The organism is Gammaproteobacteria bacterium, from assembly GCA_032250735.1.
Classification (GTDB): Bacteria; Pseudomonadota; Gammaproteobacteria; order SZUA-152; family SZUA-152; genus SZUA-152.
This window is the reverse complement of sequence record JAVVEP010000008.1, coordinates 1-57,671: the sequence shown is the minus strand read 5'-3', so window position 1 is coordinate 57,671 and position 57,671 is coordinate 1. Positions and strand designations below refer to the sequence as shown.

At 59.0% G+C, this 57,671-nt stretch carries 47 protein-coding genes and 1 pseudogene (1 of these 48 running past the window's edge); 24 read left to right on the top strand and 24 right to left on the bottom strand.

Annotated elements, in window-relative coordinates; all coding sequences use genetic code 11:
- Positions 1–2,973: the 5' portion of an adenylate/guanylate cyclase domain-containing protein gene (locus RRB22_06720; protein MDT8384091.1), read on the bottom strand. The gene continues 492 nt to the left of window position 1, outside the view; 2,973 of the gene's 3,465 nt are visible here — the first part of the coding sequence; it begins with the start codon at positions 2,971–2,973; the stop codon falls past the left edge of the window.
- Between the two features lie 134 nt (positions 2,974–3,107).
- Here RRB22_06720 and RRB22_06715 point away from each other — a divergent pair, with 134 nt between their 5' ends.
- From RRB22_06715 to RRB22_06705, 3 genes are all read left to right on the top strand, one after another.
- On the top strand, positions 3,108–4,373 hold the full coding sequence (locus RRB22_06715) for a DUF4147 domain-containing protein (GenBank protein ID MDT8384090.1): 1,266 nt from the start codon (positions 3,108–3,110) through the stop codon (positions 4,371–4,373).
- Between the two features lie 97 nt (positions 4,374–4,470).
- A complete protein-coding gene (locus RRB22_06710) occupies positions 4,471–5,484 on the top strand; it encodes a DUF1853 family protein (protein ID MDT8384089.1) in 1,014 nt (337 codons plus the stop codon).
- Between the two features lie 341 nt (positions 5,485–5,825).
- Positions 5,826–6,074 carry a hypothetical protein gene (locus tag RRB22_06705; GenBank protein MDT8384088.1) on the top strand — a complete coding sequence of 83 codons (249 nt, stop codon included), beginning with the start codon at positions 5,826–5,828 and terminating at the stop codon, positions 6,072–6,074.
- A 103-nt stretch (positions 6,075–6,177) separates the two neighbouring features.
- On the opposite strand, the gene RRB22_06700 is transcribed toward RRB22_06705, so the two are convergent.
- Positions 6,178–6,897, bottom strand: a complete 720-nt coding sequence (locus tag RRB22_06700; protein ID MDT8384087.1) for a type 1 glutamine amidotransferase — start codon at positions 6,895–6,897, stop codon at positions 6,178–6,180.
- Between the two features lie 76 nt (positions 6,898–6,973).
- On the opposite strand from RRB22_06700, the gene RRB22_06695 reads away from it, so the two are divergent.
- From RRB22_06695 to RRB22_06685, 3 genes are all read left to right on the top strand, one after another.
- Positions 6,974–7,663 carry a TIGR02281 family clan AA aspartic protease gene (locus RRB22_06695; GenBank protein MDT8384086.1) on the top strand — a complete coding sequence of 230 codons (690 nt, stop codon included), beginning with the start codon at positions 6,974–6,976 and terminating at the stop codon, positions 7,661–7,663.
- Positions 7,664–7,901: 238 nt separating this feature from the next.
- On the top strand, positions 7,902–9,128 hold the full coding sequence (locus RRB22_06690) for a methyl-accepting chemotaxis protein (GenBank protein ID MDT8384085.1): 1,227 nt from the start codon (positions 7,902–7,904) through the stop codon (positions 9,126–9,128).
- 14 nt (positions 9,129–9,142) lie between these two features.
- On the top strand, positions 9,143–9,520 hold the full coding sequence (locus tag RRB22_06685; protein ID MDT8384084.1) for a response regulator: 378 nt from the start codon (positions 9,143–9,145) through the stop codon (positions 9,518–9,520).
- A gap of 80 nt (positions 9,521–9,600) precedes the next feature.
- Here RRB22_06685 and folE2 read toward each other — a convergent pair whose 3' ends face one another.
- From folE2 to RRB22_06650, 7 genes are all read right to left on the bottom strand, one after another.
- The gene (gene folE2, locus RRB22_06680; protein ID MDT8384083.1) at positions 9,601–10,404 is read right to left on the bottom strand and encodes a GTP cyclohydrolase FolE2; all 804 of its coding nucleotides are present in this window, start codon (positions 10,402–10,404) and stop codon (positions 9,601–9,603) included.
- A 45-nt stretch (positions 10,405–10,449) separates the two neighbouring features.
- A complete protein-coding gene (queD, locus tag RRB22_06675; protein ID MDT8384082.1) occupies positions 10,450–10,833 on the bottom strand; it encodes a 6-carboxytetrahydropterin synthase QueD in 384 nt (127 codons plus the stop codon).
- Positions 10,834–10,891: 58 nt separating this feature from the next.
- Complete coding sequence (gene dxs / locus RRB22_06670) at positions 10,892–12,790, bottom strand: 1-deoxy-D-xylulose-5-phosphate synthase (protein ID MDT8384081.1); 1,899 nt, start codon at positions 12,788–12,790, stop codon at positions 10,892–10,894.
- 131 nt (positions 12,791–12,921) lie between these two features.
- Positions 12,922–13,806: a (2E,6E)-farnesyl diphosphate synthase gene (gene ispA / locus RRB22_06665; GenBank protein ID MDT8384080.1), complete on the bottom strand. Its 885-nt coding sequence runs from the start codon at positions 13,804–13,806 to the stop codon at positions 12,922–12,924.
- Positions 13,807–13,907: 101 nt separating this feature from the next.
- Positions 13,908–14,144, bottom strand: coding sequence for an exodeoxyribonuclease VII small subunit (locus RRB22_06660; protein MDT8384079.1), 237 nt, complete (start codon positions 14,142–14,144; stop codon positions 13,908–13,910).
- Positions 14,145–14,340: 196 nt separating this feature from the next.
- Positions 14,341–15,495, bottom strand: a complete 1,155-nt coding sequence (locus RRB22_06655) for a diguanylate cyclase (GenBank protein ID MDT8384078.1) — start codon at positions 15,493–15,495, stop codon at positions 14,341–14,343.
- A 51-nt stretch (positions 15,496–15,546) separates the two neighbouring features.
- Entirely contained in the window at positions 15,547–18,171 is a 2,625-nt protein-coding gene (locus tag RRB22_06650) for an ATP-binding protein (protein MDT8384077.1), read from the bottom strand.
- Positions 18,172–18,429: 258 nt separating this feature from the next.
- Between RRB22_06650 and parE the strand changes: the two genes are divergently transcribed.
- The 9 genes from parE (at position 18,430) to htpX (ending at position 32,084) form a co-directional block, all read left to right on the top strand.
- Entirely contained in the window at positions 18,430–20,316 is a 1,887-nt protein-coding gene (gene parE, locus RRB22_06645) for a DNA topoisomerase IV subunit B (GenBank protein ID MDT8384076.1), read from the top strand.
- Positions 20,317–20,983: 667 nt separating this feature from the next.
- The gene (locus RRB22_06640; protein MDT8384075.1) at positions 20,984–22,096 is read left to right on the top strand and encodes an efflux RND transporter periplasmic adaptor subunit; all 1,113 of its coding nucleotides are present in this window, start codon (positions 20,984–20,986) and stop codon (positions 22,094–22,096) included.
- On the top strand, positions 22,096–25,221 hold the full coding sequence (locus RRB22_06635; protein ID MDT8384074.1) for an efflux RND transporter permease subunit: 3,126 nt from the start codon (positions 22,096–22,098) through the stop codon (positions 25,219–25,221). Before RRB22_06640 ends, RRB22_06635 begins: the two co-directional genes overlap by 1 nt.
- 179 nt (positions 25,222–25,400) lie before the next feature.
- A complete protein-coding gene (locus tag RRB22_06630) occupies positions 25,401–25,946 on the top strand; it encodes a transposase (protein MDT8384073.1) in 546 nt (181 codons plus the stop codon).
- A 301-nt stretch (positions 25,947–26,247) separates the two neighbouring features.
- On the top strand, positions 26,248–26,460 hold the full coding sequence (locus RRB22_06625) for a hypothetical protein (protein MDT8384072.1): 213 nt from the start codon (positions 26,248–26,250) through the stop codon (positions 26,458–26,460).
- Entirely contained in the window at positions 26,450–26,836 is a 387-nt protein-coding gene (locus RRB22_06620) for a type II toxin-antitoxin system death-on-curing family toxin (GenBank protein MDT8384071.1), read from the top strand. Before RRB22_06625 ends, RRB22_06620 begins: the two co-directional genes overlap by 11 nt.
- An 89-nt stretch (positions 26,837–26,925) precedes the next feature.
- Positions 26,926–29,217, top strand: a complete 2,292-nt coding sequence (gene parC / locus RRB22_06615; GenBank protein MDT8384070.1) for a DNA topoisomerase IV subunit A — start codon at positions 26,926–26,928, stop codon at positions 29,215–29,217.
- Positions 29,218–29,227: 10 nt separating this feature from the next.
- A complete protein-coding gene (locus RRB22_06610) occupies positions 29,228–31,138 on the top strand; it encodes a hypothetical protein (GenBank protein ID MDT8384069.1) in 1,911 nt (636 codons plus the stop codon).
- A gap of 61 nt (positions 31,139–31,199) precedes the next feature.
- Positions 31,200–32,084 (top strand): protease HtpX, encoded by an 885-nt coding sequence (htpX, locus tag RRB22_06605; GenBank protein MDT8384068.1) that lies wholly within the window; start codon positions 31,200–31,202, stop codon positions 32,082–32,084.
- A gap of 162 nt (positions 32,085–32,246) precedes the next feature.
- Here htpX and RRB22_06600 read toward each other — a convergent pair whose 3' ends face one another.
- The 3 genes from RRB22_06600 to epmB form a co-directional block, all read right to left on the bottom strand.
- Entirely contained in the window at positions 32,247–34,322 is a 2,076-nt protein-coding gene (locus RRB22_06600; protein MDT8384067.1) for an EAL domain-containing protein, read from the bottom strand.
- 41 nt (positions 34,323–34,363) lie between these two features.
- Positions 34,364–36,235, bottom strand: coding sequence for a hypothetical protein (locus tag RRB22_06595; GenBank protein MDT8384066.1), 1,872 nt, complete (start codon positions 36,233–36,235; stop codon positions 34,364–34,366).
- 200 nt (positions 36,236–36,435) lie between these two features.
- On the bottom strand, positions 36,436–37,506 hold the full coding sequence (epmB, locus tag RRB22_06590; GenBank protein MDT8384065.1) for an EF-P beta-lysylation protein EpmB: 1,071 nt from the start codon (positions 37,504–37,506) through the stop codon (positions 36,436–36,438).
- A gap of 73 nt (positions 37,507–37,579) precedes the next feature.
- Between epmB and efp the strand changes: the two genes are divergently transcribed.
- The 3 genes from efp to RRB22_06575 all read left to right on the top strand — a co-directional run bounded on the left by efp (position 37,580) and on the right by RRB22_06575 (position 39,885).
- Positions 37,580–38,149: an elongation factor P gene (gene efp / locus RRB22_06585; protein MDT8384064.1), complete on the top strand. Its 570-nt coding sequence runs from the start codon at positions 37,580–37,582 to the stop codon at positions 38,147–38,149.
- 19 nt (positions 38,150–38,168) lie between these two features.
- On the top strand, positions 38,169–39,173 hold the full coding sequence (gene epmA / locus RRB22_06580) for an EF-P lysine aminoacylase EpmA (GenBank protein MDT8384063.1): 1,005 nt from the start codon (positions 38,169–38,171) through the stop codon (positions 39,171–39,173).
- Positions 39,174–39,528: 355 nt separating this feature from the next.
- Positions 39,529–39,885, top strand: coding sequence for a hypothetical protein (locus RRB22_06575; GenBank protein ID MDT8384062.1), 357 nt, complete (start codon positions 39,529–39,531; stop codon positions 39,883–39,885).
- A gap of 152 nt (positions 39,886–40,037) precedes the next feature.
- On the opposite strand, the gene RRB22_06570 is transcribed toward RRB22_06575, so the two are convergent.
- From RRB22_06570 to RRB22_06555, 4 genes are all read right to left on the bottom strand, one after another.
- On the bottom strand, positions 40,038–40,271 hold the full coding sequence (locus RRB22_06570; GenBank protein ID MDT8384061.1) for a DUF3330 domain-containing protein: 234 nt from the start codon (positions 40,269–40,271) through the stop codon (positions 40,038–40,040).
- Positions 40,272–40,356: 85 nt separating this feature from the next.
- Positions 40,357–41,151 (bottom strand): archaetidylserine decarboxylase, encoded by a 795-nt coding sequence (gene asd, locus RRB22_06565; GenBank protein ID MDT8384060.1) that lies wholly within the window; start codon positions 41,149–41,151, stop codon positions 40,357–40,359.
- A 127-nt stretch (positions 41,152–41,278) separates the two neighbouring features.
- Positions 41,279–41,812 carry a copper chaperone PCu(A)C gene (locus RRB22_06560; GenBank protein MDT8384059.1) on the bottom strand — a complete coding sequence of 178 codons (534 nt, stop codon included), beginning with the start codon at positions 41,810–41,812 and terminating at the stop codon, positions 41,279–41,281.
- 55 nt (positions 41,813–41,867) lie between these two features.
- Entirely contained in the window at positions 41,868–42,518 is a 651-nt protein-coding gene (locus RRB22_06555) for an SCO family protein (GenBank protein ID MDT8384058.1), read from the bottom strand.
- Positions 42,519–42,749: 231 nt separating this feature from the next.
- Here RRB22_06555 and hemH point away from each other — a divergent pair, with 231 nt between their 5' ends.
- Entirely contained in the window at positions 42,750–43,856 is a 1,107-nt protein-coding gene (gene hemH, locus RRB22_06550; protein ID MDT8384057.1) for a ferrochelatase, read from the top strand.
- A gap of 16 nt (positions 43,857–43,872) precedes the next feature.
- On the opposite strand, the gene RRB22_06545 is transcribed toward hemH, so the two are convergent.
- The 4 genes from RRB22_06545 to xseA form a co-directional block, all read right to left on the bottom strand.
- Positions 43,873–44,292 (bottom strand): hypothetical protein, encoded by a 420-nt coding sequence (locus RRB22_06545; GenBank protein ID MDT8384056.1) that lies wholly within the window; start codon positions 44,290–44,292, stop codon positions 43,873–43,875.
- Positions 44,289–45,086, bottom strand: a complete 798-nt coding sequence (locus RRB22_06540; GenBank protein ID MDT8384055.1) for an ion transporter — start codon at positions 45,084–45,086, stop codon at positions 44,289–44,291. The genes RRB22_06545 and RRB22_06540 overlap by 4 nt, the downstream gene beginning before the upstream one ends.
- Before the next feature lie 73 nt (positions 45,087–45,159).
- Positions 45,160–46,062 carry a peptidoglycan DD-metalloendopeptidase family protein gene (locus tag RRB22_06535; GenBank protein ID MDT8384054.1) on the bottom strand — a complete coding sequence of 301 codons (903 nt, stop codon included), beginning with the start codon at positions 46,060–46,062 and terminating at the stop codon, positions 45,160–45,162.
- Between the two features lie 6 nt (positions 46,063–46,068).
- Positions 46,069–47,436, bottom strand: coding sequence for an exodeoxyribonuclease VII large subunit (gene xseA / locus RRB22_06530; GenBank protein MDT8384053.1), 1,368 nt, complete (start codon positions 47,434–47,436; stop codon positions 46,069–46,071).
- A 150-nt stretch (positions 47,437–47,586) separates the two neighbouring features.
- Between xseA and RRB22_06525 the strand changes: the two are divergent.
- Positions 47,587–47,976, top strand: a pseudogene (locus RRB22_06525) (vitamin B12 dependent-methionine synthase activation domain-containing protein).
- A gap of 32 nt (positions 47,977–48,008) precedes the next feature.
- The gene (locus tag RRB22_06520; GenBank protein MDT8384052.1) at positions 48,009–49,193 is read left to right on the top strand and encodes an SEC-C domain-containing protein; all 1,185 of its coding nucleotides are present in this window, start codon (positions 48,009–48,011) and stop codon (positions 49,191–49,193) included.
- Here RRB22_06520 and RRB22_06515 read toward each other — a convergent pair.
- The gene (locus tag RRB22_06515; GenBank protein MDT8384051.1) at positions 49,187–49,984 is read right to left on the bottom strand and encodes a 2OG-Fe(II) oxygenase; all 798 of its coding nucleotides are present in this window, start codon (positions 49,982–49,984) and stop codon (positions 49,187–49,189) included. The two genes, RRB22_06520 and RRB22_06515, sit on opposite strands and share 7 nt — an antisense overlap.
- A gap of 628 nt (positions 49,985–50,612) precedes the next feature.
- Here RRB22_06515 and RRB22_06510 point away from each other — a divergent pair.
- Positions 50,613–50,849, top strand: coding sequence for a hypothetical protein (locus RRB22_06510; GenBank protein ID MDT8384050.1), 237 nt, complete (start codon positions 50,613–50,615; stop codon positions 50,847–50,849).
- A gap of 119 nt (positions 50,850–50,968) precedes the next feature.
- Here the strand turns inward: RRB22_06510 and RRB22_06505 are convergent, their stop codons facing one another.
- The 3 genes from RRB22_06505 to RRB22_06495 all read right to left on the bottom strand — a co-directional run bounded on the left by RRB22_06505 (position 50,969) and on the right by RRB22_06495 (position 54,253).
- Complete coding sequence (locus RRB22_06505; GenBank protein MDT8384049.1) at positions 50,969–52,744, bottom strand: ABC transporter ATP-binding protein; 1,776 nt, start codon at positions 52,742–52,744, stop codon at positions 50,969–50,971.
- Between the two features lie 14 nt (positions 52,745–52,758).
- Positions 52,759–53,520 carry a formyltransferase family protein gene (locus RRB22_06500; protein MDT8384048.1) on the bottom strand — a complete coding sequence of 254 codons (762 nt, stop codon included), beginning with the start codon at positions 53,518–53,520 and terminating at the stop codon, positions 52,759–52,761.
- Between the two features lie 409 nt (positions 53,521–53,929).
- Positions 53,930–54,253: a SoxXA-binding protein gene (locus RRB22_06495; GenBank protein MDT8384047.1), complete on the bottom strand. Its 324-nt coding sequence runs from the start codon at positions 54,251–54,253 to the stop codon at positions 53,930–53,932.
- A gap of 246 nt (positions 54,254–54,499) precedes the next feature.
- Here RRB22_06495 and guaB point away from each other — a divergent pair, with 246 nt between their 5' ends.
- On the top strand, positions 54,500–55,960 hold the full coding sequence (gene guaB / locus RRB22_06490; protein MDT8384046.1) for an IMP dehydrogenase: 1,461 nt from the start codon (positions 54,500–54,502) through the stop codon (positions 55,958–55,960).
- Between the two features lie 87 nt (positions 55,961–56,047).
- Positions 56,048–57,631 (top strand): glutamine-hydrolyzing GMP synthase, encoded by a 1,584-nt coding sequence (gene guaA, locus RRB22_06485; protein MDT8384045.1) that lies wholly within the window; start codon positions 56,048–56,050, stop codon positions 57,629–57,631.
- The last annotated feature ends 40 nt before the right edge of the window (positions 57,632–57,671 follow it).

Here is a 57,671-nt window from a genome sequence, read left to right as displayed (position 1 = left end):
TGAATTCTCGTAATCGGTAAGTGCCTGTTGAAAGGTCTCACAGGTAAGCTCCGGCGTCTGTGTTGGAGACTCTGCCCAGGACTTTAACATTTTTCCTGTCGCGACCCAGAATGGGAAGCCGTAGGTTTCGGCCAGGGCAATCTGTGCATCGGCGTATTGATAGGTCAGCGAATGATCGCCGCAAAGCTGTGACAGTGTTCCCAGGAAATTTAAGGCGTAGGCCTGGCTAAAGGGGTGGGCGAGTCCCTTGGCGAGGTGCAGTGCATGTTGACCGCGTGCGATGGCCTGTTCGGGGCGGCCGAGTAGCCAGAGTACGCAGCTGGCGCTGGCGTGGGCAGCTACACGCGCATCCTGGCTGTAGGATACCAGCGTCGAAGGGAAGGTGGCGTTGTCTGTCTCCGTACCTAACGGTAACTGGAGATTGTCTAATGCCGCGGAAAATTCACCTTTCCAGAACTGGGTGGTTCCCAGTGCGCGATGTGCCTCCTGTGAAATACAGTGCAGCTTTGACGATGCGGCCATCTTGTGCAATTCGTTGGCGAGTCTGGAGGCCTTGTCCAGATCTGCGCGGACAATGTAAAACTCCCACAGGCCGCATAAAACCGGGAATACCGTATTTTCATCGCTAATGCTTTTGCACAGCTCATGGGCCCGGGCGTAGGCCTCTTCGACCTCTGGCGCTGCGTAACCCTTGCTGATCATTACCGCAAGACCGAGCGAGGTCTGCAGGGCGAGTTCATGTAAATGGGTCTGGGAGGTGGGGGGAATGTTTTTGAGCACATCAAGCCCATTGCGCAGATGCGCCGCAGCTTCAATATTGGCGGATCGCTGTATGGCGTAACGACCGGCCGCAAGCCAATGGTGCAGGGCATCGCTATGGTTGCCTGCCCTGGTGCAGTGATGGGCGATAATCTCGGGATTGCCGGTGATGATGTCTGGAAATTTTTCTTTGATCAGAACAGAAACCCGCTGGTGATATTGTTGGCGGGTCTTTTTCAATAGTGAGTGGTAGGCCGCTTCACGCAACAGGGCGTGCTGGAATCGATAATGCACCTGCGGCGGTTGCCCACGCTGGGATAATAGCCCGGCATTGATCAACCGGTTAATGGCGGATTGCAGTTCGCTCTCGTCCTGCATGGTGGCCGCGCTCAATAGCTGGTGACTGAATTCGCGCCCCAGGGTGGCGCCGAGCTGTGCCAGCTCCTTGTCATCACCCAGGTGATCCAGGCGTGACATAAGGGAGTCTTTTAGTGTTGCCGGAATGCCTAGCCTTTCCATGCCGGTGGTGAGTGCGAAATGCTCCCCTTTTTCGACTAATAGTGTGGAGCGTAATACCGTATTGGTCAGCTCTTCGACGAATAAGGGTATGCCGTCGGTCTTGTTGATGATTTCCGAAAAGACCTCCATCGGCAGGGTTTTGCCCTGGCATAGCTGCCGGATCATGCTGCCGGACTGTTTCCGGGTGAGACGGTTCAGGGTGATCTGTGTCAGGTTGGCGCGGGCCTGCCAGGGGGAGGTGAAGTCATTGCGGAAGCTAAACAGGGCGAAAATATTGCTCAGCCCCGGTTGATTGACGAGTTGCGAAAGTAATTCGATGGTGGAGGGATCCACCCAGTGCAGGTCTTCCACGACCAGCAACACGAAACGCTGTTGTGCCAATGTTTTTAACAGTGCCGCCAGTGTGTCCAGGATTTGGAGTTTTTTCTGGTGCGGTGTGAAGATGCTCTTGTCGGTAGGTTCGGTGTCCGTGCCGGATAAGGGGATGGAAAGCAGATCCGCCAGGACCGGCGTAACGGTTTCTGTCTCCATACCCAGGCTGGCGATAATTTTTTCAATACGCGCACGTTGTTGGTGTGCATCGGGTATGTCGCACAGGCCGGTGATGCGTTTTAGCAGGTCGATTACCGGGTATAAAAAACTATTTTTATAGTAGGGTGCGCCGCAGCAATCCAGAACAATGCAGGGCTCATCCCTGGCCCAATCACACACGGCCTCGACCATGCGGGTCTTTCCAAGGCCGGGATCGGCGTTGAGTAACACAATCTGGCCGACGCCTTTGCGTGCCTGGGCGAGTCGCTCACGCAACAGGTCCGTTTCCTGTTCACGGCCGATGAGTCTGGCCTGACTGTGCTGCTGTCTGGCGGAGAATCGGTTTTTCTGTACCCGTACGCCGGTAATGGAGAACAGTTCCAGCGGCTGGGAGAATCCCTTCAGCCGATGCTCACCCTGGGTTTCATAATCAAAGCGTTCACCCAGTAGCTGGCGCGTGTTTTCGCTCACTACCACGGTATTTTCTGCGGCGTGGTCCTGGATGCGGGCGGCGATGTTGGGTGTCTCGCCCAGCGCCATCGAGCGTTTGTCGCCGGCACCGATCCCGCCGACCACCACCAGGCCGGTGTGTACGCCGACGCGTACGGCGAGTTGTACCTCGGCGCGATGCTGTAGCGGATACGTGTGTTGTGGGATGCGTTTGGTGATTTCCAGTGCGGCGTGGGTCGCTCTCTGCGCGTCGTCTTCGTGGGCGTGAGGGTAACCAAAATAGACCAGCACGCCGTCGCCCAGGTACTGGGCAACGTGGCCGTCGTAACGACTGATGATCTCGCTGCAGGTAATGCGGTAGTCGCGCATGATGTCGCGCAGTTCTTCCGGATCGATGCGGGATGACAGGGATGAGGAGCCCACCATGTCGCAAAACAGTACGGTGAGCTGGCGGCGTTCTGCCTCCTTCGGTTTTAGACTGGCGGGTTCGGTGCGGGGAAGGCGGGTAGTGGATTCGCGGATCGCACCGGGCGCCGCGGCCGGTGCGGGATAGTCGGATAATGGCGATAGACGCGCGGCGCACTGTCCGCAGTATTCAAAGTCGAAGGGGTTGTCAAACCGGCACCGGGGACAGGCGATCTGCAGGGGGGAGGCGCATTGCCCGCAGAAGCGCATGCCACCGGGGTTTTGAAATCCACATTGCTTGCAGTCCATGGCAGAATCATCTTTGGCGTTGTTATTGTGGGATCCTGCGATTCAGGATACCCAGACTACCGACATTCGGCAAGGCTGCTGGCCTTGCGTCGACTGGCGATTTTTTACAGGCTCGGAGGGCTATTAGACCGGACATGACCTCACCACGAGATCATCTGCTGGCGGTTTACCGCCAGGCGCTTTTGGCCGTGCGGGGTGAGGAGCGGACACGTCAGGCCTTGTTGGAAATGGGCCTGACGGCATGGCCCGCCGCGCACCCGCTGGCGGTGGTCGCCATCGGCAAGGCGGCGGAGAGCATGATGCGGGGTGCCTTGTCGGTGCTGGGTGAGCGGATGGTTGCGGGCCTGGTGATTACCAAGCAGCATGATGCGCGTGGCGAGGCCCTCGCCCACGACAAGTTGGTGGTGATGACGGCGGGGCATCCGCTCCCTGATCAGCACAGTCTGGCGGCGGGCGGGACGTTACTGGCCTTCATGGACGATCAGCCGCCACAGGTGCAGTTCGTGTTCCTGATATCGGGGGGAGCCTCTTCCCTGGTGGAGGTGCTGCCTGAGGGCGTGTCACTCGATCAGCTGCAGCGGGTGAATCACTGGCTGCTGTCCAATGGCTGGGGCATTGCCGCCATGAACCGTGTTCGCCAGCGTCTGTCGTGTATCAAGGGGGGGCGTCTGGCCCGCTGGCTGAAAGGCCGCAAGGCGACCTGTCTGCTGATCTCCGATGTGCCGGGCGATCGCCCGGAGATGATCGGCTCCGGACTGCTGTTCGCCGATGGCGATGCGGATCCGCATGATGGTGATGCGTATACAGACCTGCCGGCATGGATAACGGCACTGCCGCCAGCGCCGCCCGCGCCACGGAATGGGGACGCCTGTTTTGATACGCTCGATGCGAAAATTATTGCCTGTCTGGATGACGCAACACAGGCGGCCGCCGATGCAGCGAAGGCATTGGGCTATGCGGTGATCCGGCATCGACCGATGATCAGCGGCGATACCGAGATGGTGGGGCGTCATCTGGCACAACAGTTGTGTGATACAAAGCCCGCGTTTCACATCTGGGGTGGAGAGACCAGTCTTTGCCTGCCCCCACAACCCGGGCGCGGGGGGCGCAATCAGCACATGGCCCTGGTTGTCGCGTCCGCCCTCGTGGGTCGGTCGGCGTGTTATTTTCTGGCGGCGGGCACCGATGGTACGGATGGGCCGACGCAGGATGCAGGCGCCCTGGTGGATGCGCAGAGCATCGCACGCGCTCGCCGGTCCGGGCTTGATCCGGCGCAGGCCCTGCGCGAGGCCGATGCGGGAAATTTTCTGGCGGCGAGTGGCGACCTGATTCGCACCGGACCCACGGGGACCAATGTGATGGATCTGATGCTGGGTCTGAAACTGGCGTCGCCTTCGTAAGCAAAAGCGGAAAAAAACGTGGAAGAAATCTTGGCCTGTCCCGTTAATCATGACAGCGGTTCTGGCCGTGCCAGGCTTGTCGAGAACGCTACCAACCATGGTGAGAATCACAACAGTGCAGACACCGGCCCTTACAATATCGGCCTTTAAACAGGCAGCGGTGCGAGATCTTGCCTGGGTCATGCTGAGCCCCGGTCTGATGGAGGCGTCCACCGGTGCCTGCCATCTGGTCTCGGATGACTGGTGTCAGCAGACCTATGCTGCACATGAACACGTCCTGCATCGGCTGGATGAAAACCCCGAGCCCTTGCACCGCTATCTTGCCGCGCAAAAAAGCCACCGCCTGGGTTTCTATTTCGAGAGGCTGCTGGCCTATTGGCTTGAACGTATCCTGCAAGCAGATCCCTTTTGCATGAACGTCCCAGTCTTCCAGACACTGAAAGTTACCGGCCGCAAGACCCTGGGGGAATTTGACTTTTTATTTGCCCACCAGGATCGTCCCCTTCTTCAGCACTGGGAGGCCACGGTTAAATTTTACCTGTACTGTGAAAGTGAGGCCGGTGAGGCGCGCTGGCTGGGGCCGGCGAGCCAGGATCGACTGGATCTCAAACTGCGCCGCATGTTTGAGCATCAGTTACGGCTCGCAGAGACCGCAGAGGGTAGCGTCGTGGCCGAGCGCTTTTCGGCGCTAGCGGTCAATGCCTCCGCCTTCATCAAGGGTTATCTGTTTTACCCGCTGGACCGCGAGACCGAGGTGCACTCAAAACACACTGGCGCAAGCCCGCATTCGGCGTTCGCTATTTCACCGGCGCATCTGCGGGGCTGGTGGCTGCGCCATGGCGAGACCGCACTGCCGAAGCGATGTGCCGATTCTCGCTGGTGGGTTCTGACAAAGTTGAGCTGGCTCTCAACCGCCTGCTGCGCCGATGAGAAATCCGCCGGCCTGTTGAGCGATGCCGAGGCGGAGCAATATTGCGCGCAACATTTCCTGCATCACCGTTCTGCGCTGTTGCTGGCGGAGCTGCGGCCCGGCGCCGACGGTTGGCTGGAGGTGGCGCGCGGATTTGTGGTGGCGGCCGGCTGGCCGGATGCGGGTCGAAATGCGGGCTAGGCGGCTGTCGCCTTTATCAGTACGGGGTATTGTGCAGATCTGTGAGGCGGGTCACAGATAGTCTGTGCCACAGGTCGCTGTGCCGGCATGATTATTCTACAACACTCATAGTTAACCGAATCTGCACTACAGACAGCAATGCCAGCGGTCGATAGTCTCACAAAGGCGGTGCTGGCCAGGTCGATGCGGAGGATGCCAGATGCGGATTCAACGATGGTCGAACGCACGGGAATGATGAAGCTTCAACTGAATTTGGCCGATGACAGCCGTGTGAGTGGCCGAGGTTATTTTTGACGAGGCTGTTTTTGAAAAGTACAGGTAATAAAGTACAGGTGGATGAAATGAAATTGTCAAAACTTGATCCGATGACGGTGCTGATGGTGGTGGTGGCGCTTGGCGTTGTGGTCACGATGCTGTCGCAGAATAGTATTGCCGCTGTGGACAGGGTTTCGGTGACGGCGAATACGATTGAAAAACAGGCCGCTGCCGCACCGGCGCAGAATCGGGGTCAACAAACGCTACACAAGGGCGCAAGGTCGGCTGCCTACGGCTCGCCCGCCAATATCCAGGCGCGTTATTTCTCGCAATAGGCACCCGCAATAGGTACCCGCAATAGGTATCCGCAGTAGGTACCCACAATAGATCCCGGCGAAACGCTCGTCACCCCTCGCTAACCCCGCCGCCTTGCAGCGGCTATTTCCCACCCTTGGAACTAATGACAGGCCGCAGCCAGTGCCCGTATAAGGCATCTGCGGTTTGCTGCAATTGCCGGATCCGGTCGTCCAGGTCTTCGGTCATGGCCGCCTGACTCTGTACTGTTTCGGAAGGGGTGACAAGCTCGTCTTTGTAAAGGCTGGCCCATTCCCGCACCATCCCATCCGTCATCTCGATATGGCATTGCAAGGCCAGCGTGTTGCCGACCACGAAACCCTGATGTGCGCAGTGCCGACTCTCGAGAATGGCCGTCGCCCCGGCGGGGATGGAGAAGGTTTCCCCGTGCCAGTGAAAGGCCAGACGGTCAATGCCGGGGGTAGGCAGCCACTCATCCGCCACCCTGTTGGGTAGTTTCTGGACGGGCAGCCAGCCGATCTCCTTGACCGGGTTGGCGCTCACCGTTCCACCCAGCGCCTTGCTGATCAGCTGCCCGCCAAGGCAGTGCCCCAGTACCGGCAGGTCGGCGTCAATCGCCATTTGTATGAGCGCAAGCTCCTGCTGAATCCAGCCAAGATCATCGTTGACGCTCATGGGCCCACCCATAAAAACCAGGCCACTGACATCATCGATTTGTGGCGGCGGTGTTTCGCCGGCATCGATACGCACCAGTTCGTAGGGGATGTTATTCTTTTCGAGAAAAGTGGCCAGGTAGCCTGGGCCTTCGCAGGCAATGTGACGAAAAATACGGACAGGTTTCATGATGAGAAAGCTCGTTTCCAGAGGGTGTATGCAAGGGTGTCTGCTGGCTATGTTATCAGCCTTTTCCGGCGTGTGTATGACGGCAGCGCTAGCCAGTGATCCAGGCGATGATTCGGCCAGTGATTCGGTCAATGACCCGGCTGACCCGTCACCTCAGGAGGATGGACGACCGCCGCCGCGGCAGGCGGCCCTGCAGGGCGTACTCGGCAGCAAGGCCCTGTTGTTGGTGGATGGCGAGCGTCATCTCCTGTCGGTGGGTGAGGTCTCGACATCCGGGGTGCGTGTGCTGCGGATTGAGGCGGATGCGGTGGAGGTCAGCATTGACGGGCAGCCTCGCCGCCTGGGCCTGGGGGACAGTCATACGGTAACCGGGCCATACCGGGAACGCGAGTCGGTGGCGGTGACCATTTCCCGCGACCGGCGCGGCATGTATAGCACGGTCGGCAGTATCAATGGCCTGCCGGTGAGTTTTCTGGTGGATACCGGGGCCACCACGGTGGCAATGAATAAACAACACGCCAAACGCCTGGCCATCGATTTTCGGGTGAAGGGCAATCCCATCCTTGTGGGGACCGCATCCGGCGTGACCCGGGCCTACCGGGTCACCCTGGACAGGGTGTCGGTAGGCGAGATCACGCTGCGCAATGTCACCGCCGTGGTCATGGATGGTGATTTTCCCGCCCAGGTGCTGCTGGGTATGACCTTCCTCGGGCAGCTGGAGATGCAGCGCGAGGGGGGTGTGCTGCACCTGAAAAAAACCTTTTGATCACAGCGGCTTAAGTCAGCAACTCCAGGTTTAGGGCGCTAAAGTATTCGCGGATTGTGTCGAAATCTTAAGGGCATAGGCAGAGCGGGGGCGTCTGCCGAGTGCTCTTGCACCGTCACAGGCTCTGAGGACGGGCGTTGCATAACCCGGGTTATCCAGGGTGGTGATTATCTGCCGAGTAGGGATGCACACAGGTATAACTTTATGATTTTGGCAAGGACTGTGGAATGAACGCGCAATGAGAAACGTCGAAATGCTGGAGGGTGGATCGATAGCCAGGATCTATTGGCCGGCAGCCTTGCTGCCGGTGGCGCTGCTTAGCGTCTGGCTCTGGCCGATACTTCCCGTTATGTTGGTGTCGATCCTGGTGCTGAGCGGTGCCTGGGTCAGCAGCCTGCAGGGTGTTCGCCGCCGTCAATCGCAGTGGCTTGCTGCGATGGCCGAGAGCGACGCGAGCCAGCTCCAGGACGAACAGCAGGACCATGAAAGCAGCGATGCGGAGATACAGCAGCAACTCGACCTGTTCCGGGGCGAGCTGGATCAATTGTTGGATATATTGGCGACCGCCATTGGCGGTCTGATGACGAGTTTTATTGGCCTGGAGGAGCAGTCACGCAGTCAGGAGCAAGTGGTGCGGGGAACACTGGATTGCGTCACGCGGGATGCGGCGGGTGGTGAAGGCATCAATAACCTCACCAAGGAGGCCACCACGATTATTCAGTTGTTTATTGACAGCATTTTTGCCATGCGGGAGAGCAGCAATGAACTGGTCGAGTGCCTGAATGGAATGGGCAAGCAGATCAAGTCCGTCAATAAACTGTTGGGCGAGATAGATGGCATCAGTTCGCAAACCAATCTGCTGGCGCTCAATGCGGCTATTGAGGCGGCGCGGGCGGGAGAGGCGGGCCGTGGCTTTGCCGTTGTGGCCGATGAGGTGCGTGCACTCTCGCAACGCAGCAATCATTTCAGTGACAAAATCCGTGAGCAATATGGACTCATGGAGAAAAGCATACAGAATGCGGCGAACGTGGTCGGAAAAATGGCCTCGCGGGATATGGATATGACGATGAACTCCAAGAACCGGGTTATCGAACTGATGGATGAGGCCGATGCCATCAATAAAAATGTAGAAGTGCAATTACACAATGTTTCAATGATATCCGAGCGTATCAATCAGGATGTCTCCACGGCGGTACGCTCACTGCAGTTTGAAGATATGACGCGGCAGCTGATCGAGCACATGGGGCGACGTATCGATGCGGTGCAGACATTGGTGGCAGGGGACAGTGCGCCGTCGCAGTCGTCGGTTGCCAGCCATTCTGATGCAGGGGCGACCGTTTCGTCGACCCGCACAACCGGCTCGACGGCATCGGCCGGCGGGCAGGACAAACAAGCGGCAAGCACACACAGGTCATCGCCGGTTAGTCAGCAGGACATGGCGAGTGGCGATATTGAATTATTCTAGTTGAGCGAATTTTAATGGCAAAGATTATGGTAGTGGATGATGAACCGTCACTGAGAACAATGCTCAGTCATATGCTGGCCCAGGATCATCATGAGGTCATTCTGGGTAAGGACGGCGAACAGGGCATCAAGTTGTATAAGGAAAATCTACCGGATCTGGTGATATCGGATCTGGTGATGCCCAACAAGAACGGCATCGACATGATTCTGGAACTGAAAAAGGATTATCCGGATTTACGTCTGATCGCTATTTCTGGTGGCGGCGGCATTACCGGATCATTTGACTATTTGCCGACGGCCAAGTTGATCGGCGCCGACCTTATTCTAAATAAGCCATTCAGTCTTCAGGAGCTGCGCAAGGCCTTGCTGGAGGTGTTGGGTGAGGCGGCCTGATGTCTGCTGGTGAAACTGTCCGGGGATAGTGGGCCGCTCTCCCGCTTCCGCAGCCAATTCATCCTAAATCCGACAGCCTCCTAGTCCATGTTTTTCTTGATCAACGCATAGGCCGAATGGTTGTGGATGGATTCGAAGTTTTCTGATTCCACAATGTAGGCCCGGATGCGTTTGTCCTTGTTCAGGGCCGCGGCGACATCGCGCACCATATCTTCCACGAACTTGGGATTGTCATAGGCGCGTTCGGTGACATATTTTTCATCCGGGCGTTTCAGCAGGCCGTACAGTTCGCAAGAGGCCATCGCCTCGACGACATCAATGATGTCTTCAATCCAGACAAATTCATCAGTCTTTATGGTCACGGTGACATGTGAGCGCTGATTGTGCGCGCCACGCTCCGAGATTTTCTTGGAGCAGGGGCAGAGGCTGGTCACGGGCACCACCACCTTGAGCGTGGTTTCGTGTTTACCCTTGCAGCTGGCGCCAATAAAGGTGACGTCGTAATCCAGCAGGCTCTGCACGCCGGAAACGGGCGCGGTCTTGTTGACGAAATAGGGGAAGGCCATTTCGATGTTGCCTGACTCGGCCTCCAGCCGCTCGGTCATTTCCGCCAGCATGTGCTTGAAAGACTGCACGGAGATCTCGCGTTCGTGCTGGTTGAGTATCTCCACAAAACGCGACATGTGGGTGCCCTTGAAATTGTGCGGCAGATTCACATACATGTTGAAGTTGGCGATGGTGTGCTGCTCGCCGCCGGTGCGGTCACGAATCCGTACCGGGTGGCGGATATCCTTGATGCCCACCTTGTTGATGGCCAGTTGGCGTGTGTCCTGCGAATTTTGTACGTCGGCGATGGTATCGGTGGTATTGGTGGTCGTAGTCACAATGGTACCTTTTTAATTAAGTATCCAGGGGCGAGTTACTCGCCCCTAGTCACTGTCTGTAAAGCGCACACAGGCACGCTCCGTTTCCCACAGGGTGATCGCCTTGACGCGAACATGGTCGTCGTTGAGGGCCGTCGACAGCCCGTTGAAAATAAAGGCCGCGATATTTTCCGCGGTGGGATTGATCTGATCAAAGGGCTCGATCTCGTTGAGATAACGGTGATCCAGCCGATCGGTCAATTCCCGCACCTGCTGGCGGATGGCCTTGAAATCGATCGCCATACCTACCGCATTCAGTTGGCTGGCCTCGACCTCGGCCTCGACCTTCCAGTTATGGCCATGCATGCGGGCGCAGGCGCCGGGATAATCGCGCAGGGTGTGGGCGGAGGCGAAATCGCTAACCACTTTGAGTGTGTATTTTACGGCCATGAGGGTTCTGATAAGGGACTGGAATAAATAGTTGATGAAAAGACTAAGGTATTAAGCCTTATTTAGCAACACGCGCATGCGTGCCGGCGTGCTCCAGCCACTGGGTGATGCTGGCCTGGATGGCCCTGGCGTCGAGGCCGCACTGGCTGAGCAGGGCGGCATGTTCTCCGTGCTCCACAAAGCGATCCGGCAGCCCCAGATTGTGTACGGGGAGAGTGACGCCATGGGCGGCCAGGCACTCATTGACGCCACTGCCCGCGCCACCGGCGAGGGCATTTTCCTCCACCGTGACCAGCAGCTCGTGCTGCTCGGCCATGGCCAGGATCAGGGCCTCATCCAGCGGCTTGACGAAACGCATGTTCACCACGGTCGCGCCCAGCGCCTCGGCGGCGGCAATGGACGGGGCCAGCATGCTGCCGAAGGCGAGGATGGCGACGCGTTGGCCGCTCAGCCGCAACTCCGCCTTGCCCACGGGCAGGGTGGTGAAATCGGCGATCGGCGCCATCCCCGGACCGAAGCCGCGCGGGTAACGCACGGCGCTGGGGCCGTTGTGCCGGTAACCGGTAGTGAGCATCTGGCGACACTCGTTCTCGTCGGACGGGGCCATCACCACCATATTGGGGATGCAGCGCAGGTAACTGAGATCAAAGGTGCCGGCATGGGTGGGGCCATCGGCGCCGACCAGCCCGGCCCGGTCGATGGCGAACAGCACCGGCAGGTTCTGGATCGCGACGTCGTGGATCAGTTGATCGTAGGCGCGTTGCAGGAACGTGGAATAGATGGCTACCACCGGCCGCAGGCCGTCGCAGGCCATGCCGGCAGCGAGGGTGACGGCGTGCTGCTCGGCGATGCCGACGTCAAAATACTGCTCGGGATAGCGCTCGGAAAATGCCACCATGCCGGAGCCCTCGCGCATGGCGGGGGTGATGCCCATGAGGTCTTTGTCCTCGGCGGCCATGTCGCAGAGCCAGTCACCAAACACCTGGGTGTAGCTGGGGCCGGTGCGGGCCTTGCTGCCCGAGAGTGCCTCGCCCGTGTCGGGATCATAGCTGCCGACACCATGGAAGGCGCAGGGGTTTTCCTCCGCCGGGGTGAAGCCTTTGCCCTTCTTGGTGACGATGTGCAGAAACTGCGGCCCGTCGAGGGATTTTAGGTTCCCCAGGGTCTTCACCAGGGTGTCCATGTCATGGCCATCGATGGGGCCGATGTAGTTGAAGCCCAGTTCCTCAAACAGGGTGCCGGGGATCACCATGCCCTTGGCGTGTTCCTCCACCCGTTTGGCCAGCTCCCACATGTTGGGGATCTGGCTGAGCACCTTCTTTGAGCCCTCACGGGCGGTGAGGTACAGCTTGCCGGAGAGGATGCGCGCCAGGTAATTGGAGAGGCCGCCGACGTTGGGTGAGATGGACATCTCGTTGTCATTGAGCACCACCAGCAGGTTGGCATCCAGCGAGCCGGCATGGTTCAGTGCCTCGAAGGCCATGCCCGCGGTCATGGCGCCGTCACCGATCACCGCCACCACCTTGGTGCTGGCATCGCCCTTGTGCCGGGCGGCGATGGCCATGCCCAGGGCGGCGCTGATGGAGGTGCTGGAATGGCCGACCCCGAAGGTGTCGTAGGGGCTTTCGCTGCGTTTGGGAAAACCGGCGAGGCCGCCCTGTTGGCGCAGGCTGTGCATTTGCTCCCGGCGGCCGGTGAGAATCTTGTGCGGGTAACTCTGATGACCCACATCCCACACCAGCTTGTCCTGCGGGGTGTTGAAGACGTAGTGCAGGGCGACGGTCAGCTCCACCGTACCCAGGCCGGAGGCGAGGTGGCCGCCGGTTTGTCCCACGGTCTGGATCAGGAAGGCGCGCAGCTCATCGGCCAGCTGCTTGAGCTGGTGGGGGTCCAGCTGACGGACATCATCGGGAAGCTGAATACTCTCCAGCAGGGGGAATGCACATGAGTCGGACATCGGGTTTGTCTTGGCCTGGCCTTGGGTTTGTCGGTGGGGGCATGAACGGCCCACGGGCCGATCCTGCTTCCGCATTCTTGATAATAAAAAGCGATAACAAAAAACGATTACAAAAAGGGGAGGCGATTATATCAGCTTTGCCGGTGGATGATGTACCCGGCGATGTCGCGCAGGGGCTGGGCCGCGTCGCCCCATTCCGCCAGGCTGTCGATCGCCTCCTGATGCAGCTCATCGGCGCGGCGTCGGGCCTCGGACAGGCCCAGCAGCGCGGGATAGGTGGGTTTATTGCGGGCCTGATCGGAGCCCTGGGGTTTGCCCAGTATTTCGGTGCTGCCTTCCACGTCCAGGATGTCGTCACGGATCTGAAAGGCCAGTCCCATACAGCGGGCGAAGTGCTCCAGCCGGTCCAGCTGGGTCGGCGGCACGCCGGGCTGGCTGAGGGCGCCCAGCCGCACGCTGGCGTGGATCAGCGCGCCGGTTTTGTGGATGTGCATGTTTTCCAGTTCGGCGAGATTCATCGCCGTGCCCACCGCCGCGAGATCAATGGCCTGACCCCCCGCCATGCCGCGAGAGCCGCTGGCGAGGGCCAGGGTCTCCACCATTTTCAGGCGCAGCCCGGCGTCGTCCACCATGGCCGGGTCGTGGGCGAGGATGTAGAAGGCCAGCGATTGCAGGGCGTCACCGGCGAGGATGGCGGTGGCCTCATCAAACTGGATGTGGCAGGTGGGCTTGCCGCGGCGCAGCTCGTCGTCGTCCATGGCCGGCAGGTCATCGTGGATCAGGGAATAGACGTGGATCAGCTCCAGCGCACAGGCGGGGCCGTCCAGGGTGCGGGGGTCGACGCCCAGCATCTGGCCGGTGAGATAGACCAGCAGCGGCCGTACCCGTTTGCCGCCCCCGAGGCAGCTGTAGCGCATGGCGGTGTGCAGCGGGCTTGGATGGATAGTGGCGGTGGGCAACCAGCGCTCAAGCGCCTGTTCGGTACGGGCCTGGTAGGTATGCAGCAGGGTGGTCAGGGACACGGGATTTCCTTCTGTCACAGTGGCGATCGATAACGACGGCAGTGCCGTCAGTGGCAGGCGATAGGGGATGGGTAGGGCAGCAGGCAGGCGTGGCCTTATTCGGCGGCCGGTTCAAAGGCCTCGGGTTCTCCGTCCTTTTTCAGCAGGATTTCCACCTTCTGCTCGGCCTCGGTCAGGGCGGTCTGGCAGCTGCGGGTGAGTTCGATGCCGCGCTCGAAGTCTTTGAGCGACTCCTCCAGCGAGGTCTCGCCGGCCTCCATGCGTTCCACCAGGGTCTCCAGTTCCTTCAGGGCGGTCTCAAAGTCCGGGGTCTTCTGCTGTCTTTTTGCCATGGTTTTCTACCTGATCGATGTTGGCCGGTACGTTAACCCAGGGCTTCCGGCCGGGTCAACCGAGGCGGCCCGTTGCGGGTCATGGCACGCGTTCCGTGATTCATGGACAAAGGCCACCGGCCTGAAATCCAGCCCCAGAACGAGCTCACCCCGGCAGGGCCGGGGTGAGGTGTCGAACGCGGGGATGAGAAAAAGACTAAGCGTCGGCCGCCTTGTCCGCCGCTTCGCTATGCACGCAGATGCCATTGCCCGCGCGTTTGGCTACGTACATGGCCGCATCGGCCTTGCCGATCAGGGCGTCGATATCGGTGCCATGGTCGGGGTAGAGGGCGATACCGATACTGCCACTGACACTGATCATTTCACCATCACTATCCATGACGACCTGCTCATGGAAGATGGCCATAATCTTTTCCGCGGCGACGGAGGGGGATTCCCTGTCCACGGTGGGCAGCACAAAGGCAAACTCATCGCCGCCCAGCCGGGCAACGGTGTCGCTGGCACGCAGCGCGGCCTCGACACGGGTGGCGACGGTCTTGAGCACATAGTCCCCGGCCAGATGTCCGCGCTGATCATTGATGTCCTTGAACCCGTTGAGGTCCATCAGGGCCACCGCAAATTGGGTCTTGTTGCGTTTGGCGAGCCTGATCGCCTGTTCCAGTCGGTCATGATAAAGGATGCGGTTGGGCAGGCCGGTGAGTGAGTCGTGCAGGGCCGCATGCTTGAGCTGATCATTGCTGCTGGCCAGCTCGGCATTTTTTGATTCGAGCTCGGCGAGCAGATTGTTTAATTGCAGGGTGCGCTGCTGTACCTCTTTTTCCAGGTTCTTCACATAGTGCCTGGCCTGTTCGCCCAGGTTCCATTTTTTGATCAGGCTCAGCGCCATCTGCTGTACGGCGACGGCGTCAAATGGTTTACGCAGAAACAGCAGCTTATCGGAACTGCCCAGCTTGGCCACGATGTCATCCCAGGTGTAATCGGAATAGGCGGTGCACAGCACCATCTCGGCGTAGGGGTGTTTGATCCAGATACGACTGATGGTTTCGATACCATCCCAGCCGGGCGGCATGCGCACATCCATAAAAATGAGGGCGTAGGGCCGGCCTTCTTCCGCGGCCTTGTCGACCATGGCCAGCGCCTCCTGACCCTGCATGGCGGAGTCGACTTCATAGGCCAGGGTTTCGACAATGTTGGCAGCCGCGGTTTTGGCCTCGTCCTCGCCAAACAGCTCGGCCTCCAGATCATCCAGTGCGGCATGGTCTTCATTCTTTTCGTGAATCAATACCTTGCGAAAATCTTCGTGGATGGACTCGTTGTCATCAACGATAAGTATGCGCGTGTTGTGTTCCATAATGGCCTCTGTTCTGCCGTTTGTAATGATGTGAATTGTATAACTGTAAGTCTATGCCACTTTTGATGTTGATTTTGTTGCGGCTTTTGTTGCGGGATTGTCCACCGGTATGATAACGGTAAAGGTGGCGCCTTTCTGGACCCCCTCGCTCTCTACCTTTAGCGCGCCTTTCATCTCGGTCATGGCATTGGCGCAGGTGTGCAGTCCGAAACCGTGCCCTGTTTCCTTGGTGGTAAAGCCGTGGTTGAAAATCTTGGTGAGCTGCTGTTCATTAATGCCGCAGCCATTGTCCTTGATGGTGAGATACACCGTCTTGTCGTTATTCATGCCGATCTCAATGCGCATTTCCTTGGGACGGTTGTATTGGTCATTGTCATTCATGGCCTCTTTGGCATTCTTGACCAGGTTGGTGATCACCTGCAGCAGCTTGGATTTTTGTCCGGTGCATTCGGGAATGTCGGCGTAGTTCTTCTCGAGCTTGACGCCCCACTTTTTGAGCGAGGCCTCCTGGATTTTCAGCGCGTCTTCTACCAGCTGGGAAAGATTCAGCTGTTCGCTGTGGAAACCGGATTTTGCATAGGCCTGCTGGGTGCTGATGACCTCTTTCATCATCGTGGTCTTTTTGATGAGCTCTTTCGATTCCTTATTGATTTCGTTGATCTCATCACTCAGCACCTTGCCCATCGTGATGAAATAGTCGGGTAATTTCTGGCCGCGTGGGTCCTGGGTCAGGAATTCTCCACGGTCTTCCTGGTGCTGCAGTAGCAGGTCGTTGGCCTTTAACAGGCCGCTGATCTTGCTGGCGGATGAAATGCGATGAATCTCTTCGCCGGCCAGATTGACGCTATTGAGGATGTTGCCGATGTTGTGCAGCACGCCGGTTGCCATATCGGCCATGCCGGATTTGTGCGCGGCATCTACCAGCTGACCCTGGGCATCGGCCAGGGTCGCTTCGGTCTCTTTACGCACGCTCACGTCGCGCAGGATGCACACCCGCAGGCGCTTGTCGCCCACCTTCATCGCCGAGACCACAAATTCCAGGGGGAAGGTGCTGCCGTCCGCGCGCAGCCCCTGATACTCCTTGGGCTGCTGGTTACTGCTACTTCTGAACGCCCCGTCGGTCTCATCGTTGTAGTGATCGGAATCGGCGGCATCGTCGGCCTCGCTGTTGGCGATCAGCAGGGCGCTGTGGAGGCCGATGGCGTTTGCCTCTTTCATCGCAAAGATGTTTTCTGCGGCCGGGTTGAGCGATTCAATGGTGCCATTTTCATCGAGCACGACAATGCCTTCGCCGATGTTGTCGAGAATGGCGCGAATCTTGATCTCGCTCTGTTCGAGATCCCGGGTGCGCGCCTGGACGCGGGATTCGAGTTGCTGATTAAGGTCTTGCAATTCATCGAGAATCGTCTGTTCCTTTAAGGCGGCATTACGCAGATCGTTGACCATGGCATTAAAGGACCTTCCGAGTTGGCCTATCTCATCATTGCTGGTGACCATGACCTCGGCATTGAGGTCACCATGCGCAACGCCCTCGGCGGCGGCCATCAGTCGCTGGATGGGCGGGACGATGCCGCCGGTGATGCGCACCGCCAGCAGCACCCCAAGCACCAATGCCACCACCAGGATGATGATGGTGGAGAGCTGGATCTGCTGATTGACCTCGGTCAACACCTCACCGCTGTTGCTGGCCTGGTGCAGTTGCTCATCCGCGATGCCCTCAAAGATGCCGCGCAGCTCTTCCAGCAGGGGATTGACCTCGGTTTTGATGAGATAGGCATCGGCGCGCCAGTTGTCGGTGGCGAACAGGTCAAAAACGGGCTGCAGATTGCTGACATAGGCCTCGCGCAGCGTTACCAGCTGTTGCAGTTCGCCAAAGCCAAGGTCGACATCCATGGCGGTGAGTTCGTCTAACAGCTGTCCGGCATGGTCATTAAAGGTGTCAAAGTTGGCGCGATCATTGACCCCCTGGGTGACGATGAACAGCCGCAGGCTGCTCATCATCTGCACCCAGACATAGCGCAGTTCCTGTAGTGTGGTGTAGGCCACCAGTTTCTTCGGGTCGCGGGGGTCTATGTCTTCGGAGCTGAGCAGGAGGTTGATCACCCCAAGAAACTCCGCCGCGAGGGGTTGCACCGTGTTCTGCGCCAGGAGCAGCCCGCGGTTATTGGCGTTGTTGTCGCGTAGCGCATAGAGCCGGGCCGCATAGTCGCGGAATTTCACAAACAGCTGTTCGGCGTCCAGGAGCTGTTTACGGGCCTTGCCGCCATTCTCATGGACGATCTTCAGGCTGTGCCCAGTGGTGATGCCCTCCATGATGTCCTGCTCAACGATCGCAAAGTCCTTGCGGTGCGCGGGCTCGCCCGTTTGCAGGTAGCTGTGCAACAAGGTAGTCGCCAGATTCAGGTCCTGGGCCAGGCGCTGAAACAGGTTGGCGGCGGGCTGACGTTCCTCGATCACCGAATGGGTCGCGTCGGCGACGTCGGTCAGTTTCACCAGGGTGATGCCGATGCTGATGGTCATCAACAGGATCAGGCCACCAAAACCGATACCGATTTTCTGGCGGACAGAGAGCCCTTTGGTGGTGTGCGGCGGGGTATGCGAGTCGGCGCCCGGGGGCGCGTCGGGCGTGGTGCCTGCGGCGGAGCCAGGCGGCGTATTCTCGGTCGGTTCGTCCATTCTGGAATGCTCGGTAAGTCGTTAAATCTTAACCGCTTATCGGCAGAGCCAGGGGGAACTTTAGGGACTTCTGGCGGCCTGCGCAGGGGTTGCGTAGGGGGATTGACGGTTCCGGGAGCCGACAAAAACGCGGGCCTCGCCACTAGGACCCCGGGCGGGTAAACTGCCCCCTTTTCGACCATGATTTTCCAGGATTTCGATGCATGCCAGTCACTTCAGTCAGTAATGCCAGCCGGCCCTGCCGTATGAGTCCCCGTGATGAGTAATCTGTACGATGCCGCCTCCATCGAGGTATTGAGTGGCCTGGAGCCGGTGCGCAAACGCCCGGGCATGTATACCCAGACCGAGCGCCCCAATCATCTGGCGCAGGAAGTCATCGACAACAGCGTCGACGAGGCCATTGCCGGTCACGCCACCACCATTGATGTGATCCTCAGCAAGGACGGCTCCCTGCAAGTCAGTGACGACGGCCGTGGCATGCCGGTGGATATCCACCCGCAGGAGGGCGTTCCCGGGGTGGAGGTGATCCTCACCAAGCTGCATGCTGGCGGCAAGTTCTCCAACAAAAACTACGAATTCTCCGGCGGCCTGCACGGCGTGGGCATCTCCGTGGTCAACGCCCTGTCCAAGCATCTCGAGGTCTGGGTGCGACGTAACGGTACGGAATACAACATCGCCTTCGCCGACGGCAACAAGATCTCCGATCTGGAAGAGGTCGGCAGCGTCGGCAAGCGCAACACCGGCACCACGCTGCGCTTCTGGCCCGATCCGCAATTCTTTGATTCGGTGAAATTCTCCGTGCCCCGGCTCAAGCACGTGCTGCGCGCCAAGGCCGTGTTGTGCCCGGGTCTGAAAGTTAGCTTCTACGATGAGGCCAGCGATGAGACCACCAACTGGTACTACGAAGACGGCCTGCGCGATTACCTGATGGACGAGTTGCACGGTCTGCCCACCCTGCCGGCCGAGCCCTTCATGGGCAAATTTGCGGGCAACGCAGAGGCCGCCGAATGGGCGGTGCTGTGGCTGCCCGAGGGCGGGGAGTCGGTGGCCGAGAGCTACGTCAACCTGGTGCCCACCGCCCAGGGCGGCACCCATGTCAACGGTCTGCGCACCGGCCTCACCGAGGCCATGCGCGAGTTCTGCGAGTTTCGCAATCTGCTGCCGCGCGGCGTCAAGCTGGCGCCGGACGACGTGTGGGACCGGGTCAGTTACATCCTCTCGGTGAAGATGGCCGACCCGGCCTTTTCCGGGCAGACCAAGGAGCGCCTGTCCTCGCGGGAGTGCGCACCGTTTGTCTCCGGGGTGGTGAAGGATGCGTTTTCGCTGTGGCTCAACCAGAACACCGAGGTGGGTGAGGCGCTGGCCGAACTGGCCATCTCCAGTGCCCAGAGTCGTCTGCGCGCCGGCAAAAAGGTGGTGCGCAAAAAGATTACCCAGGGACCGGCCCTGCCCGGCAAGCTGGCGGACTGTTCGTCTTCCGATCCCGCCCGCGGCGAGCTGTTCCTGGTGGAGGGTGACTCCGCCGGAGGTTCGGCCAAGCAGGCCCGCGACAAGGAATACCAGGCGATCATGCCGCTGCGCGGCAAGATCCTCAACACCTGGGAAGTGGACCCCAGCGAGGTGCTGGCCTCGCAGGAGGTGCACGACATCGCCGTCGCCATCGGTGTCGATCCCGGCTCCGACAACCTCGACGGGCTGCGCTACGGCAAGATCTGCGTGCTGGCCGATGCCGACTCCGACGGCGCCCACATCGCCACCCTGTTGTGTGCCTTGTTCCTGCGCCATTTCAAACCACTGGTCGCCGCAGGCAACGTGTACATCGCCATGCCGCCGCTGTATCGCATCGACATCGGCAAAGACGCCTATTACGCGTTAGACGATGCCGAGAAGCAGGGCATACTTGATCGTATCGCCGCCGAAAAGCTGCGTGGCAAGGTCACGGTACAACGCTTCAAGGGTTTGGGCGAAATGAATCCCAAGCAGTTGCGTGAGACCACCCTGTCGCCGGACTCGCGACGCCTGGTGCAGCTGACGATTGCCGCGGGTGATACCTCGCATCAGATGATGGATATGTTGCTGGCGAAGAAACGGGCAGCGGATCGCAAGGCGTGGTTGGAGACGAAGGGGGATTTGGCGGAGGTTTGAGTTGGGTTTTGGGAATGCGCATTGGGCAGTTTGTGCGCGGTTTCCCAGCCTTGATGACACGGTGGTTTACTTTATTTCCTGCGGAAGGCTGCGAGTCACTTTTCTTTGCGTGCTCAAAGTAAAGTAACCAAAAGAAAGAGCACCCGGATCCCTCGCCGCGCGTTGCGCGGTCTCTTGCGCTCCTCGGTATTCTGCGCGCGAGCTAAACTCGGTCGCTGCGCTTCCTCAAACACCGCTCGCTTCATCGCAAAATGCCGAGGATCGCAAGCGAGGGATGGCGTGAGGGTAGGTCAAAACCACAGATTCAAAATCTGAGGTTGTTTATCCCCTCTCCCAAAACTGGGAGAGGGTTCATGAAACAACTTCTGAGCGTTCCACCCCTCGCCTAAAGCGCCTACTGTTGGCATCCCAACCTTCTCCCCTCAAGGGGAGAAGGAGTAAACTATTTCTTCGGAATCTACGACGCCGTTAATTCCCGTCATCTTCCGCCAGGAAAAAATAAGACAACCGAACGATTAGCTGCGGAACCACGCAGACGTTTTGATAATTGTTGGGATTTACTTCACTCCCCCCAACCTACGGTCTGAGGCACAGAATACCCCTTGCACAAAACATCTCCCCACCCCTAAAGTGCGAAACATTATCTATTGTTAGGTGTCACATCCAGATGCGTCCAAAACTGACTCGAAAAACCCTCTCTGCCATTGCCACTATTGTCTGCTGCGTCCTGTGGCTCAACGCGTGCAGCCAGGGGCCTGATGATGCCCAAACGGCGGACAAAAAGGACAAGAGTCGCCCCGCCCACGCGGTGGAGGTCATTACCGTTTCGCAGCGACCCATGCGCATCACGCGCACCCTCACAGGTACCCTGGAGGCGCCGCGCACGGTGCATGTCCACAGTGAACGGGCCGGGCGCATCATGGAGCTGCCCTTTTACGAGGGTGACCGGGTGGCGGCGGGGGCGGCCCTGGTGCGGCTGGACGATGCCCTGATCCGCGCCGAGCTGGATATGGCGGTAGCGACGCGCAAGCAGGCGGAGGTGGACCTGCAGCGGTTGCAAAACCTGGTGCCCAAAAAGCTCGCCAGCGAGGATGAACTGGCCCGCGCCCACACCGCGCTGGAGCTGGCCCGTGCCGCCGAGAGCCTGCAACGCACCCAGCTGTCGCGTACCGTGATCCAGGCGCCCTTTGCCGGGCTGATCAGCGCCCGCCTCAAGGAACTCGGCGACGTGGTGCCACTGAATGAGCACATCCTGACCCTGTTTGATCCGGGCCTGATCACCGCCACGGTGCGGGTGCCGGAGCAGTTGCTCAGCCAGGTGGTGGTGGGCGATGCGGTGCAGGTGCGTATCGACAGCCTGGGTGATCGGGACTTTGCCGGCGAGGTGCTGCGGGTGCATCCCATGATCGATCCCGCCACCCGCCAGGGTACGGTGGAGGTGCGCCTGCAACCGGTGCCAGCCGGCGCCCGGCCCGGTCAGCTGTGCCGTGTCAGCCTGGCGACGCCGGAAATGCCCCGCCGCACCATCCCCCTCAATGCCCTGCAATATGACGCCCAGGGCGCCCATGTGTATCGCCTGGATGAGCAGACCAGGACCCGGCGCGTTGGCGTACGCAGCGGCCTGCAATTCGGCGAGCAGGTGGAGATCCTCGAGGGCCTGGCCGACGGCGACCGGGTGGTGAGCAAGGGCTTTCTCGGCCTGCGGGCCGACAGCCCGGTGCGGGTGGTGAATGCGGCGACGACCGACGACAAGGCCGCCGCCGAGGCTAACAGCAAGTAATGGCCACGATGCAGCAGCGCTTTCGTAGTGGCGGGCTGGCGGCGTGGTCCATCCGCCATCCGGTCGGCGTCACCATGCTGGCCCTGTCGGTGGTGGTGCTGGGACTGGGCTCGCTGGAGCGGCTGGGCATCAACCTGCTGCCGGACATCATCTATCCCGAGGTGCGGGTGCGCATCGTCGACCCGGGGGTGCCGGCGCGCATCATGGAAGACCGCATCACCCGCCAGCTGGAAGAGCAGCTGGCGATCACCGAGGGCGCCGTGCAGGTGCAGTCCAATACCACCGAGGGCCGCAGTTCGGTGGACCTGAGCTTTCCCTACGGTTCGGATATCGACATTGCCCTGCGTGACGCCAGCACCCGGCTGGATCGCGCCAAGCGATTCCTGCCCGACACCATCGACCCGCCGACAATCTTCAAGCGCGATCCCTCGCAGATCCCGGTGCTGGAGATGGTGGTGAGCTCGCCGGACCGCGGCCCGGTGGAGCTGCGCACCTGGGTGGATTACACCTTCGCCAAGTGGTTCCTCAACCTGCCCGGGGTGGCCGCTGCCGAGGTGGGTGGCGGCCTGGCCCGCGAGATTCAGGTGGTGGTGGATCAGGAGCGCCTCAGCGCCCTGGGCTTTACCATCGAGGACGTCGCCACCGCCCTGGGCGAGGAAAATCAGGACAGCCCCGGCGGCCGCCTGCACACCGCCAATCGCGAGATCAGCGCCCGCGCCACCGGACGCTTTCAGAACGCCGGGGAGCTGGCGGCCATGCCGCTGTGGAAGGGGGAGAGCGCCAGCGCCGATACCATGATCCGCCTCGGCGATGTGGCCCAGGTGCTGGATATCCACGAAGACGAAAAGCTGCGCATCCGCCTCGACGGCGTGCCGGGCATCAAGCTCTCTATTCAGAAGCAGCCGGCGGCCAACACCGTGGCGGTGGTGGATGTGGTGATGGAGCGCCTGCAATGGCTGCGCGCGCAGGGCCTGGTCCCCGATGATGTGCACGTGGACCGGGTCGGCGACCAGTCCACCTATGTGCGCCACGCCCTGCGCAACGCCTCCATGGCGGCGCTGTCCGGCGCGGCCCTGGCGATGCTGGTGGTGTTCCTGTTTCTGGGCAGTATTCGCCGCACCCTGATCATCGGCACCGCCATTCCGCTGGCGATCCTGGTGACCTTTGTGATCATGGATCTGGGCGGCCTCACGCTGAATATCATGACCCTCGGCGGCCTGGCGCTGGGCGTCGGCCTGCTGGTGGACAACACCATCGTCATGCTGGAGAACATCGCCCGTCACCAGCGCCAGGGGGAGGGTGATCTGGAGGCGCCGGTGAACGCCGCGCGCGAGGTCAACAGCGCCATCGCCGCCTCCACCTCGACCAACCTGGCGGCGGTGCTGCCCTTCCTGTTTATCGGCGGGCTGGTGGGCCTGCTGTTCAGCGAGCTGATCATCACCATCTCCGCCGCCATCGTCGCCTCCCTGGTGGTGGCCCTGACCCTGGTCCCGGCCTGGGGCGCACGGGTGCACGACTCGGGCGCCAACCCGGTGCAACGCGCCATGGACGGGCTGCTGACCATCCTGCAACGCGGCTATGTCCGGCTGACCCGCCTCCTGCTGCGCTTCCCCTGGCTGCCGCTGCTGGTGCTGTTGCCGGCGCTGGCGCTGGCGGTGCCGGTGTTCTTTGGCGGCAAACAGATCTTTATGCCGCCGATGGACGAGGGCGAGATCTCGGTGAGCATCGCCGGCGAGGCGGGCATGCGTCTGGACGAGACCGATGACGTCATTACCCGGCTGGAGGACCTGTTCCTGCAACAGCCGGACGTGCTCACCGTGTTCACCACCTCCGGCGGCCGGGTGTTCGGGCGTTCGGAATACCAGTCCAGCAATTCGGGTGACATCAAGGTACAGCTGGTGCCCGCCACCCAGCGTAGTCGCGGCAGCGAGGACTGGGTGAAAGACATGCAAAAGGCGGTGAAGCAGTTGGGCCTGACCGGCACCAACATCCGCATGCGGGTGCGCGGCATCCGCGGCGTGCGCATCAGCTCCGGCGACGACGACCTGAGCATCCGCGTGCAGGGGCCGGACACCGAGGTGCTGCGCGAACTGGGTGAGGAGATCACCAGTCGGCTGCGCAATGTCGAGGGCCTCAGCAACCTGCGTCACAGCTATGAAGAGACGCGTAACGAGGTGGCGGTGAGCGTGGATCGTCAGCGCGCCGCCGATCTGGGTATCCGCGTCGACGACATCGGCCGCGCCCTGCGCGCCGCGCTGGACGGTATCGTGGTCTCCGACTTCATCGACGGTGACCGCCAGTACGACGTGCGCCTGCGCCTGCCGCGCACCGCCTTCACCTCGCCCGATGACCTGGGCAACATCCTGGTCGGCCTGCATCAGGGCCAGCCGGTGCGCCTGCGCAGCGTGGCGACGGTGAGCTTTACTGCCGCCCCCGCCAGCATCCTGCGCGACAACCAGCGTCGCATCGTCGAGGTCACCGCCTCGCTGTCGCCTGACTTCGGCCCGGAGCAGGCCATGAGCAAGGTGCATCAGCAGCTCGCGGATCTGGCCATCCCCGAGGGCTACAGCCTCTACGACGGCGGCGAGGCCAAGACCCTGAAAGAGGGGCGCAGCATGGGCTATGTGCTGCTGGGCCTGGCGATATTCCTGGTGTTCGTGGTGATGGCGGTGCAGTACGAATCCCTGCGCAACCCGCTGGTGATCCTGCTCAGCATTCCCTTCACCGTGATCGGCGTCGCCGCCGGCATCTCCTGGCTGGCCATCCCCATCTCCATGCCCATCTGGCTGGGGCTGATCATGCTCGCCGGCATCGTGGTCAACAACGCCATCGTGCTGGTGGAGCAGGTGGAGGTGGAACGCGAGCGGGGCCTGGCTTTCATCGAGGCCATCGTCGAGGGCGCACGGTTACGATTGCGGCCCATCCTCATGACCTCGCTCACCACGGTGGTGGGCATGCTGCCGCTGGCCATCGGTTTCGGCGAAGGCTCGGAGATGCTGCAACCGCTGGCGGTGGTGATTGTGTGGGGTCTGAGTTTCTCGATGCTGGTGAGTCTGGTGCTGGTGCCGGCCATTTATCGGATGATGCATTTTCGGGATGCGACGGTTTTGGTAAACCATGAGTAATAAGCCAGGGTGGGTGAGGTTTGGTACACTGGCGGCTGATTTGAGTAGGGTGTACCCACAGGGCATAAAGGCACCGCCCACCAATCCGGCATCGTTGGGTTTTGTGCAATGGTGGGCAATGACCACCAGTTAGTTAGTAGGGTGGGCACTGCCCACCAGAAATTGTAATAAAAGCGCTTATGCCAAACTACCGTCGATCAATAGTAAAAGGTGCAACGTATTTTTTCACCGTAGTAACCCATCGGCGTCAATCAATATTGGACAAGCCAGAAAGCCGGCAGATATTGCGACGGGTGATTGATGAAGTAAGGCAACAACATCCGTTTAGTGTTGATGCCTGGGTTTTGTTACCGGACCATTTACATTGCATGTGGACGTTGCCAGAAGGTGATGCGAATTATTCAAAACGATGGGGAATGATAAAGGCGGGATTTACGAAACAGGCAAAGCCGCTTTTTCATTGTGATGCTGAGATGAATACATCAAAGCAACGGCACAGAGAAAGCACCATTTGGCAACGTCGGTTTTGGGAGCACCTCATCAGGGATGAGGTAGATTTTCAACGCCGCGCGGATTACATCCATTTCAACCCCGTAAAACATGGATTGGTGGAGCAGGTAAATGCATGGCCACATTCCACGTTTCATCAGTATGTTAAAGAAGGCATTTACAGCGAGAATTGGGGTGGCGAGTTCAATGCGCCGAATGAAGGATTTGGCGAGTAAAAGCACCTGTTTTTGTAGGGTGGGCATAGCCCACCAATAAGGTAATGATTGGTGTTGTGCAATGGTGGGCAATGCCCACCCTACAAAAAGCAGAGCAATGACGGAAACAACAGAGCTAAACTACGAAGGCGTCGAACAACAAGTCCTCAGCATCTTCACGGAGAACGCCTGGCTCAACTAAAGAAATCGAAGCTCTTACATCTCCCAAGGCTTCCTTTATTGGTTTTGTGTAACAGACTGTTTATAAAGTGATTATTTCTGATATCTTGACATGTCAATACTCTGTATCTAGGATTGCGTGATGCCTTCTATTAAAATCAGTTCAAAAGTCGAAGAGGCCGTATGGGATGAGCTAAAGGCGGTTGCCAGGGAATCCCATCAGAATGTCTCGGGTCTTCTGACAGAGGCGATTAGCGAATACCTTCGTCGTCGCCGTGTTCGTCCGGTTGTTAAATCACATCTCAATAATTCTATTCGTGAAAATGAAGAATTAGGTAAACTTCTTGCCAAGTAAGTCTGTTCAGTTTTTATCCGTGGATGAGGTGGTTGAAATCCATGTGGTGTTGATTGAAAGATTCGGCGGCCCGCCAGGGGTGCGTGATTTTGGCTTGCTTGAAAGCGCGTTGTACCGACCACAAACGGGTTACTATGAAGACCTGGTTGAAATGGCGGCGGCCATGTTTGAGTCTCTCATTAAGAATCATCCCTTTGTTGATGGAAACAAACGAGTCGCTTTTTTTGCGACGGATGTATTTCTCCGCATGAATGGATATAAATTTCAGCTTGAAGCAAAGGCCGCCCACCGATTCTTGATGGGTTTGTTTGATTCTAATACCTGTGATTTAGAACACTTGCATCCCTGGGTGAGAGAAAGCATCAGAAAAATTTGATTGTTTGTTTTTTAAATGAATCGAAAGAAAATCAAAAAATTATCGGGGCAGAATGAATTTGCCTGCCGCTTCCAACGAAAGATCAAACAATGACAGAAACAACAGAACTAAACTACGAAGGCGTCGAACAACAACCCCTCAGCATCTTCACTGAGAACGCCTACCTCAACTACTCCATGTACGTGATCCTGGATCGCGCCCTGCCGCACATCGGCGACGGCCTGAAGCCGGTGCAGCGGCGCATCATTTATGCCATGTCCGAGCTGGGTCTGAAGGCGGGGGCGAAGTATAAAAAATCCGCGCGTACCGTGGGTGACGTGCTGGGCAAGTTCCACCCGCACGGCGACTCGGCCTGTTACGAGGCGATGGTGTTGATGGCGCAGCCGTTCTCCTACCGTTACCCGCTGGTGGACGGTCAGGGTAACTGGGGTGCGCAGGATGATCCCAAGTCTTTCGCGGCGATGCGTTACACGGAGTCACGTCTGGCCCGCTATGCGGATCTGCTGCTCAGTGAAGTGGGGCAGGGTACGGTGGACTGGGTGCCGAATTTTGACGCTACCCTGGAAGAGCCGGCGATGTTGCCGGCGCGGGTGCCGAATCTGTTGTTGAACGGGACTACTGGCATCGCTGTGGGTATGGCGACGGATATCCCGCCGCACAATCTGCGCGAGGTGGTGAGCGCCTGCGTGCATCTACTGGATGAACCCAAGGCCTCGCTGGCGGAACTGTGTGAGCATGTGCAGGGACCGGATTATCCGACCGAGGCGGAGATCATCACTCCGCGCAGCGAGTTGCAGGCCATGTACGAGAAGGGCGGCGGATCGGTGCGTATGCGGGCGGTGTGGATCAAGGAGGATGGCGCGGTGGTGGTGACGGCACTGCCGCATCAGGTGTCGGGCAACCGGGTGCTGGAACAGATTGCGGCGCAGATGAACGCCAAGAAGCTGCCGATGGTGGAAGACCTGCGTGACGAGTCCGATCACGAAAATCCCACCCGGCTGGTGATCGTGCCGCGTTCCAACCGCATCGATCTGGATGAGCTGATGGCGCATCTGTTCGCCACCACGGATCTTGAACGGACCTATCGCGTCAACATGAACGTCATCGGCCTGGACGGTCGGCCGCAGGTGAAGGACCTGCGCACGCTGCTGAAGGAATGGCTGGTGTTCCGTACCGACACGGTGCGTCGTCGTCTGGAATACCGCCTGGAGAAGGTCATTCGTCGGCTCCACCTGCTGGATGGCTTGCTAATCGCCTTCCTCAATCTGGACGAGGTGATCCGTATCGTCCGCAGCGAGGACGAACCTAAGCCGGTGCTGATCAAGCGCTTCAAGCTCAGCGAGGAGCAGGCGGAATATATCCTCGATACCAAGTTGCGGCAGCTGGCGCGGCTGGAAGAGATGAAGATTCGCGCCGAGCAGGAAGAGCTGGCGGCGGAACGTGACCAACTGGAAAAGACCCTGGGCTCCAGTGCACGACTGAAAACCCTGGTGCGCAAGGAGCTGATCGCCGATGCAGAGGAGTACGGCGACGAGCGGCGTTCGCCCATCGTTGCGCGTGAGGCGGCGCAGGCGCTGGACGAGACCGCCTTGATCAGCGCGGAACCGGTCACCGTGGTGCTGTCGGAGAAGGGCTGGATACGTGCCGCCAAGGGCCACGATGTGGATGGCCGAGCGCTGAACTACAAGTCCGGCGACGACTTCAGGGCCGCGGCCTGCGGGCGCAGTAATCAGCTGGTGGTGTTCCTCGATGCCAGCGGGCGTTCGTATTCCATAGCCGCGCACACACTGCCATCGGCGCGCGGCCAGGGTGAACCGTTGACAGGGCGCGTCACCCCACCGGATGCGGCAGGTTTTGTCGATGTATTGGCCGGCAAGGGCAGTGACCGTTATCTGCTGGCCAGCGATGCCGGTTATGGCTTTGTCACCCAGCTGGAAAATATGTACGCGAAAAACAAGTCGGGCAAGGCGCTGCTGAACCTGCCCAAGGGGGCGCGGGTCTTGCCGGCCGGCGCGGTGACCGATGTCGCGACGGATCGTATTGTGGCGGTGACCACCGAGGGGCGCATGTTGATGATCCCCTTGCAGGAACTGCCGGAGATGGCCAAGGGTAAAGGCAACAGGATTATCGGCATCCCGCCGGCCAAGGTGGCGACGCGCGAGGAGTTTGTGGTGGGCATGGCCGTGGTGCCGCTCGGCGGCAGTCTGACGATTCATTCCGGCAAGCGTCATCTGACCCTCAAGCCGAAAGATCTTGAACATTATGCCGGGGAGCGTGGCCGGCGCGGCGCGAAACTGCCGCGGGGGTTCCAGCGCGTGGATGGTTTGTCGGCCAACCTTGCGGCCAATGCGGTGACTGATGCAACGTCAACCGGTGAATGAGACTTAGTGAATGACGTATGACTGGTCCCAATGGCGCAGCTGGCTGTCGCTTGCGGAAAGCAAGGGGGAAACCGTTGCGCCTCGTACGATCGAATTAAAGTTAGAGGTACCTGTGTTGCGCGCCAGTCGCCGACGCCTGCTTTCGCAGACGGATAAACTGGACGCTCCGCCGGACAGCTGGCGTGAGTTGAATGACCACCCCATCGAGTTGCTGCGCGAAATTGACCGTTATTTGCAGCGTATCAATAACGAACGTGTCGCCGACAGCAAACGTCGGCAATGGGTGGAGTCTGTGATGCAGTATGCCTGCCCGGCGATCCGCAAAATCTATTCGGAATATTATAAAACCGAGGCCCTGCCGGAACCGCACGACCGGCGTGAAGGCCTGGTGGCGGCGATTAATGTGTGTGGCCAATTGGGGATGGCCTACAAGCGTCAGTTGAATCTGGATTTTGCCCTGTCCGACGCGCGTTATGTCCGCGTGCGGGAGCGGGTCCGGCAACAGGCCCTGCGGGTGCTGGAATTGATCCGCATGGAACAGCGCCTGCGCGCCATGCGCTATCAGAAGCTGCCGGCCAGGGCATGGCGGGACTGTAACCGGATATTTTTCGCCGTGTCGCAGTGCGAAGACATGGACGCCCAGTACCAGGCCCTGGATTGCCTGCAGCTGACGCTGGATAGAAAGGCCAATGCGCTGGAGCGACGCGTGCCGACCATGGTGTCGATGAACATTGTCTATCTCTCGATCCAGATTAACGGCCTGCTGGACAGCAATACGATCTCCTCGCAAAAACTGCATGTAGTGGACGCGCAGATCGCCCGCGTGGTCGACTCGATTACGATTATTCCCGATCATGGAAAGCAACTGGCCCGCGGTAAAATACTCATCTATTTCGGCCAGGACTGTCCCGCCTATTTTAAACGTCAGGATGCCCGTTATCTTGCGCTGCAACAGAAAGGGCTGGCGGAGCATGGGGGAGAGGCAGCGGCAGCCGCCTTAACGACCGGGGACCTGCGGGCGATTATTGTCGATGTCTCGCCGCTGGATGCAGTGTTGCTGGCGGAACACCAGAAGCTGTTGAAACGTCTGGAGGCGTCCACCGTCGTTGAGGACGATGAAAAAGCCAGCGGCAAGGTCACGGATCAGGATGATTTAACCAACCTGCTGACGATCGATGCCATGTGTGACGGCATGCAGTTGAAGCAGCGCAAACAACCGCGCGAATACACCATCGGTCAGAAAATACTGTATGTGTATAACGGTTTCATGTCGGTCTACAAGTTGCTGGTGGATATGGCCGCGCAGGAGATTGAAGCCACTGATGTGCCAGTAGAGGGACATGATCTGCGTGATGCCCTGGCCGGCCGTTCAGCCCTGATTGCGTCGGACCTTGAGGCGAGTGAATTCGGTCAGTGGTTTGTGATGGACAAGAGTGCCGGCGGCGTGCATATGAAGACGCGGGAATCCCAGTTCACTACCGCGCTGTTCATCGGTCAGCTGGTGGCTTTTGGGTTTTCGCGCGAGGCACTGAAAAAGCCGACACTGGGTTATGTGGTGCGTCTGCATCGCAAGCTCAATAAGGAGATCGAGGTCACGATTCGTATCCTCTCCCACCAAGCGGAGGCTACCGCGGTGCAGAGCGACTTTCTCAGCAAAAACGATATGGCCCTGCCGGCGATCCTGCTGCACAGTCGCGTGGAAAAGCGAGCCGATGCCGGACATGCCGATGGCAAGACCTCGCAGCTGATTTTGCACCACAGTCATCGACTGTCGCCGGGGACCGCGATTCAGGTCGAATCGGGTGAAAACCGGCAGGCCACCGAAATCGCCGAACTGGTGCAGTTGCAGCGCGAATTCGTGATCTATCGACTGAACCATGGCCACGCTGGCGAGTCTCTCTCTGTGGGGTCGCCCACTTGAAATCCTCCGGATGAATCCCACTAATACGCTGTCAATAAACTGATACCCTGGAGTCTTCATTATGAAGCGCATTTTTTTGTTCCTTGCCACCAACCTGGCGATTGTTTTTGTGCTGAGTATCGTCCTGCACCTGTTTGGTGTTGACCGCATCCTGGACGAGCAGGGGGTTGGCCTGGATATCAACAACCTGCTGGTGTTTTCCGCTATCTTCGGCTTTGGCGGTTCGCTGTTGTCGCTGGCCATTTCAAAATGGACGGCCAAACGTTTCACGGGCGCGCGGGTCATTACCCAGGCGGCCAATGCGCGGGAACGCTGGCTGGTGGAGACGGTGGCCCGTCAGGCGCGGGCGGCCGGTATCGGCATGCCGGAAGTGGCGATCTATGACGCCGCCGACGTCAATGCCTTTGCCACGGGCATGTCCCGCAACAATGCCCTGGTGGCCGTGAGTACCGGGCTGTTAAATGCCATGAGCGAGGATGAGGCGGAGGCAGTGCTGGCGCATGAGGTCAGCCATGTGGCCAATGGCGACATGATCACGCTGGCGCTGATACAGGGCGTTGTTAACACCTTTGTGATTTTCCTGTCACGGGTGATTGGCCACCTGGTGGATCGGGTGGTGTTCAAGTCCGAGCGTGGTCATGGTCCGGCATTCTGGATCACCACCATTGTGGCGCAGATGGTGCTGGGCATCCTGGCCAGCATTATCGTGATGTGGTTCAGCCGCAAGCGGGAATTCCGCGCAGATGCCGGCAGTGCGCAATTAAGCAGTCCGCAGAAAATGATCGCCGCGCTGGAAAAGTTGCGCCAGGGTGTGAATCAGCCGCATCTTCCCGATCAGCTGGCGGCCTTCGGTATCTCCGGTGGTGTGGGTCGTGGACTGAGCCGTCTGTTTATGTCGCACCCGCCTCTGGAAGAGCGCATTGCGGCGTTACGCAACCAGCTATAAGCGGCAGGCAGGCAGGCCTGCACTGCTCTGGTCACTGAAAACAGGCCGCTGAAAATCGTTTCCTGAATATCAAAAAAGGCGCCAGCTCATCGAGTTGGCGCCTTTGTTTATAGCGGCTGGTTATAGCGGTTGGCCTGCGGTTCCTATCTCTATAATCCCGCCCTATTCATTGCTGGAAAAATCATAGTTCAGGTTGCCTTCAGGGTGTTGCAGGTAATGTCCCTGAATGAAGTTGACCCCGTGTTGCCACAGCACCGCGAGGCAGGCGGGGTCTTGCACGTGTTCTGCAATGGTCAGTACGTTTTTGCTGCGCGCCACTTCCGCAATGGTCTTGATAACCTCCTGGCTTTCTTCGCTGGTGACATTGGTGATATGGCTGCCATCGATCTTGAGATAACGCAGGTTCAGGTGCTTCATGTAGCCCAGGTCGCTAGAGTCCTTTCCGGCATGGTCAATGGCCAGATTGCAGTGCAGTTGCTTGAGACCGTCCGAAAAGGTTTTGGCGGCCTTGAGGTTTTCCTGTACGTCCTGCTCGCTGACTTCAAATACCAGACTGTCGCCATGCAGCCGCGCGGCCTGCAATAGTTTGCTGACCCACACCAGCAGGCTGGGCTCGCGCAGGGAGTCAGAGGACAGTTTGATAAAGAACTGGATCTCCTTGCCCACTTTGCGTTTATCCAGCATTGCCCGGGCGGCACTCTTGATGACCCACTTGTCAATTTCCACCATCATCCCTGCCTGTTTGGCGATGGGAATGAAGTCGGCAGGCATGATGAGGGTGTTGTCATGGTCCAGCAGCCGCAGTAACACCTCATAGCGTTCGCCGGGTTCGGCGTGCAGGCTGACAATGGGCTGATACTGCAGGGTGAAACGATTGTCCTTGAGTGCCAGGTTTATCAGCGTGATGACGCGCTTATCCGCTTCCTGGGTGGCGAGCTCATCTTCCACGGTGAAGGTATGCACCTGGTTGCCATTGCTCTGTTTGGCAGACTGGGCCGCCAGTTCGGTTTGCGCGATGGCCTTTTTGGCGTCCGGGGTGGTTTCGGAGATGGTCGAAATGCCCACGCTACAGCTGGTGGTGACTGTCTTTCCTTCGACCTCGAATATCTTCTCCGCCAGACCGGCACAGATGCTGTTGGCGAGTTGTTCGGCCTTTTTGTAGGATGGGCCGCAGAGCAGGACAGAAAAAATGGTGCCGGCATAGCGGGCAATCACGGCATCTTCCGGCATTTTTTCACGAATGAATGCGGCGATGTCAGTCAATACAAGGTCGCTCTCCGCGATGCCCAGGGTGTCTTTTATGCCCTTGAAGTTGTCAGGCTCGATATACAAAAGCGCACATCTTTCCTCGCTCTGGTGGGCGAGGTTGACCGCGGCCTGAACCTGCTCCATAAAATATTGGTGATTGTACAGGCCGGTCAGCAAATCCTGCTGGCGCAACTGCTGAATCTCGTTTTCCAGCGCCTTGTTATCGTTCTTGCGGTGAATCATCACCTGGGTGCAGGATTCGCCATCGATGCTGGCGCGGGAGAATCCCATGGTGGCGATAAACACCTCGCCATCTTCACGCACGGCCCGGTATTCGATGGTCTCTTCCGGGGGCTGGTCGTTATTGATGCTGCGCAGCACCTCCTTGAAGCTCTGCTGGTCATCACTGGCGATCAGATCCAGGATCGGCACACTTTCAAGTTCCTCGATCTCGGGATAACCAAAGATTTCCTGATAACTCTGGTTGGCATAGATATGCATGCCCTCATGAATGTAGGCGATGGGGTCGCGTGAGCTGTCAAGTAGCACACGGTTACGCTTCTCGCTTTCGTTATAGAGGCCTCTGCAATGGCGATGTGCGCGACGTTCGCGCAGATTGGCGATTTCCCTTTCGATAACGAGCAGCAGGTGGTCCTGCGTCTCGCTGGAGACGAAGTCGGCAGCACCGGCGCGCATTGCCTCGGTAATGAGAGTGTCGGCGTGTTCGTTGCCCATGATGACGCAGGGAACGTCCTTGCCGCTTTGCTTGATGATGGACAGGGCCTGGGTGGCGGTAAAATCGCCGACCTGTTGCGCGGCTAACAATATATCCCAGCTTTGGGCTTCCAAGGCCTCCTGCAGGTCCTCTGCGTCCTCAATGTGCTTGTAACGCACCGCATAGCCTACGTTGCGCAGGGCGCTTGCCAGAGCCTCGGCCTCGTTTGCCGAGTCTTCCAGAATGAGTGGACGGATGACATTCCCGTTATCCAATAGCTGCTCCTAAAAATAATGTAGTGGCTGTGTGGAGACCCTCAGATGAGCTTCCACACATCGTTGAACTGGTCGCCGGTTTCTGTTGCCAGAGTATTTTTCTTGTTGTCTTGCTGGTTCTCGAGCACGGTGAATTCAAATTGTGAGAATACACCGGTGCTCTCTAATTGTTTAGTCAATTGTATGGTGGTGCGATGGCCGTGTACATTGGCGATCAGTTTGTCGTTAGTCTGTTGCCAGGCGTAGGTGATCAAGGTGGCCGGCTGATCGATGGCGGATAATTTTGGCAACACCAGGCTACGCTGATATTTCTCGCTTTCATTACCTTTTGGAACGGGCGACAGGGCAATGGCATCTGCGCAGGGCGCAAGCTTCTGAATGCCAAGTTCCAGGCCATTTTTCCAGTTTTTGATGCGCCGGATAATCCCGATGCTGAGTTGCGTGCTGTTCGATTCCAGGTTGTCACGAATGCCTACCAATTCGCCGACCTGGACCTTTTGCGAATCTTTTCCATAAACCAGATAGCCCAGTAGGCAATATCCACCCGCGCTTTCGTTGATGCCTTTGCAGGGCAGGGGGGTGTAGGCATATAGCGAGGATTTGTCCTCGGTGTTCAGTAAAATGGTATCCGTGTTGTTGAAGGCATAGATTGGATTATTGACCCGATAGGTGAAGTCGGGATCCCAGACATCCGGGGTATGGTCATCCAGGTTGCTGATGCCGAATACGGGGGTGCTGGTGTAGCGGGCGCGTTCGCCTAACACGAAGTCTTCCTCTCCATCCGTTACCGTGGTAATGGACTGTCCGGACTGCAAGGCGTCGGTTGCTGAGGGGCAGGTGGCTGTCGGGTCTTTTAATAACGGGCGAATGATTTCATCAATGTAATGGTGGGTTGCGCTCAGCCCCATGGTGATCGCAATTTCATTATTTTTTGATGTGCGGGGAAAGGTGCGATGCGATTTTCCGCTCCAGGTCATTAATAATCGCTTTAAGACATCCTCGGGTATTTTCTGTGACAGGCTGTCTGCAGACAGTAAGGCCTGGGTTACTTTCTGAGCGAGTTCGCTGGTGTCAATGGTGCGGCAAAAGGCGGGGTTGATCGTGCCGTCATCCCGGAAATAACCGGGTGCGGCGTCAGTGTTCATGCCGATGGTGAAGGCGTAGGTGTCGTCCTGTATTTCCCCATAGGGCAATATGCGGGCAGTGGAAACCCAGTCTTCCAGCGCAACGTACACCGCCTCGGTGACATGCTGACGGAGTCGGTAGGGGCCGGCCAGAGCCAGCAGGAGTATCTGTTTGTAGATATCCGCAATCGTGCCGTCGCGGAACACCTCCGGTGCGACATGATCCTTTATCAGCTGGGTGTGCAGGTTGTGGCTCTCGGCGTACAGATACAGGCGGTGTATCTGCAGCCAGACATTTTCCGGGTGCTGGATATAAATCTTATAGGCGCAGAGCAGGACGTCGCTGAGATATCGGATGGCGCGGTGCAGGCACATGGCGAGCGTTTTGCTGCTCAGACTTGAAAAGGTTTTCTCCAGTTTGTCGTGGATGACGATCTTGTAGGCCAGGGCCATTTCGGAATTGAGCTGGATGGCCAGTTCCGCAATTTTCTGATTTTTGGGCGACAGCGGCAGATTTTGATTGATGTAATGTTTTTTCAGCACCTCGGTGATCTGGTGAACCGGGCCGCGTAACAGCTCCATGGTCCTGTAACGATCCTGCGGGGAGACGACCAGCCGATTCATTTCACGCAGGGCGCTATAGATACGGCGAGCGCTCTCGCCCGTATTCGCCATCGGCAGCGCCGCAATCCAGGCCTCGACCTGTTTGGGGCGCGTCTCGAAGGAATCTGCGGTGGGCCTGGATTGTTCCGGGATATTGAGTAATCCCTCGGGCATGTTGCTAGCCACATCTGCTCCTAAATCATGATACGTGTTGATGTTCTGAAACCGGCCATAAATATCGGCCGAGAGTATACGATGCCGCCGTTAAAACACCATCGTGCGGGAGCCAATGTGGATATCGGCTCTTTAAACGGCGGTTCTCGGAATACATTGCGGCCATTGCGGACTGTACTTTAGTTGTGGCTCAGTGTCTTAGGCGATTTGTTTCAGGTTATTTCGGTGACCCCGCCGGGGCATAAATACAGGGGCACCTTATAGGGTTCGCCCGCCGTTTCGCGCACTAACTGCGGCACCAGGAATCCCGGCAGGCGCCGGCGCACGCCGTCAATCAGCTGCTGGGCGGTGGGTTCATCGACCTCAAAATGGGCGGCACCCTGCACCCGGTCCAGCAGGTGCAAATAATAGGGCAGTACACCGCAGGCAAACAGGGCCTCGCTGAGGGCGCAGAGCCGGTCGACCTGGTCGTTCACCGCCCTCAGCAGCACCGACTGATTCAGCAGGGTGACGCCGAGCTGGCGTATCTTGCCGAGGGCGCATTGCACCTCGTCGCCCAACTCATTGGCGTGATTGCAGTGGGTGACCAGCACCGTCTGCCAGGGCAGGTCGGCCAGCCACCGCAAAAACGCGTCATCAATTCGTGAGGGCAGCACGATGGGCATGCGGGTGTGGATGCGTAGCCGCCGTAGGTGCGGGATATCGCGCAGCGCCGTGCTGATGTCGGCCAGTCGCCGGGTGCTCAGGGACAGCGGGTCGCCGCCGCTGAGAATGACCTCGTTGATGTCCGGATGGCGCGCAATGTAATCGATGGCGGCCTGCCAATGGCGATCATCCGGCCGATTATCGGCATAGGGAAAATGGCGCCGGAAACAGTAGCGACAATGGATGGGACAGGCGCCGGTGGTGATCAGCAACACCCGGCCATGGTATTTGTGCAGCAGGCCGGGGCTGGCCACCGCCGCCGCGTCGCCGACGGGGTCGCGAAGAAAGGCGGGCTGAAGCGCCGCCTCCAGCTGGCGGGGTAAAACCTGCAGCAGCAGGGGATCGTGCGGATCCCCCGGCCGCATGCGGGCCACATAGCCACGGGGCACCCGCAGCGGAAAGGGCTGGTCCAGATCAATCCCGGCGGGGATCGCGTCGGCGCTGAGCCCTAGCCTGGCGAGCAGCTCGGCGGGGCATTTGATGGCCTGTGCGAGCTCCTGTTGCCAAAGGCTATCGGGCGCGATTTCACCCGTTTCAGGGGCGGGTGACTGACAAAGGTTGGCGGTAAGCGGTATCATACGGCGGCTCTCGCGTGTGAGTGTCAACAGACAAACAGACAAAAAGAAAGAATGTTCCCAGATCGAGGTAGAAATGGCTAATTACTCAACCAACGAATTTAAGAATGGCCTGAAGGTGATGGTGGACGATGATCCCTGTTCCATGATCGAGGTGGACATGGTCAAGCCAGGCAAGGGGCAGGCCTTCACACGCGTGAAGATGCGCAACCTGATTACCGGGCGCGTGCTGGAACGCACCTACAAATCCGGTGAATCGCTGCCGGGCGCGGATGTGATGGATACCACCATGCAGTATCTCTACAACGATGGTGAGTTCTGGTATTTCATGGACCCCAACAGCTTCGAGCAGGTGGCCGCCGATGCCGCCGCCGTGGGTGATGAGAACAAATGGCTGAAAGAGCAGGATATGTGCGAAGTCACCACCTGGAATGATCGCCCCATCGCCGTGGCGACCCCCAATTTTGTCGAGTTGCGCATCACCGAGACCGATCCCGGCCTGAAGGGCGATACCGCGCAGGGGGGCATCAAGCCCGCCACCCTGGAGACCGGTGCGGTGGTGCGCGTGCCCCTGTTTGTCGAGACCGGCGAGATGATCAAGGTCGATACCCGTAATGGCGAATATGTGGGCCGGGTGAAGGGCTAGGAGCCTGCCGGCCGTCGCCATGGCAGAACACAGCGCCGACTGGCGGCCCACGGCGAGCCTGGCGAGCCTGCGCCAGCGGGCCGAATTGCTGGCCGCCCTGCGCCGCTATTTTGCGGCGCAGGGCGTGCTGGAGGTCGAGACCCCCCTGTTGGTCAGCGCCGGGGCGACCGACCCCCACATCCCCAGTTTCAGCCTTTCCGACAGCGCCGCGTCAACGGGGCAGGCTGCTGTGCCCCCCCGCCGTTACCTGAACACCTCACCCGAATTTGCCATGAAGCGCCTGCTGGCGGCTGGTGCGGGCCCTATTTTTCAGGTCTGCAAGGCATTTCGCGCGGGCGAACAGGGCCGGCATCACAACCCCGAATTTAGCCTGCTGGAATGGTACCGGCCGGGTTTTGATCATCACCAGCTGATGCAGGAGGTGGACACCCTGGTCAGTCAGCTGGCCGAGGGACTGCGTGAATTCGGCCCGGTACAGTATCTGAGCTATCACGACTGTTTTCAGCAGCAGCTGGGGCTGGATCCCCACACGGCCACGATGGCGCAATTGCGGGATGGTGCCGCGCAGGCCGGACTGCCGGGGGTGGCCGGATTGGCCGATGACGACCGCGATGGCTGGCTGGACCTGCTGATGAGTTTCTGTGTTCAGCCCCAGCTGGGGCGCGGCCATCTGTGTTTTATCTACGATTATCCTGAGAGCCAGGCGGCCCTGGCCCGGGTGCGGCCCGGTACCCCCGCCGTTGCCGAACGCTTTGAATTGTTTATCGATGGCATTGAGCTGGCCAATGGCTTTCATGAGCTGCAGGACGCCGCTGAACAGCGGGCCCGGTTTGAGGCGGATCTGGCACAGCGGCGAGCCGAGGGGCAGGAACCAATGGTGATCGATGAGCGTTTATTGGGGGCCCTGGAGGCCGGGCTACCCGCCTGTGCAGGCGTTGCACTGGGCCTGGATCGGTTGCTGATGGTGCTGGGTGGAGGGCAGCATGTGCGAGAGGTGCTGTCATTTGACTACGGGCGGAGCTAGCCCGCATTGCTCGCCACCGTTCGTCGCAGCAGAAGAGTGGTGAGCAATACGGACCAGGGGTTTGTCGAAGAACTTTACAGGTGCGGGTCTTTGGTATCGATCATGGCTGGCTTGGCTCATGTTTCCAAATGCAAGCTGCTGATTTTATGATCAATTTCGCAGTCACTGCCATGGTTGGCCTGTAAATTGCTGTTGAAATGTATTGAAACGCAAGTGGATGTCGAATGGGCGTAGCAGGGATTTTACGCAGACAGGCGATTAACCGCCGTTAACAAGCGCGAGCCGGACCGGGGTCAAGTATTGGAGGGAACCATTATCGGTGTTATCTTGGGTCAATATTGGGTGGAGAGGGTGTATGGAAAAGCGCTGGAGTGAACGAAAAGAGCTGGACGTTGACGTTGATGTCTATCAGCACGGCGCGCTGCTCGGCTCCTGCCATTCGTCCGATATCGGCCTCGGCGGCACCTTTCTGTCGACAGCCGAACCGCTGAGCCTCCACAAGGATGAGGATGTTGATCTGGTGTTTCGCCTGCTATCCCAGGACCAGGGAACCCGGCACAACGTGCATGCCAGGGTGACGCGTATTGCGGATGGCGGTATCGGGTTCAAGTTTTGTAACTTTGACACCGGCGTGTTCCGCTCCTTGCAGGAAATTATGTTGTACAAGCGCCCATCAACCCCTGAATCCAGCACCCGCGAAGGCGTGCACTGATCACCTCTACCCGCGATCGTTTTTATCCCGACCGCGGTTATCCTTCGACTGGCCTTCCAGTCCTTCCAGCTTTCCCCGCCGGCATTTCGGGCGGCCTCTTTTCATAGCCCTGGCATCTGAAATGCACGTCAACAAAACCCGGTAGGGGTTGTTCAGGTATTCCCTTTTGTTGTGTGCGTTGTTGTGTGCGTTGCCTGACCATCGGCGTGGCTGTTTTCGTCGCGCCAGCGGTTATAACAGGCTAGGCCACAGAAGTGATGGGTGTAGTCATCGGCCTCACGGCTGACAGCGACGGATTCGGGGATTTCCGCCAGACAGACACTACAGGCGATCTTGTCGGGTTCTTCGGGGGTGGGTTTTCCTGCGGGGTGTGCTTTTGTAGACATGTCCAATACCTCATCTCAACAGACCATTCCAAGCATAGCCCAGTTTGGCCTGAGCCACAGATCCGAGAGCCTGTGAGACCAAGGATCAGTGACGCCGGGCGATGGCCTGACCCATCTGGACGCTGTCCGCCGGATGGAGGCTGTCCAGCCATTCGATACGGTCTTTGGCGTGTAATAAGATCACGGTCGAGCCCATATTAAAGCGGCCGATTTCATCACCCTTGCGGAATTGATGGGCCGGGGCCGCGGGATCGTATTCCCAGTGACGGATCGTCCGGCCTGCCGGTGGGGTGACCTCACCGGCCCAGACCGTTTCGATGCTGGCGACAAAGATTGCCCCCACCAGCACCATCGCCATCGGTCCCAGCTCCGTTTCAAAATAGGCAACAACCCGTTCATTGCGCGCGAACAGACGCGGGATGGCGCGGGCCGTGGCAGGGCTAACGCTGAATAGTCGGCCTGGAATATGCGCCATGGCGGTCAGTTTTCCATCGATGGGTAGGTGGATGCGATGGTAATCACGCGGTGAAAGATACAGGGTCGCAAAACGGCCATCTTCAAACTGGCGCGCCTTTTCGGCGTCGTTGCCCAACAGTTCTAACAGGGTGTAGTCACGCCCTTTGGCCTGAAAAATACGGCCGTTTTCGATGTTTCCCAGCTGGCTTATTGCCCCGTCCACCGGACTGGCAAGCAGGTTTTCATCGACCACCACAGGTCGTGCCCTGGCATGCAGCGCGCGGGTGAAAAAGGCATTAAAGCTCGGATAGCGGTCCAGATCGGGTTCCTGCGCCAGGCCCATGTCGACATTGAATTGCTTGACGAACCAACGCGTGAAGGCCGTCTTCCACCAGCGAATTTCACTGCGGGTAAGCCTGTGCATGATGCGCGATAAGGCATGCAGTGGCAGCAGATAGGTTGGCCATGCCTTCAGGTAGTCGAGCAGGCTGGCGGCGCGTTGTGCAGGAGGGGTTGACATGGCTGACTCTGTGTTGGGCTCTGTGTTGAGTTTAGTGTGAAGAGTGGTGATCTTTGTCGTGTGCATTGTGCGGGCTGTCATGCTGGGTTTCGTGTTCGCCATGCTGCATGGCGTGTCCATTGCCCGGCGCGGCCTTTTTGACCGGAGCGGAAATCGACAGCGAACTTTCGTCGCTAAAAAACAGGCGCAGTGTAACAGCATCGCCGGCCTTGAGCGGTTTTTTGGCTTGCATCAACATCAGATGCAGGCCACCGGGTTGAAAGCTGACACTGCCGTTCGCGCTCAGCATGACGCGCGAGACGGGGGTCATCGTTGTCATGCCATCCCGCTGTTGCGTACGGTGTATTTCAACGCGCTCAAAGTCAGGTGAAGCGGCGCTGACCAGGGTGTAGGTCTGCTCAGAGTGATTGTGCAGGGTCAGATAGGCCGCCATGACCGCCGCATTCGGTGGCGCCTCGCGCGCCCAGGCGTCGTGTATCTCAAGCTTGCCTGCTGTGGCGCCGGTTGCTGCGGTGATCAAAGACAGTAGAACGAAAATTATTGCTAATGCTCTGGTAGGCTTCATGGGCGTCTCGGGATTGTGGAAAAATGTGATGGTGATGTTGATTGCGGCGCCGGATTTATGGGCGACTGGATTGAAACTGTTGGTATTCCGCCCGTAGGGCCAGATACTGCGTGCGAATCTGCTCGGCATAGTGCGGTGCCTTGAGGCGGGCATAATACCGGACCTGGGGGTCGATCAACAACATGGCGCTGGAATGGTTGACGACGGGTTCACCGGCGGGATCGGTCTCCAGGCTGAACCGGGAGTCCAGTTGCCGGGCGAGTGAGGTCAACGCCTCGATGCTGCCCGTTGCACCTAAAAAGCGCTCGTCAAAATAGCGGACGTAGTCCCCCAGTGACTCGGGTGTGTCCCGTTGTGGATCCACCGAGACAAACACAAACTGGGTGTCGTCCCGTAGCGTCGGTTCCAGCGTTCTGGCCATGCCCGCCAGTTCGCTGAGGGTGATCGGGCAGACATCGGGGCAGTGGGTATAGCCGAAAAACAGCAGCGTCCATCGGCCCCGCAACCGCTCCCGGTCGAGCGGCCTTGAATCGTGGGCCGTCAGCGCAAAGGCGGTCAGCGGTCTGGGTGTGGCAAGACGCGCATCCGCTAGCACCGCATCGTCATTGTCCGTGGCAACGGATCCTCGTTGCGTGAAGCTGATGGCGATGCCGATGAGCAACATGGCGAAGCCCAGGCCGAGGGCCACTTTCAGGGTTTTGCTCATTGCTCAGTACGAGGCCTTGGGGCGCGCAAATGTATTGCTTGGTGCGGGTAAGAACATGTGGTGATTATCGCACGATAATTCCCCGTGAGCGGTTTATACTACGGGTCTTTTTATGTGCTGCTTATGCGCTGCGGCAGTTTGTCGCAGCCGGCTGCCGGTGGAACCAGGCGGCCACGCGCGCACTACGCGAAGGCATGAGCTAGCCGGATTACAAAAAAAACAGGGGAAAACATGTCGACCAGCACCCGTTTTAGCCACGACAGTCAGATGACCACCGGTGTGCTCATCACCAATCTGGGTACGCCGGATGCCCCCACTGCGGGGGCCTTGCGTCGTTATCTGGGGGAGTTCCTGTGGGACCCGCGCATTGTGGACAACCTGCCGCGCCCCCTTTGGTGGCTGATTCTACACGGGGTGATTCTGCGCATCCGGCCGGCGCGTTCGGCCCGGGCCTACGCCAGTATCTGGACCGAGGACGGCTCGCCGCTGCTGGCGATCGCCCGACGCCAGCTGGAGGCCCTGCGCACCGAACTGGCGCAGCGTCTGCCCGGCCCGGTGGTGGTGGAGCTGGGCATGCGTTACGGCAACCCTTCGCTGGCCTCGGCGATGCAAAAATTGCGCGACGCCGGTGCGCGTCGCATCCTGGTGCTGCCGCTGTATCCGCAGTATTCGTGCAGTACCACGGCCTCCACCTTTGATGCCATTGCCGCGGAGATGGCCCACTGGCGCTGGATGCCGGAGCTGCGCTTCGTCAATCAATATCACGATGAGACCGGTTATATTGAGGCGCTGGCCGCCAGCATTCGGGAGTCCTGGAGCGGACGCGAGCCGCCGCAGAAATTGCTGTTCTCCTTTCACGGCACCCCCCGGCGTTTTCTCACCGAAGGCGATCCCTATCACTGCCATTGCCAGAAGACCGCGCGGCTGGTGGCCGAACGTCTGGGCCTGGCAGCTGACCGCTGGCAGCTGACCTTTCAGTCCATCTTTGGTCGTGAGGAGTGGCTACAGCCCTACACCATCGAGACCCTGCGGGAGCTGGGCGCCGCCGGGGTGAAATCGGTGGACATCATCTGCCCCGGGTTTTCGGCGGACTGCCTGGAAACCCTGGAAGAGATCACGGTGGAAAACAAGCACGCCTATCTCGACGCCGGCGGCGAGCAGTTTCACTACATTCCCGCGCTGAATGACCGGCCGGACCACATCAAGGCCCTGTCGGCCCTGGTGCAAAAACACCTGGCGGGCTGGCCGGAAGCGGAGCCGGACTGGAATGCCGCGCAACACGAGGCGGAAAATGCCGCGCGGCAGGCGCGGGCGAAGGCCATGGGTGCGGAGGACTAACGCAGCGAGCGGGGTTTTAGCCGATCTCTCTGCCAAGTTGAAAAGCGGCGGTTAAGGCATCTTTCAATGCTGGGTTTTTCTGCAAATCATCGATCGCTAAATACTGTTGGGCGATGGCCTGCAGTTGCGCCGACATCCCCTGTTCGCGCCAGGCCTGTAGAAAACCCGCCTCATCCAGCCGGCCATCGGTCACATAGTCTGCCACCAGGCCCTCTGCGCCGGTGACCCGCACCGGCTCCTCCAGCATGATCTCATAGTGGTAGGAAAGCAGGTCGATATCGTTGCGCCTGGCCAGGATCTGGTGAAACGAGGGCAGGCCGTCGTCGTTGCCGATGAGCCCATCCAGCTCGATGCTGGCGGTGGGCGTATAGCGTTCCCCCTTGAAATAGAACTCCAGGCTGATGTCGATGCGGTTGCTGATGGTATCGCGGCTCACTGTTTTTCCAACCTCGCCTGGAGTCGCCTGAGCGCTTCCTGTGTCTGCTGCAATTCCTTGAGGATCTCGTCCTTGCTGGCCGGTGTCTGTAGCGCCGCCAGTTGTTCCTGTTTGGCCTCCTCGAGGTTGTTGAGCACCACGGCGATGAACAGGTTGATGACCACGAAGGTACCCACCACCACGAAGCTGACGAAGTACATCCAGCTCAGGTAGTGCATCTCCATGGCGGTGTACATCACGTCGGTCCAGTCTTCGAGGGTAACGACGCGGAACAGGGTGAGCAACGACATACCCAGATTGCGCCAGTGTTCAGGATCGTGTTCGTGGAACAGGTGATAGCCAGCCACCGCGTAGATGTAGAAGATTACCCCCATCAACATCAGCACGTGGCCCATGCTGGGGATGGAGCGCACCAGGGTGGAAATGATCAACCGCAGCTCGGGGATGGTAGAGATCAGCCGCGCGACCCGCAGCAGCCGTGCCAGGCGGGCGATCATCGCGTATTCGCCGCTGGCGGGAATCAGCGAGAGCACCACCACGGTGAAGTCGAACAGGTTCCAGCCGTTGCCGAAATAGAGCCTGAGCCGGGGTGCGACGGCGATGATCTTCAGTGCCGCCTCGAGGATAAAGATGGCGAGGATAAACTGATTGCCAAAGTGCAGCCAGCTATCGTACTCGGCGACAATTTCGGGCGAGGTCTCCAGGCCGAGGATCACGGCGTTGAACAGGATGAGTCCGACGATGAAATATTCAAAGGCGGTTTTTTCGACCAGGGTTTGGGCAAATTTTTTCATGGTGACTGCGTGGTTCGTGTGAGTTGCTGTGGCGCGCAACCTTACCGGCCCGCCTGCGTCGGCGCAAGGGGGATCAGGGGGCGCTGCGGGCCTCGCTCAGCGGGGCCGCGGCGGGCGTGAGCAGTGTCTCGAGATCCTCGAAAAACAGGCCCGGATCCACCCGCGCATCGTTGAGGCTGACACTCCAGTGCAGGTGCGGGCCGGTGACGCGACCGGTCTGGCCCACGGCGCCGATGGCCTCGCCACGCGCGACCCGCTGTCCGGCCTTCACCTCCACCCGACTCATGTGGCAGTACATCGTCACCAGCCCCTGGCCATGGTCGATGAACACCGAGTTGCCGTTGAAGAAAAAGTCCCCGGTTTCGATGATGCGCCCGGCGGCGGGGGCGACAATGGGCGTGCCCTCCGGCGCGGCGATATCGATGCCGCTGTGGGGTTTGCGGGGTTGCTCGTTGAAAAAACGCCGCAGGCCGAAGGGGCTGCTGAGTCGGCCTGTCACCGGCAGGATGAAGCGGGTGTCCACGCTATCCTGAAATTGCCAGTGACGTAGCGCGTTAACAATGCGCCCCCGTTCGCCACGAATGCGGGTCAGGTCATCCGGGTTGGGATTGACCTTGCGTTTGTCTTTGATGGTGAGTCGCTGCTCGGCATAGTCCTTGGCCTGGACCTCAAACTCCACGGTCTGGCTGCGACCGGCCAGCCTGAGGTTCTGCGGGCCACTGCGGGCAGTGAGGGGGATGCCGACCACCGCCTGCCAGTGCCCGTCGGCCTGCACCACCATCACCCGCCGCTGCTGGTAATGCACCACCGGCGCCGGGCCCTCGGCGGGGCCCAGATTCAGCGTGACGATACCGCCGGGCACGGCCGCGGTCTGGGGCAGGGGGCTGGCAGCGGGCGTTGCCGCCAGGGCGATCGCCGGCAGGCCGGTGGTGAGCAGCAGGCCAAAGTAAATCAGCCATTTGATGGCGGTATTCACAGGCCTTCAATCCTCCCCGTGCACGGCCTCGACACGACAGTCGAGACGGCCGCTACCGAGCCGGGTGTTGATGCGCTCCCCCACGCACACCTCGTCGACGCGGCGCACGACCTTGCCGTCGGGTTTCTGCACGATGGCGTAGCCGCGGCCGAGGGTGGCCAGCGGGCTGACCGCATCCAGCGCCCGGCTGAGATTGCCAAGCCGGGCGCGCTGTTGGGTCAGTCTGGCGCGAATGGCGCGCTGACTGCGGTGCTGCAGGCTGTCCAGTCGCAGGCGGGTCGCGCGCAGCGGCTGCACCGGCGAGTGGCCATACAGCCGCGCGCGCAGGGTGTTCAGCCGGGCCTGCAGCTGGCGCAGTCGGCCCAGCCGCGCCAGCCTGAGACGCTGCTCCAGCTCATCCAGCCGTTGGGCCCGTTCACGCAGTCGCTGTCCCGGGTGTTTCAGTTGCCGGCGTAGCCAGTCCAGGTGTTGCTGACGCCGGGCCAGCTGGGTCTGCCAACTGCGTGTCAGGCGCTGCTGCCAGGCCGCAAAACTGTCCAGCCACTCGTTGCGATCCGGGCTGACCAGCTCGGCCGCCGCCGAGGGCGTGGGCGCACGCACATCGGCCACAAAATCGGCGATGGTGACGTCGACCTCATGGCCCACGCCGCAGACCACCGGAAGGGTGCTGGCGTGGATGGCGCGGGCCACCGCCTCGTCGTTGAAGGCCCACAGGTCTTCCAGTGAGCCACCGCCGCGGGCCAGGATCAGCAGATCGCATTCCCGGCGGGTATTCGCCGTCCGCAGCGCCTCGACGATGGCGGGTGGCGCCTCCACCCCTTGCACCGGCACGGGGTAAATCAGCACCGGGATGCTTGGAAAGCGCCGCCTGAGCACGCTGAGGATGTCGCGGATGGCCGCCCCGCTGGGTGAGGTGATCACCCCCAGTCGGCGGGGCAGGGCCGGTAGGGGTTGTTTGCTCCCGGCATCGAACAGGCCTTCGTGACCCAGGCGTTGTTTGAGTAGCTCGAACTGGCGGCGCAGGGCGCCGTCGCCGGCCTCTTCCATGTGTTCGACAATGAGCTGGTAGTCACCCCGCGCCGGATAGAGGCTGAGCCGTCCGCGCACCAGTACCTGCTGACCATTGTCGGGGCGGAAACCCACCAGCCGGTTGCGCAGCTTGAACATGGCGCAGCGCAGCTGGGCGTCGGCATCCTTGAGGCTGAAATAGAGGTGGCCGGAGGCGGGGCGGGCGAGGTTGGAGATCTCACCCTCCACCCAGATCAGCGGAAATTCCCGCTCCAACAGGTCGCGCGCGGCATTGTTCAGCATCGAAACGCTGTAGATCTCGCGCTCGGGTGCAAGGGTCGATTCAGGGGCTGGTGTCTGCGGCATGCGCATAGTGTATCGCGATGCGTAGCCTATTTCGCCCTCAAACTTGGCCTTGTCGGCATTACGCCATTCACCCTTAACGCCACGGGCCTTTTCAGCGTGGTCCGGGGTGGTTTTAGAGCGAACAGGGGGTTTATACTTCCTCGCGGTTTCGCCGAGAGCTTCGCTGAACTTTTGCACCGGAAGGCGCGCAGGGAGATCTGGGGCTACGCGCCGAACGAGTACTTCGACAACACCGATCTCATCTATGAGAAATACCAGGGCATTCGCCCCGCGCCCGGTTATCCTGCCTGCCCCGAGCACACCGAAAAGAACCTGCTGTGGGATCTCATGGCGGTGAAGGAAAGCACCGGCAGCTGGTTCGCCGAGGCCATGGCCTCGTTGCCCACCGCCGCCGTCAGCGGTTTCTATTTTTCGCACCCCGAGGCCGCCTATTTCACGGTAGGCAAAATCAACCAGGATCAGGTCGACGACTACGCGCAACGCAAGGACATGACGCGCATGTTCGCGGAGTATTGGCTGGCGCCGAACCTGGGCTATTGACGGCTCGCCAGGATAGAGAAGGGAGAATAACAATGGATATCGAATCGAGTGAGATGCCTTGCCCGTGCGGCAGCGGCCTGGTCTACGGAGCCTGTTGCGGCAAGGCCGAGCGCTCGCAGCCCCACATCGTGGCCGCTATAACCACCGAAGGTGTTGTCGCAGACGAGCCGCTGACTGCGCAATTGCAGGAGGCGCTGGAGCACATCGATGCCAGCCCCGCCCTGTTTCCGGCGCGGGTAAATTTTGCCGAATACCAGAGCTACTTCATCATGATGTCGCCGCAGACGTATCGGGACAGCGTGTTTATGGACCCGGGACGCATCAAAGGTAGCTGCATTATCCAAACTGACCTGGCATGGCTACGGTCGGCCTGTGACAAAATCGCCGGTCAACAAACCGCCTTCATCTTTCACACCGCCTTTTGCGGTTCAACACTCATGTCCCAGGCCCTCGACGCGGCGTATCACACGCTGCCGATCCGCGAGCCGGAACTGCTGGGCAACCTGCTGGCATATCTGCGCAATCCGGCCAATTCCCCCCAGGATAAAGATGCCTGGTACCGGCGCGTCATGGCATTGTTGTCACGCCGTTTTGATGCGCAGCAGATGGCGGTGGTCAAGGCCAACGATTATGCCAACCCCCTCATGCTGGCCATGATCGAGCGGCATGCGGACGCCCCTCTGCTGTTTATGCACACCCCGCTGCAAGAATTTCTCGCCGGCTGCCTCAAGGCGAATAACCGCAAGCAGTGGATCGCGCAGCGCTACGCCGCGTTGCGCCAGCCCATCAATCAACTGCTGGGGCTCGGCCCGGACTTCACGGTGGCCGAGGACGCCTATGGGGAACTGGCGGCATTGTATTGGTCGTACAACATCGCACTGTTCCACAAGGCCTACCGCAGCATGCCGGCCCGCGTACGCAGTCTCGAGTTCAATCACATGCTCGCCAATCCCTACACCGCCGTTGCACGATGCGCAGACTGGTTCGGTTTGATGCCGATCGAGGGGACAACGCTTGAGCAGGCCATGGCGCCGCTGCTCGGCGTCTATTCCAAGAACAGTAAATTCACCTACAGCCCGCAACAACGGGACGGAGAAATAACAGCACTATTGTCCGCACATCAGGCGGAGCTGGCGGCGGCGGAGGAATTGGCGCGAAAACTTTTGGCAGCAGATTACCCCGAGGACGGACTGCCCGGCGATTTGCTGGGCTATTGACCCGGCTTATATTCCACAGGCACGGCGCATTGGGGCGGCTGCGACGCAATCTTCGGCACCCCTTGCACGGAGGCCCAGCTAACCAGGGCATAGCGGACACCGCTTTTAAGGGTTTCGGCCTGGTGCAAATAGCGATGGTCCGAGGGGAACAGGACCGCCGCACCGGCCCGCGGCCGGATCTGATAATTGAATTTGTAAAAGCTCAGCTCGCCGCCTTCATAGCCATCGTTTAAGTAGATGAGCATGCTGAGATCACGATCGATCACCTTGCGCCACGTGTTGGTCGCCTCATCCTTGTTCTGGCTGTCGGCGTGCCGGACATAAAATCCCCCTTGCCGGTACCGCATCAAATCGGGCAGCTCGTACCAATCCAGTTTGGCGCCGACACACCGTTGCGCCAGATCGATAAAAGCCCGCCCCATCATCGCCTGGATTTCCTTGCGTCTGGCACCCAACTTGACCCGTTCGGTAATACGCCGCGGGTCTTCCACCTTGACGATGTTGTCGGGGGTGGACTGTATATTATCGATCACCATCAGGCGCTCGCCCTCGCACTGCTCGGCATAGTCGGTCAACTCCCGGGCCTGCTTGGGATCGAGAAAATTTTCGAACATGAACAGCCCATAAGGCGGCGGGCGCACCAGGTCGGTGGATCCGCAACAACCACCGAATCGCTTGCCGCTGTTACAGAAGCAGAAATCGTCGGGCTCGGGATGAAAATCCGCCACGGGTTCGGTGGTGGGAAGAATGAGTGGCGCCGGGCGTCCGGCCGTTTCTATTCCAATTGACATGAGTGAAGACCTTTGCGTGTGGATTCGATGGGATATGCCTTCCTAACTCGCCATTGTGCGCACCCCTATAACCATAAAAATGGTATGCGAAGCAGGTCCGGCAAGCCAGCAAATTCCCCCTCGGTTCTGCACAAAGCCGGAAAGTCCGGCCAGAGCTAGAAAAATCATAATGTAATTTCACACAGGCCAGAATAACAGTCGGAGATGAGAATGGGTGAATTTGGCCGGCACAATTGGTAGGCACAACTGGCCGGTACAACGAGATAGCGCTGACGAAAGCCGGTGCAGGACTAAAATACTTTAATAATCACACTGTTGTACCCACGTCTCGCTCGCAACATCATCGCCCCTGAGTGATTGCCGGGCTATTGCCGGGTTATAAGCATCGAAAAAATACCGGTATTAGGCCGACCGCTTTATCGTGGATTTTGACCATCAAATGTTGACCATTGGACATAAATATCCTAGTCTCCGGAAGCGCGTGGTCTCGTGCGCGCGATTGCCGACCAATCAATCAGCAATAAAATCGGCAATCAGGAGCCGTGTTTCACAGGCCACGGATACTCGGTCATGAACGTGAAACACATACTTAATCAATATTCGGATATTGCAAAGGAGAGCGTTATGGGTGGAGGAATGGGAGGCGGTGGTGGTATGGGCGGCGGTATGGGGGGTGGCATGGGTGGTGGCATGGGTGGTGGTATGGGCGGCATGGCCGCCGCTCCGGCACCCGCTGCAGCAGCTCCGGCACCAGCTCCAGCACCAGCCCCGGCACCAGCCGCAGCCGCTGGTGGTATGGGCGGCGGTATGGGTGGTGGTATGGGCGGTGGCGCCTAACCGGCCCGCATCACGCATTAGCGCGTGATGCACCACACTCAGCGGTAGATTTCAGTTAGTCCGCTGAGCGTCCACAAAAGGGCATTGCCAAGGCAATGCCCTTTTTATTTGCCTCGTCAACGGAGCGGATTTTCTGCTCTTGCTTGATTAACCGACATCCCCTGGCCGCTCCGCCATTTGCCAATCGACGGCAGCCTTGTATTCACTATGCTGATCAAGTAACTCCTGGTGCGTGCCCACTGTCAGGCAACCCTTTCCATCGATATAGAGAATCCTGTCCACACTGCGGATGGAAGAAAAGCGATGGGCGATAATCACCGTGGTGCGTTGCTTGCGCAGGGCCTGCAAGGCGTCCGCAACCATTTGCTCGGATCGGCTGTCGAGCGCGGATGAGGCCTCATCCAGAATCAATAGCGGCGTATCACGCAGAAAGGCCTGGGCAATGGCCAGACGTTGCCGTTGCCCGGCCGATAACTCAATGCCGTTGGCGCCGATGACAGTGTCCAAACCATGCTCCAGGCCGGCGACGAATTCCCAGGCATAACTGGAGTTGCAGGCATCCTGCATCTGCGCTTCCGTCGCATCCGGTTTTGCCAGGTAAAAATTCTGCCGAATGCTGCCGTTGACCAAAAACGGTTCCTGCCAGACGATGGAGATCTGATTGCGCAGCGATCGCAGGCTGACGGACTTGATGTCCACGCCGTCGATGCAGATGGATCCCTGCTGTGGATCATGGAAGCGTAACAACAAACCGGCAAAGGTAGACTTGCCGGCCCCGCTCGGCCCGACCAGGGCAACGGATTCACCGGCACGGATCTGAGCGGAAAGCCGGGAAAATACCGGCCGGTCCTGATTCGGGTAGGTGAACGACACATCCTTGAACAGAATGTCACCGTGCGGCACACGCAGCGACCGGCCGCTTTCTCTGTCCTCGACGGCGGGCTCCATTGCCAGGATTTCCATCAGACGCTCCGCCGCAACGCGGTCGGATTGCAACGTAATCGGTATGCGCGCCAGGGTGCGAATGGGCCCGGTGATGTTGCGGATATAAATCAGAAAGCTGACCAGCGCACCAATGGCTAATTGTCCCGACTCGATTTCCGCGATGCCGCTGTAGACGACTACGACACCCGCAAAATACAGTAGCGCGGTAAACAGGGAGTTATAGAGAATCTGAATCTCTCTGGTTTTCAACGCCCACTTCCGCGCGCTATCAAACTGGGTCTTGTGCGTATCGCGCATGAACAGCTCGCTATTGAAGGTGCTGATGCCCCGCAAATTACTCAGCGTCTGCTCCTCGATGTTGGCCAGCTCGACCCGTTCCTTGGTGAATTGGCGGGAAATTTCGCCGCTTTTTGGCGCCACATATAACTGGGACAGAAAAAAGAGGGGGGCCATGGTCAGCGCAATCAGAGATAACTTCCAGTCGATCCATAGCAGCACAACGGCATAGGCAACAAATACAGTGATGTTCTCAAATAGGTTGAGTGGCAGATTAATCACATAGGTCAGGGCACGGTCCACATCGCTGCTCAGTCGGGCCATCAAGTCGCCCTTCTTGAAGCGCTGCAGAATGGGAACCGAAACCTCCATGATGTGCTCGAACATTTTGCCCCTGAGCCTGTCGACGAAGGCGAGGCTTAGGCGCTGGTAGACATACGCGTAGGCAATACGTAGCACCTGGTTAAGCAAAGCCAGCGCGGCGATCATCAGCAAGGTATTATTCAGCTGGCCGAATTCTCCTCCGCTGATCTGCGACACGGCCGTGCCGAGTTTCCAGATCAAGAAGGCATTGGTGGCGGTCATGAGCAGGCTGAAGGCGCTCAGGAGATACAGCTTGGTATGGTCCGGCTTTAAATAGGGCAGAAAAAACCGCGCGATCCGTTTCTGCCACGCCAGGTATCGTTCAAATTTATGAGTCATTGCACCACTGGCCGCTAGCCTGCTATCAACGATGCAGGTTCAAAATACTGAAGGCTGACAAGGCCTTCAGCGGCCGCCACGATCATTTCTGTGTTCGTCTGGTGCACGACCGCGCCGCTCTCGTAATCGTGATGGGCCGGCCAGGCGACGAGCCTGTAGACAATCCAGATTTTGCCATCGAATTTTCCATAACATCCCATTTTGCCGAAAGCCCGGCAGAGGGTATCCAGCTTCGCCACGCCGGCATTCCAATCCAGGGTGCGATCGGCGATGGAAGGCCGTGGCCAGGCACTGTATTCCTCCCCCTGCGGCCGGGCGCTTTGCCACGCGTCCGTAAAATTATCCATGAGATCGGTCAGCATCGCCTTGGCCTGGAGTTGGGTTTTGGCGCTGAGAGACTCAAGGTTTTCATTGGCTTCCAGCGCAAACTCGCGCTGCACCAGGATGTCGCCCGCATCAAAGTCCGGAGTCAGTTTGTGTATCGTCACGCCACTGCGTTGCTGGCCGGATAAAATCGTCCACGGAAGCGGCCAGGGTCCCCTGCCCACCGGCAACAGAGTGGGGTGGATATTGATGCCTTTGATACCGACTGAGGACAAGTCCGGAACCTTGTAGCGGTAGCCTGCGGTGATCACCAGCTCGCAACCTTCCTGCCGCAATTGTTCCAGGTCGTTTTTGCCGATTGGTCGATCCGTTAACGGCAGAGAATATTGCCGGCTGATTTCGGTTATGTTGTGATTGAAATCAAAACGGTTATCGCACTCGAAGGTGAACACGCGATAGACATCGTCGCCCCTGGACAATAATGCCTGCAGACACTCGCTGAAGAAGTCATAGCCGCAGTATGCGATTTTCATTGTCTGAGATGAAAATGGCGGTGCATGGCCTCGACGATGGAGGGTGGCGCCTCCGCCCCTTGCACCGGCACGGGGTAAATCAGCATCGAAACGCTGTATATCTTGCGCTCGGGTGCGTGGGTCAATTCTGGGGCTGGCGTCTGCGGCATGGGCATAGTGTATCCCGATCTGCGTGATTTTGGTGGTTGAAGGCTGTCGCGAACGTGAGGCATAAAAAAAGGCAGTCTGCCGGGGCAGTCTGCCTTTTTGGTGATCTTTTAGAGCGGGCCGACAACGGGGCCGGTACTGATAGTACCGTTACGCTAAGGCCGTCCCCAAAAAACCGGCGTTAGAACAACCAGGGTCCAGCGTCCTTCTGTTGCATGGCCTGTGTGTAGCCCATTTCGCCCTCAAACTTGGCCTTGTCGGCCAGCTTGATCGCCTCTTCAAACTCACCCTTGCTGGCAGCAGCCTTGGCGGCCTTGAGCATCTTCTTGTCGGCATCACGCCATTCACCCTCAACGCCACGGGCCTTTTCCAGCGCGGCCTCAGCAGCGGCGATAGCCGAATTGGCGGCAGCGGCGTTAGCGGAACCTGCAGAGTCGCCACCGCTAAACATTGAGCAACCACTGAGGGCGAAGATCAGGGCACCAAAAATCAAAGATTTGTTCATTATTCCTCCTCCGATGCGTATTTACTTTCCTTCCAGACGGTTGCCTGAAGCGGAAAACGGCGTGTTATCACTAGCTGTTACCTTGAGATTGTAGGTAATTCTTATACACGAGCGCTACTTAATCACACAACCCCTGCGCAGATCAAGCCTGAAACGGGCCTAACGGGCCGAGTAGTTTGCCCGCTACCCATCCAGCTTATATAATCTGCGCCCCACCCACTTCTGGCCCTATTTGGAATCCCGCTCATGCGTATAGCTCAAGAAGCCCTTACTTTCGATGATGTTTTACTGATTCCCGCCCATTCTACCGTCATGCCCAAGGAAGTGAGCCTGGTCACCCAACTGACACGGGAGATCACCCTGAATATTCCGCTGATTTCCGCCGCCATGGACACTGTGACCGAGGCACGCCTGGCCATCAGCATGGCGCAGGAGGGCGGTATCGGCATCATTCACAAAAATATGACCGGCGAGCAGCAGGCGGAACAGGTGCGGCTGGTGAAGAAATACGAGAGCGGGGTGATCAAGGACCCCATTTCGGTGAACCCCAATGCCAGTATCCGTGACGTACTGGCCCTGACCCGCGCCCACAATATCTCCGGCGTGCCGGTGGTGGATGGCGAGGAACTGGTCGGTATCGTCACCGGGCGTGATCTGCGCTTCGAGACCCGCTTCGACAGCCCCGTTTCCAGCATCATGACCGGTAAAGACAAACTGGTGACGGTAAAAGAGGGGGCCACTAACGACGAAGTGCTGGCCCTGCTGCACAATTACCGCATAGAGAAGGTGCTGGTGGTCGATGATAATTTTCGGCTGCGCGGCCTGATCACCGTCAAGGACATCCAGAAGGCCTCGGAATATCCCAATGCCTGCAAGGACAGCCAGGGCCGGCTGCGGGTGGGCGCGGCGGTGGGTACCGGCGACGGCACCGCAGAGCGCGTTGCGGCCCTGGTCGAGGCCGGGGTGGACGTGGTGGTGGTGGACACCGCCCACGGTCATTCGCAGGGCGTGCTGGATCGCGTCAGCTGGGTCAAGAAGAATTTCCCGCAGGTGCAGGTGATCGGCGGCAATATCGCCACCGCTGATGCGGCCAGGGCCCTGGTGGCGGCCGGCGCCGACGGTGTGAAGGTGGGCATTGGTCCCGGTTCCATCTGCACCACCCGTATCGTGGCCGGCGTCGGCGTACCGCAGATCACCGCGATCGACAACGTGGCGACTGCGCTGATCGGCACCGGCGTGCCCCTGATCGCCGACGGTGGTATCCGCTACTCCGGCGATGTAGCCAAGGCCCTGGTGGCCGGCGCCTATTCCATCATGATCGGCAGCATGTTTGCGGGCACCGAGGAGGCGCCGGGTGAGGTGGAGCTGTTTCAGGGGCGTTCCTACAAATCCTATCGTGGGATGGGATCGCTGGGGGCCATGACCGGTGCCGAGGGCTCCAGCGACCGTTATTTCCAGGAAGGCAGCAAGGCCGACAAGCTGGTGCCAGAAGGTATTGAAGGCCGCGTGCCCTTCAAGGGCCCGCTGGCGCCGGTGGTCCATCAGCTGCTCGGCGGTATTCGTTCCAGCATGGGTTATACCGGCTGCGCGACGATTGACAAGATGCGCACTACGCCGGAATTTGTGCGAGTCACCAGTGCCGGCATGGCGGAGAGCCATGTGCATGATGTGCAAATCACCAAAGAGGCACCCAACTACCGGGTATGATGCCATTCGGCATGGCCTGCAAGCGCCGTATCTTTCTTCCGCAATTATCGCCTAACCATGAGTCGCTTTTTTTATGAGCCATAGTTTATGAGTCACAACGACATCCATTCCGATCGCATCCTGATCCTCGATTTTGGCTCGCAATATACGCAACTCATTGCCAGACGAGTGCGTGAGGCGGGTGTGTATTGCGAACTGCACGCCTACGATCTGATGGATGAGGCGGGCGTGCGCGAGTTTGCGCCCACCGGCATCATCCTCTCCGGCGGCCCGGAATCGGTAACCGGCGATGATTCTCCCCGGGCCCCCCAGATCGTGTTTGAACTGGGTGTGCCGGTGTTGGGTATCTGTTACGGCATGCAGACCATGGCCGCACAGCTGGGCGGCAAGGTGGAAACCGCCGACCATCATGAATACGGCTATGCACAGGTGCGCGCGCACGGCCACACTCAGCTGTTAAAGGATATCGAGGATCACACCAGCCCTGAAGGCTATGGTCTGCTGGATGTGTGGATGAGTCACGGTGACCGCGTCATCGAATTGCCGCCCAACTTTAAATTGATGGCCTCTACCGAATCCGCGCCGATGGCCGGCATGGCCGATGAGCGGCGCCATTTTTACGGTATCCAGTTCCATCCTGAAGTGACACACACGCATCAGGGTGAGCGCATCATTAATCGCTTCGTACATGATATCTGTGGTTGCCAGGCATTGTGGACCGCTGACAACATCATCGACGACAACATCCGCAAAGTTCGCGAGCAGGTAGGTGAGGATGAGGTTGTCCTGGGTCTTTCCGGTGGTGTCGATAGTTCGGTCGTTGCAGCACTCTTGCACAAGGCCATCGGCAAACAGTTGACTTGCGTGTTTGTCGATAATGGCCTGCTGCGGCTTCACGAAGGTGATCAGGTCATGGCCACCTTTGCCGAACACATGGGTGTACACGTAATTCGGGTTAATGCGCAGGATCGTTTCATGGCGGCATTGGCCGGCGAGAGTGATCCCGAGAAAAAACGCAAGATCATCGGCAACCTGTTTATCGATATTTTCGAGGAAGAGTCGGCTAAGCTCGCCAATGCCAAGTGGTTGGCACAGGGCACCATCTACCCTGACGTGATCGAGTCTGCCGGCGCCAAGTCCGGCAAGGCGCACGTCATCAAATCACACCATAATGTTGGCGGTCTGCCAGACTATATGAAGTTGGGCCTGGTGGAACCGCTACGCGAGTTATTTAAAGATGAAGTGCGTAGGCTGGGTACCGAGCTGGGGCTTCCCTATGACATGGTTTACCGTCACCCCTTCCCGGGGCCGGGGCTGGGCGTACGTATCCTCGGTGAAGTGAAAAAAGAGTATGCCGATATTCTGCGCCCGGCCGATGCCATCTTCATCGAAGAGCTGCACAAGCACGACTGGTATCACAAGGTCAGCCAGGCCTTTGCCGTGTTTCTGCCGGTGAAGTCAGTGGGCGTGACTGGTGATGGCCGGCGCTACGATTACGTGGTGTCACTGCGTGCAGTCGAGACCATCGATTTTATGACGGCGCGCTGGGCACACCTCCCCTACGAACTGCTGGAAGAAGTATCGCGGCGCATTATCAATGAAGTGCCCGGGATTTCGCGTGTGGCCTACGATATCTCCAGCAAGCCGCCCGCCACAATCGAGTGGGAATGATTCCACGTCTGGCACTGGCAGGCACCTACAGGCATCAAAC

What these genes read in the sequence shown, in the direction of transcription:
- xseA (MDT8384053.1), bottom strand. Translation starts at nt 47,436, where the DNA reads ATGCCGCAGACACCAGCCCCTGAATCGACCCTTGCACCCGAGCGCGAG.
- RRB22_06685 (MDT8384084.1), top strand. Translation starts at nt 9,143, where the DNA reads ATGGCAAAGATTATGGTAGTGGATGATGAACCGTCACTGAGAACAATG.
- RRB22_06655 (MDT8384078.1), bottom strand. Translation starts at nt 15,495, where the DNA reads ATGGAACACAACACGCGCATACTTATCGTTGATGACAACGAGTCCATC.
- RRB22_06570 (MDT8384061.1), bottom strand. Translation starts at nt 40,271, where the DNA reads ATGTCTACAAAAGCACACCCCGCAGGAAAACCCACCCCCGAAGAACCC.
- RRB22_06495 (MDT8384047.1), bottom strand. Translation starts at nt 54,253, where the DNA reads ATGAACAAATCTTTGATTTTTGGTGCCCTGATCTTCGCCCTCAGTGGT.
- RRB22_06625 (MDT8384072.1), top strand. Translation starts at nt 26,248, where the DNA reads ATGCCTTCTATTAAAATCAGTTCAAAAGTCGAAGAGGCCGTATGGGAT.
- guaA (MDT8384045.1), top strand. Translation starts at nt 56,048, where the DNA reads ATGAGTCACAACGACATCCATTCCGATCGCATCCTGATCCTCGATTTT.
- efp (MDT8384064.1), top strand. Translation starts at nt 37,580, where the DNA reads ATGGCTAATTACTCAACCAACGAATTTAAGAATGGCCTGAAGGTGATG.
- queD (MDT8384082.1), bottom strand. Translation starts at nt 10,833, where the DNA reads ATGGCCGTAAAATACACACTCAAAGTGGTTAGCGATTTCGCCTCCGCC.
- guaB (MDT8384046.1), top strand. Translation starts at nt 54,500, where the DNA reads ATGCGTATAGCTCAAGAAGCCCTTACTTTCGATGATGTTTTACTGATT.
- RRB22_06575 (MDT8384062.1), top strand. Translation starts at nt 39,529, where the DNA reads ATGGAAAAGCGCTGGAGTGAACGAAAAGAGCTGGACGTTGACGTTGAT.
- asd (MDT8384060.1), bottom strand. Translation starts at nt 41,151, where the DNA reads ATGCACAGGCTTACCCGCAGTGAAATTCGCTGGTGGAAGACGGCCTTC.
- hemH (MDT8384057.1), top strand. Translation starts at nt 42,750, where the DNA reads ATGTCGACCAGCACCCGTTTTAGCCACGACAGTCAGATGACCACCGGT.
- RRB22_06505 (MDT8384049.1), bottom strand. Translation starts at nt 52,744, where the DNA reads ATGACTCATAAATTTGAACGATACCTGGCGTGGCAGAAACGGATCGCG.
- dxs (MDT8384081.1), bottom strand. Translation starts at nt 12,790, where the DNA reads ATGTCCGACTCATGTGCATTCCCCCTGCTGGAGAGTATTCAGCTTCCC.
- htpX (MDT8384068.1), top strand. Translation starts at nt 31,200, where the DNA reads ATGAAGCGCATTTTTTTGTTCCTTGCCACCAACCTGGCGATTGTTTTT.
- RRB22_06660 (MDT8384079.1), bottom strand. Translation starts at nt 14,144, where the DNA reads ATGGCAAAAAGACAGCAGAAGACCCCGGACTTTGAGACCGCCCTGAAG.
- epmB (MDT8384065.1), bottom strand. Translation starts at nt 37,506, where the DNA reads ATGATACCGCTTACCGCCAACCTTTGTCAGTCACCCGCCCCTGAAACG.
- parC (MDT8384070.1), top strand. Translation starts at nt 26,926, where the DNA reads ATGACAGAAACAACAGAACTAAACTACGAAGGCGTCGAACAACAACCC.
- epmA (MDT8384063.1), top strand. Translation starts at nt 38,169, where the DNA reads ATGGCAGAACACAGCGCCGACTGGCGGCCCACGGCGAGCCTGGCGAGC.
- RRB22_06700 (MDT8384087.1), bottom strand. Translation starts at nt 6,897, where the DNA reads ATGAAACCTGTCCGTATTTTTCGTCACATTGCCTGCGAAGGCCCAGGC.
- RRB22_06710 (MDT8384089.1), top strand. Translation starts at nt 4,471, where the DNA reads ATGGTGAGAATCACAACAGTGCAGACACCGGCCCTTACAATATCGGCC.
- RRB22_06650 (MDT8384077.1), bottom strand. Translation starts at nt 18,171, where the DNA reads ATGGACGAACCGACCGAGAATACGCCGCCTGGCTCCGCCGCAGGCACC.
- RRB22_06705 (MDT8384088.1), top strand. Translation starts at nt 5,826, where the DNA reads ATGAAATTGTCAAAACTTGATCCGATGACGGTGCTGATGGTGGTGGTG.
- RRB22_06555 (MDT8384058.1), bottom strand. Translation starts at nt 42,518, where the DNA reads ATGAGCAAAACCCTGAAAGTGGCCCTCGGCCTGGGCTTCGCCATGTTG.
- RRB22_06640 (MDT8384075.1), top strand. Translation starts at nt 20,984, where the DNA reads ATGCGTCCAAAACTGACTCGAAAAACCCTCTCTGCCATTGCCACTATT.
- RRB22_06690 (MDT8384085.1), top strand. Translation starts at nt 7,902, where the DNA reads ATGAGAAACGTCGAAATGCTGGAGGGTGGATCGATAGCCAGGATCTAT.
- RRB22_06695 (MDT8384086.1), top strand. Translation starts at nt 6,974, where the DNA reads ATGACGGCAGCGCTAGCCAGTGATCCAGGCGATGATTCGGCCAGTGAT.
- RRB22_06630 (MDT8384073.1), top strand. Translation starts at nt 25,401, where the DNA reads ATGCCAAACTACCGTCGATCAATAGTAAAAGGTGCAACGTATTTTTTC.
- parE (MDT8384076.1), top strand. Translation starts at nt 18,430, where the DNA reads ATGAGTAATCTGTACGATGCCGCCTCCATCGAGGTATTGAGTGGCCTG.
- RRB22_06610 (MDT8384069.1), top strand. Translation starts at nt 29,228, where the DNA reads ATGACGTATGACTGGTCCCAATGGCGCAGCTGGCTGTCGCTTGCGGAA.
- RRB22_06515 (MDT8384051.1), bottom strand. Translation starts at nt 49,984, where the DNA reads ATGTCAATTGGAATAGAAACGGCCGGACGCCCGGCGCCACTCATTCTT.
- RRB22_06520 (MDT8384052.1), top strand. Translation starts at nt 48,009, where the DNA reads ATGGATATCGAATCGAGTGAGATGCCTTGCCCGTGCGGCAGCGGCCTG.
- RRB22_06715 (MDT8384090.1), top strand. Translation starts at nt 3,108, where the DNA reads ATGACCTCACCACGAGATCATCTGCTGGCGGTTTACCGCCAGGCGCTT.
- RRB22_06560 (MDT8384059.1), bottom strand. Translation starts at nt 41,812, where the DNA reads ATGAAGCCTACCAGAGCATTAGCAATAATTTTCGTTCTACTGTCTTTG.
- RRB22_06635 (MDT8384074.1), top strand. Translation starts at nt 22,096, where the DNA reads ATGGCCACGATGCAGCAGCGCTTTCGTAGTGGCGGGCTGGCGGCGTGG.
- RRB22_06540 (MDT8384055.1), bottom strand. Translation starts at nt 45,086, where the DNA reads ATGAAAAAATTTGCCCAAACCCTGGTCGAAAAAACCGCCTTTGAATAT.